Consider the following 57,671-nt stretch of genomic DNA (forward strand, 5'->3'; position numbering starts at 1 on the left):
TCCCACTGGTGGCACCAAATAAAAACACTTAACTCGTAAAGCATTGAAAATACTTACTTTCAAAGTTTTACGAGTTTATTTTTCCTTGAAATTCGTGCAACAGTTGTGCAACTATAATAACTTTTAAAATTAAAGAAGAGGTTCTTTTTTATCTTTTATTTCTATTCATTATCACACATAATTAATAAACCTTCTTATTGTTAAAACTTCCCTTAACAAGTTTTGCTCAACAAATTACCCCTTCTACTTTATTTTGGGGATTTTTTTGTGATGCAATCTAAACTCACCCTATTACAAAACTCTTCTAAATTCTACTGGTAGAAAGTATATTTCAATGCATATAAAAAGAGCTCTCATAATTAAAGAGCCCCTATATTTAATATTATATCTTCCTTTGTATTTGCTTAATTATACGAATCATGCTTAAATTCACACTATATTTTCATTAATTTATGTTTTCAGTTACTCTATCTCATTCATAATCTCTTTTATTCTCATATCATATATATAATTGCTATAAAATAAAAATATAACAACACTCAAAATTAAACTACTCATTATTATTACTCTGTCACATGATTTTTTACAATTATCCATAGCTTTTCTATTAAGTATACCTGTAAAAATATATATTATAAAAAATTGAGATGAATCTGAATTTACTGAATAAATCAGCATAAAGAAAATACATATATTAAAAAATACCATTATAGGTGCAATATTATCTTTTAATATCTCTTTTAAATTTTTCACCTTTATACTATCTATATTAAAATTTATGCCTATATAAAACCCTAATGAATTTAATATTATATCATTCACATCAAATGCTCCAAATCTAAATATGCACTGTATAAATTCAATTATTAATATATATGTAAAGAAAACTATCATATACTTATACTTAATTTTACTCTTATCTCCAAATCTATGTATTATATATACTCCAATTGGTATATATGCCCCTATATTTCCAATTGCCATAATCAATGAACTAATTGAATCCATATGCTTTATTAAATCAAAAATATTCAAATTATAATATATATTCTCCAAAATATAAGGTTTCTTAAAAAACGTTATGTTAATTATCAATATAACATACGCTACAAATAAAACATCAATATCTTTTTTTAATATCTTTTTTCTGAAAATTATAGTTATAATAGCATACACACCTATTGCAATACTTATTCTAAGAAAAATAAAACTAATTAAGTTTAGTTTCTCAAATAATGAATCCAGTAAGTAATAACACAATACTTGAGAAATTATTATGGCAAATAAAATATAAACAACTTTTTTCTCATATTTTCTCATATATTCACTCCTTCATAAAATTAATAATTACTAATGTATATTCAACAAAAAATAAATTAATCCTCTAACTTTTTTTATTCTTATAATACTTAATTAATAACTGCTCTACCTCTTCCATAGTATAATATTTATTCTTCTTATCTCTAAATACTATTCCTAGATTTATATAATATTTAAATACTGTATACACGCTTACTTTAACATACACAGGATTAGTGATTTTTCTTTTATTACTAACCCAACATTGCGTTAATCCTAAATCTTCTACATATACGGAGCACTTATCATATTCTTTATTATATATAGCTTTTAAATACGCCTCTTCTCTCTTGTATACATCTTTTAGACTTAATCCCATATCTTCAATTCTCTTCGTCATTAATTCTGTATGGTCCATTTCTATCCTCCTCAATTTATAGAGTGTTAAATACTTTACTCCCATATATAAATAAAAGGATATGAAATTTATTCATACCCACTCATCAATATTACATTAATCTTAGTATTTTAAAATATTTACTCTAATTTCCATCTAAACATATTTTATTCCAACAGTATAATTTTATCATATTTTTACAATAAATTGCAGTCTTTTAATTATCTACTACTTATATTAGTATTTAATTATCAATATTTTATTAAAAAGGAGGACTTTTTATGAAAAACAAAAATAACTTTATAAAATTTATCGCTATAATGATATTATTTAGTCTCTCTTCTCAAGTAACTGCATTTGCAAGCAATATACCTCCTTCAAATAATGATATTATAGCCTACATAGACGGAATAGGTTTAACTAAAAATGATATAACTAAAGATGGGGAAATAAAACATCCCTAAAGCAATGCCCAGGGCTAATATAAGTGGCGGTGGAGGTGCTACTAATAGGCTTCCTTCTGGTAAAAGCAGTGCTCTTATTCAAAAACGACTTGGTGCTCCAAGGTTTTCACAACAAGTAGATGATTATTATATGACAGTATCACAAGCAAAAGATGCAGCATATGCATTAAACTCAAGCACAGTTATTAAAACTGTTGCTAGTACAATAGTTTCTAATGTTATTGGTTCAGTAGTTAAATATGCAGCCAAGCCTTATAGTTATGTAACTATGTTTTCTGCATTGCCTAGAATAAGTTCAGCTACAAAAATTAATAATTTAACAAAAAGAAATAAAAAGGTTCGATTAAGAATAATAAAAAACCCTAACGGTACTTTCTATAACGTAAGCGAATGGGATGGTAAAACCTTAGATTTTAAATTAACAAATACCAACGTTACTAAAGAAGTTATTTTTAATAAACAATATAGGTAGGTGATAATATGTTTAAATGTTGTAATTGTGACTATAAATTTAAATGAAATGAAGTTAAAAGACTAGAAACAGCTTGCCCAAGTATCAGATGTCCAAGATGTAGGACTTTAAATAAAGAAAGCTCCATGAGTAAATGGCTTAAGAGGATATTAAATATCCTAACTCTATTTATAGGCTACATACTTTGGTTTAATATATCTGAAAAAACGGCTATATTTATTATAATTTTATGGGGAATATTTTTATTTAAAGGAACCCCTATACTAACAACTTTAAAAAAAGCTGATTAAAGAAGAGGGGGCAATCTCTCTTTTTTTGTTAATTATATTAACACCCCCTATATTTAACCTTAACAAATTATATTATATATAAATAAAAGGATAAGAACTTTAATCTTACCCTTACATTAAACTATCTATATCTATCTTAGTATTATCTAAAATACTTACCATTTTCTTTATTGCTCTTGGCTTTATCCTTTTCATACAATGACATTCTGAATAACTAACTATACTCGCTATTTGCTTCCATGTTAATTTTTCTTTACTTAAATATCTTAACTCTATAACTTTCTTATCTACTCCATTAAGACTATCTATACATATATCTAACATATTTTTAAGTCTAATAGCTTTATTCAAGTCATTATTTAAATTTAATAATTCCTCTTCTTTAGAATATTTATTAGCTTTAACTATATCTATTTCTTTATTGAGAAACTCTATTCTATATGATAAATTATTATATTCTATAAGAGCTCTTTCAATTCTTTTAAATAAATCTGTACTTTTCACATTATCACCACACTAAAGTTTATATATTTCTAACCATTGTATAAACTATGCCCATTCTCTTTCATAATCTAATTTTCTTAATATAGCATTAAGACTTCTATCATACTGAAATCTTTCTTGTATCTTCTTCCTACCCCATACGCTATTTCTTATTTTTCTTATTGCCTTATCTTTAGTTTGTCTCACTTTCATAGAAGAGGTTTGTAATATATCTGCTATCTCTTCCATAGTTATTGGGTCCATATCCCAACCATAATATAATTTTAATATTTCTCTCTCATGTAATGTATTACTATTTCTCATAACACTCTCAAGTTCTGCTCTTAACTCACTTAAATATATCTTCTCCTCTAAATTTTCTATACAGTTTTCTTTGCTTTCAATACAGTCTATTACTTCGTTCTTTTCTTCATTTCCTGCAGGTACATTAAGGCTCATTTCATCATTAGTATCTCTATTAGTTAAAAATCTACTTATTTTTGAATATATCCAATGAAAAGCATAGGTAGTAAATAATGCTTTCTTTTCATTATTAATATCATATTTATTACAAGCTATCATAAAACCTATATTACCCTCTTGTATTAAATCGTCTTTATCTATAGAATTTATTCCCTCTATATAAAACTTATTTACTATCTTATATATAAACTTCTGATTTTTCTCTATTAATTGCTCTAAAGCCTTTTGGTTTCCTTGTTGATATAATACAACTAGTTCCTCATTAGTCATTTAATTCACCTCTCTTTTTATATCAATATCTGTCAATATAAAATTAATTTAAATACTAACATTTATATTTAATATCTCTTAGTTCAACTTTTCTTTATAAAATACTATCATTCTCCATCATTACATCTTAGGTTTTCTTAGGGTAACGTTACTTTTTAATGTTAGCATTTGTTAGCATGAATTTCTTTTTTATACTAGCATTTACAATCATAAATACCCTTTCTATACTAGGTTTTACTAGGTTCTATGTTACCCTATATAGAGCTTTAACCCTTATAATTTCATTGTTGTACTCCGTTACCTTTCAATGGAGTACAACGTTCCTTTTGACGTACTATATCGCAATGCCTTTTGTTAAGTAAGCCTAATAATATCAATAACTTTAAGTACTTTCACATTACATTTAATATTAAGTTTTATCTTAGGTTTTCTTAGGGTGCATTCCTTTTAAATACAACTTTCATACATATATTAAAACTTCTATTTTTCAAAGGTTTCACTATGATATTGCACTCATTTTATACGCAACGTTTTTGTATGCAACGTTCGTTATTTTGTGTGCAACGTTCACTATTATTTATTCATTCTTAAATAGACTAAATTAAGCCATCTTTTATTACGTTCTTCTTGCCAATATATAAGCTCTTTAATTAATTTATAATATGTGGCCCATCTCATGTATTTAGGCTTTAAATAATTGCTTGGTATTGAATCACCAGTATAGTAATTAATATCATGTTCCAGTTTTAATTTATTTAATATCTTATCTATTTTTAAATCACAATGCTCCATTCCTTTTCTATAAGTATTAGAACTTCTATATTTAAGTTCTCCACACTCTCTACACTTCCAATTACCATTAACATAATAAATATACTTTCTAGAACTTAGACACCATGGGCATAAGAATAACCTCTTATCTCCATAGTTATTTTTGTGCTTTTCTATTCTTATATGGGTATTATTTATACTAATTTCACTATCTTTTATAGTTAAAACGCTACCTTTTAATACACTTGAATTAAACTTAAATTGATTTCCTTTAAGCTTTAAAACCTCGTCTATATCTAACTTTAGACACTCATCTGTATACTTCATCAATTAATCACCTTCTTATATACGCGAGAACTACTAAATAGTAAGTCTTTTTATGTTTTTCCTATAATAAAAGCCACTATAACACCTTAATGTCATGTGGCTTTTTATCAATCGCAATTTTGGACTTGAAAGAAGAGGTCATCACTTCATATATCCATTTTACTATACGTATTTTATTTATGTAATGTGGTTATTCAATATTATATTCTAATAACTACATTATTTACAAGTCTATTAATTAAAACTATACCCAACTATCATAGGAATAAATAATTCCATAATAAAAAATAAAATTAAATCTATAAATATTATTGATATTACTATATTACAAATACATTTTTTCTCTTGCTTTCTCAAATTATATCCCCTATCGTAAATATTTTTTGAATATTTTTAATATTCAGTGTATTTAAGGTTAATATTACATGAACTTATTTATTATGTAAATATAGATTCTTAAAAATTTTATGTATTGAACGTTTTATTAATATAATACTAAGATTTTATTAAGATTTATTTCATACCTTATTTATTGTTTATATTTTAATTTTAAAATATAATTTATTAGTACAGTATTTCAAAAGAACTCACTTGTTTTTTTATTTAATGTTTTAAAGTGAGTTCTTTACTAAATATAAACTAATACTTAAAGATAGTAGTTTTTTGTTCGTATATTCTCACTAAAGCTACTATCTTTTTTATACATAAATATAAAATACTATATCAAAACAGGAGGCATAAAACTATGAATTTTAATAAACCCATAAAATATAAAGACATATTAATATTTGTTATATTATTTTTTATAGGATATAAGATAGTTGATAATTACCCAGTGTATTTATCAATTTTAAAAAAATTCCTTACACTTCTTACCCCATTTCTATATGCTTTGATTTTCGCATATATCTTAAACCCTCTTATGAAACTCATTGAACGAAAATTGAAATTAAAGAGATGTCCAGCAGTTGGATTAACCTATCTTATTATTTTAGGGATTTTGATAATTATAGGTATATATGGAATTCCTTCAATCATAGATAGCATTATTTCTATTACTAAAGAAATACCGAGTTATATAAATACTACACAAGATTGGATTAATTCAATCCTTAAAAATGATAAATTCTATGAATTGATGAAAGATGCCGGTGTATTACAAACACTCACTTCATTATCAACAAAAGCCGGAAATATTTTCGTTTATATTTTAGATGGAACAATAAACTCTCTTTTAAGTATAACCTCTAATATATTAATGTTCGGTTTTGGATTTTTAATATCAATCTATATGCTTCTTGATAAAGAAAAATTTATAAAGCAAGCAAAGTTATTAATTATTATAATTATGGGTAAAAAGCAAGGAACTAATATACTTAATATAGGGAAAGTATATAATCACATGATTGGAAGTTATATAGGTATCAAGGCTATAGACTCATTAATAATAGGCATTATATCGCTTATTGGATTATTTATGTTAGATATTCCATACTATATTTTATTAGCCGCTCTAGTTGGATTCACTAACATGATTCCATACTTTGGCCCATTTGTAAGTATGGTACTTTGTGCTCTTGTTGCTGTATTCATATCACCATCGAAAGCATTTGCCGTTATAATTTTCCTACTTGCATTACAACAATTTGACGCTTGGTATTTAGAGCCTAAATTAGTAAGCGGCAAAGTTGGTCTTAATCCATTTTTGATTATTCTTGGCGTAACAATTGGAGGAGGTTTTTTCGGGCCTATAGGTATGATCCTAGCCTCTCCAACTATTGCTACACTAAAAATATATTACGATAAATTTATAAATAATTATAATCCACCATTAAATACTTAAATTAATATTAACTTATGATTCTAATCATCTACTAATATATTTTTATAAGATTTTCTTAAGTTTTATTTCATATTATATCTATATTAATTTCTATTAGACTTATATATAATTAATTTAATCAATTAATGTATTATAAATAAAAACTCATTTATATTATTAAGGAGGCTATTTTTATGAAGAATCTTTCAAAAATATTTACTGAAAAAGATATTTTTAATTTATGTTATTCCGTTCACTTAACAGGCTTAATTGATTTCAACACTTTCCCATCAAACGATTTAGAAGAACGATATTATAACCTATCTATTCATGATAGAGAACATTTAGATAAAATAATTGATAAAATAATTAAACGCCACAAAAAAGCTTTTGAATATTTAGAATCTATTTCAAAACAAAATCATCCTGAAACATTACACTTACTACAAAAGAAATTATTAAATAAAGTTGTTTTAGATTTTAAACTTCTTTGTAATTATAAATCTAATTAATTATACTTTTAATATTATGCATATACTACCTATATCTATTACAGAATGGGTAGTCTTGTTATTTTACTAATATATCCGTTTCCTCACGTCTTATATAAACTACCTCTAAACTCCACTAATCATTTATATATCTATTTTAAATGCATTCTTTTGAGTTTGTTCCTTGCTTATCTTTTCTTTTTTCAACTTCAATATCATTTTTTAGAAAAATCTTTTTCTTTATAAAAACCTTTATAAACCCTCATCCAATCCATATTTGAGCCTATTTTTTATTATGTACGATTTATATAAACTGTTACCTCTTCAAAACTCTCCTAATATATTGATTTTAAAGACTTTATAGACATTTGATATTATATACCAATGTACTTAACTATTCTATTAATTTAAACCACATCTCTGTTATGTAAATATAATTTACTTATAATTTTACATATTGTATAATTCACATTTTATTAATATATTATTAATATTTTTTTCAGTATTATTTGTCAATTAATTCATTATTAATTTAGTTTATAATTTATAATTGAATTATAAACTAAATTTTTACAATTTAATTGTGGAGGTGTACATTATGAAAAATACTAAATTAACCGCTTTAATTTTAACTGGAATAATAACTGCATCTATTACATTCCCATCTATTCAAGCTAGTGCACAAACATTCAATACAGTCTCTTCTAACGATTTTGTACATAGAAATTTATCACCACAAGAACTAGACGAATTAAATGATTGGATGAATAGCTTAAAAAACGATTTTAAAAATGAAAAACAAAAAAACGTAATTCAACCTAGAGGTCCTGGAAGTTTAATAGTTTTAAAAGCTGGACAATGGTTAATGAAGAATTGGCCAAAAGTAGTTGCAAAAGCTCCAACTTGGTTAAAACCCTATTTAAAATTCTCTTTTGCTGGCAAAGTTATCGGTAAATATATGGAGATCTCTACTACTATTGATCATCTTGTTTGGGGTATTTTAAGAGATCTAATACCTAGGTGGATACCCGATCCAATTGTAGGTGGTTTAAAAAATGTAATAGTAACAATAATTCCATTGTAAAGGAGAATTTATGAAAAAATTTTTATGGTATAACATTGAAAAATTAAAAACTGACATTGACTACTTCTCAGTTTCATATATATCCCTTATATTTATTCAATTACCACTTTATAGCTCGTTCTTTAGAAATATAAATTTATTTTCAGATTTAGTATTAGGGATAATTTCTAGTTCATTCTTTCTTTATATGACATTTACAAAAAAAGATTTCACATTAATAGATGTTTTTAAAAATTTATTTTTCTAGTAATTTAAAAAATTCTCTAAATTTAAACAGTAAAGTGAGGAAAATAATATGGAAAGAAAATTATTTAAAATTGAAACTTTGGAAAATGAACATATCCAATGGAATATCAAAGTTATATCATACGAAGGCGAAAGTAGTCCTTATAGAATTTTAAGTGATAAAAATGAAATACTAGTATTAGATAAATTTAACTATACAGTATTTCATGCTATTTATTCAGATAGTAAACTAGATATCTTATCTAAAGATCCTAACTTAACAATAACGTTAGAAAATAATGATTTAGTAATCTTCAATGATGAGATTGAATAATTTAACAAAATTAAAGGTAATGAATATTTTTCTTTTTCCTTTAAACAATCTATTTATAAACTCATAAATAAATATGATATAATTTACTTATAAGCAATTTAAATATGCTTAGTATACAAAAATACTGCTACAGGAGCTTATATATCAAAATCCTTCTAGCAGTATTTTTGTTTAAAAGTATTTATATTAGTTTCCCACTAATCCAATATCCTTCAATGGCCATATTATAAATTGCGCTTTTCCAATTATATCACTTCCACCTATATACGGATCCTTCCAAAATCTCGAATCATAAGAATTATTCCTGTTATCACCTAAAAAGAAATATTCATTGTCTGGAACCTTGTATGTACCTTCAAACTCCATAGGATTTTTAATATATGGCTCGTCTAACATTTCACCATTCACATATACGGACGTTCCTTTAAATTCTATTTCATCTCCTGGTAATCCTATAAGCCTTTTTACTAGTATCTCATTTAATTCATTAGATTTAAATATCACAACATCTCCTCGTTTTAAATTGCTAGGGTTATATACTCTAGTAACTAATAATCTATCTCCTACATTTAAAGTTGGTACCATTGATTCACTTGGTATGTACGCAGTAAATATTATAAACTTATTTATCAATACAGCTATTACTATAACACCTAAAATCTCTATTATATTTTTTATAATATTCCTAGACTTTTTCTCCAAATCAAACTCACCTCTCAATAATATTTTATTAAATTATATTACTAACTAACTATTTTCTCTATTACATATTAATTAATTATTGCTTGTTATCATTTATTTAATATTTTATTTATTATTTCTTAAGTATTATTCAATACTTTAGCTATACTTAAATGCTAGAATTTATTTTGAGTTAATTAATAGTATAGGTTTTTCTATATAAATAAAGATAGTGGTTTTAGTTTGTACCACTATCTTTTATTAATTTATATTTGAGAACTTTTATGACAATTAAGTAATGTAATATTATTAATTTTATTCGTAAATCATAAAAAAGATATTAGTTTCCTCAAACACTAATATCTTTTTTATTTACAATGAATTTATACTATCTCAATAAGTTCATACTATTCTATATAGGAGTTAATAAATAATATTTACTACTCATTACCCTTATAAAAAAACTAGAAAGAAATCTATCCCTGTCAACTTCTTTCTAGTTTTTCTATAATCCCCAATCTTCTTTTAATCCATTTATAAACTTCATCATCTCTCCATCATCATTATATACATCAGGGTGAAACTTTGCTGATAAGGTCTTGTACATCTTCTTATATTTCTTTTTATCCTCTTCATTGTAGTTATTCTGTTTTGTATTAAAATAACTACTATAAGAATTATTACTGTAGTTATTTTTAAAATTTTCATAGTAACTACGCTCATATTCTTTATTTGCTTCATATTGCCTTTTTATATCATTTAACTTTTTCTTTTCTCTAAGTTCTCCAAATACATCATAACAATAATCATAAGTATTCTCCCCATATACCTCTTCAAATGCTCTCTTATTCTCTAAATACTTATTTATTATTTCTTTATGTTTACTTCTTACTCTATACTCTTCTGTAGTCTTAAATTCACTCTCTATACGTTCTATTATATGGTCAAACTTCTCATATATTATATCCATTAACTTATCTTCTGTAAGTCCTAATTCTTTCGCTTTATCCTCTATTTTATAACAATAATCGCCTACATATGAGGTTATATCTATAATGTCATAATAATTAATAGTGCATATAACCTTCTGTTTCTTTTTAACCTTTCCCTTACGTCTATAGCTCTTATGGATACTTATTCTATATGCTTTCTTTATAGGTCTTTTAAACCTATCCCCTGTATGTCTATAGTAATATCTCCTATACTCTTTTCCATCAATGCTCCAATTACTACAATAGCTTTCCAGTTCCTTATGTGCTCCATTAGTATTCTCTTTCTTTAAATCTATCTCTTGTATTACGCAATACATAACTTATCACCTCTCTACACTTTTATATTTATGCAACTGCTCTTTATACTGTAATAGACTATCTATATCCACTTTATAATCTTTAATAGGTTCATCATTAATCCAATCTATTAAATGATCTATACTTAAATATGGGCTATTCCCACTAAAATTAATATCTATAAAGTCTGACATTGTATAATCGACCTCACAGTTACCGCTAAGCATTATTTTTACTAGTGTTCCTGTTATATCATCTTTATTAAATTCAAATGTACACTGATTATATAAATCTATTTCTTTGAAATATTCATCTTGGTTAATATAGGTTTTGCCATCATCTAAGTTATACTCTTCCTTAATCTCTTCCCAGCATTCATATAGTTTACTTCCTTGATATGGCAATATAATATCCTTTATTCTGTATATCTTCTCTATATACCCATTTCCTATAAGCCATATTTCACTACTTGGAACTTTATCATAACAACTAATATAAATGTCTTGTACTATACTTATATCGCTATTTAAATCCTTTAATTCACTATTTAAATTTTCTACATATTCATACTCTTTTATTATTTCTTCTATGCTTTTCTTTATGTTATCTGCCTTATCATGTATCTTACTTAACTCTTCCTCTTCTATCTCAAATGTATTTTTAGGACTTCCACCAAACGCCGTTATCATTGAATTAAACCCTAGACTTCGTTTTACATTCTTTGAATACTCCTGTTGCACATCAAATGATATTGTTGTTTTATAACTTGGTGTAAATTCTTCTACTATTTCAGCCTCTACAACTTCAATATCATCACTTTTATTTGTAGTGTCATATTCCTGTATCACTACATTATTAAAATCGTTTTTTGTAGTGATATTTTCCGTTACCACTACATCATAATTATTATTTTTTGTAGTGGTATTCTCTGTTGTCACTACATCTTTTAATGCATTAATTTTTTCCATTACTAAATCAATATTATCTAGGTTTATCCCTTTATTTATACAATTATCCTCTATGGTTACCTTCAAATTCTCAATAGATAAATTCAATATCTCATTAGCTTGTAGTGACATAATATATTTATCACTACTTTTTACCTTCTTAGTTTCTTTATCTCTGTATCTATCACATATATAAAATCTATATATATTATTTTTCCTATCTTTCTTTACCGAACAAAACATATCATTCCTCCTTTTGTAGTGATAAACCTTTTAACACTACATATTTGCTTAAAAGAAGAGGGTTCTACCTTATGTCGAACCCCTATAATTCTATTCTAATTCAATATATATTCTTTTCTATTTACCTATTTCCACGGACTTACTAATACTCTTTACTCTCATAACTATAGAAAGAGCTCTAATAATCTTTTCTCTTTCTTCTATGCTCTCATATCTTATAATAACTTTGCTCATACCCCTAACCCCCTATGCTCTAATTCACCTATTTTTCTATATACTTCATGTTCTAACTTTAGAACCTCTAATAATCCACATTTTTTTGTTTCTTCTTGATAAATATTGATAAGATTTTTAAGTGCTTCACTCATTAAAACTCACCTCTAATAATTTTATTTTGTCTAGATAATAATTCCTTAGTCGTACCATTTAAAACGTTGCTTACTTCATTATTATCAATATTACAAATGAGCTTTAATATTTCATTCTTCATACTCATAAAGCCTTGATTATCCTTGGCTTTAAACTCTTCTAAATCATTGATAAAATCTTTAATATCATCTTTCATTTTCAAATTCCTCCAATATTTCTTTCGTTTCCCTCTTGATTTTATTGGAGCTATAGTGATATCCTTAATTTGCGAGATTGAAGGGTATCACTATAACCCTAAAGACTGATGTATATATTTTTACATTAGTCTTTTTTTATTTCTCTAATAATTTCATAATCTCTAAAAATGTTTTTAACAAATTCTTTTCAGCATTACTCATAATTTAACCCCTTCTTTTCACTTAAGATCCCTTTTAAAAATGCATATATAGTTCTTAATTTCTTTCTATCTTCCATGCAATCTAATTTATCTACCATAACTTTAATTTCTTCTTGCATAATTTTAAATTCCTTTCTTGTTCTTATTTGCCTATTGTATTAAGCATTACATATTTTTAATACCCTCATAATGTATTTACTCTCCTAGATAGTATTAATTGATTTTTCGTAATTCGTATACAACGTTTCAGCTCTTAAAACTTATCTCAATATCCTTGCTAACAATTTGTAGAATTTCACTTCATAATCAGTCATGTATTTATCTCCTTATTCTAGTTTGTTTTTAGCTTCATAGAAGAGATTTATTTCAGTTTTAGAGTATTTATATTCCTCCATAAAAAAACCTCTTAAAATCTATTTTAGTGATTTAATCTATAATTATTTTCAATACCTTTTATCTCGTAAATATATCCCTTTGACATTTCTCTGACTCTTCCACCTAAAGCCTTATCAATTTTAATCAAATCATCAATAAAGAACTCACTACTTACCATAATCGGTAATCTTGCACTGTATCTATGATTTATTATCTCTAGCACTATTCTTATATCAGAATCCGTATATCCTCCTTTAAATAAATCATCTATAACAAGTATTTGAGCCGTCTTATATCTACTAACCTTTCTCTGATATACCTCTGCATTTAATATATTTTGCTTTAATTCAGTTACAGAATCTATATATGACATATACGCTATATCAATACTTTTATTCAATATAAAATTATTGATTAATGCTGATATTAAATGAGTTTTACCACTTCCGCTCTCACCTAACAAAGCTAATGAATTACTTTGAGATTTCTTTATCTTATCAAAACTTAAATAATAACTCGTAGCAATATCTTTCATTTTCTTTGTTTCTTCATTCCATGGAATAAAATCTTTAAAAGACCTTTTTAATTGTTCCCCACTTAATCCAGTCTTTGCTAATGAATTTATTAGATTCTCATTCTCTCGACACTTACACTTTGAATATTTATTACTTTCTTCATCGTAGATAAATCCCAAACCATCACATAATAAACATTTACTTAATTCCTGCTCGTTCGATTTCCTCTTCTGTATAACTTCTGATGTTTGTTGATGTTTCTTTGAATTCAAAGTTTTCTGTACCCTCTGTAAAACGTCCTCTATCTTTGGTGATATATTTTGGGGTATGTCCATTTTTATTCACTCCTTTCTTCCATTCTTCGTAATTAACTCTATTTGATCCCTCTTCCATAAATGTACTTATCCCATTTTTTCTATTTAAGAAATCACTTAAATTCCATTTATACTTAAAGTAAAACTGACTATTTAATATTTCACTATAAGTATTTATAGCTTGGATTATTTCATCTAGCTTATAATCTTTTAATACCTTCTCTATTGCCTTTTTAATTACTGGACTTAAAGCCTTATGCTTAATGATCCCTTTAGAATTCCAAAAATCAAATATAGTTTTTATATCTTTGTTACCCTCTTCTTTTATTTCTTTTTTCTTAGATTTTAAATTCTTGTCTAATTCTTTTAATAAATCTAATTCACTAAGTCCTTTATCTTTAAGTTTATCTAATTCATCTTTTATAAGTTCTTTAGAATATTTACTTTTAATTTTATTAAGTAAATCATCTTCTAATTCTTTATCAATTTCATTAACATATTTTTTACTATCCTCCTCTTCTGATGAAGAAGTATATATATTTGTATTTGTATTAGTATTTGTATTAGTATTTGTTGTAGTGGAATTCTCCACTAGGTCATAGTGTAATTTTCCACTAGGTGCTAGTGTATTTTTACACGTAGTGGAATTTTCCACGTGGTGTAATTCTCCACTAGGTAAATTTATATAGTATTTACACCCTCTTCCTTTTTCAGTTTCTTTTTTTATAAGCTTTTTTTCTATTAAAAAATTTATATTTTTACTCAGCGTTCTATTATCCTTTATCTTACTTCTTAACTTAAGTTGCTCATAATTTGGATATGCATATCCCTTTTCTTTATGATAAAAACTTATTAATGCTATCAACAACGATTGCTCTTGCATATTTAAATTAAGATTTTCTAATATATTATTTTGTAAAATTGTATATCCTTTTGTATTATATTCCACCCCCTTATCAGACATTCTCTGCACCTCCATTCTCTAGCTTACACAAATACTCTTTTAAAGGCTTGGACACCCCTCCAACTGGGGTCTTTTCCTGTTTCTTTACATAGCCTTATATAACGACTGAATAACTTTAAACTCATACTAAATCACCCCCTAAAACGTTTTTCCAATATTGTTAATTATCCATTCATCTATAAGAGAACTTACAATCATGCACTTTTTACCAAATCTAATACAAGGAAATCCCGCTACATGACATAACTCCCTTATCCTTCTAACTCCAATACCAGTTAAATCTTTACATTCTTGAACTGTAATTAACTTCTTTTCTTCTGTAATCTTCTTCATGTGTTCTTCTTGTCGTTTAGTTACATCTACCATATATCTCCCTCCACTTCTTTAATACCTTTCGCACACTTATGTGCGATACTCTAAGACTAGAATGCTAATAGAACTTAGCTTGTCTTATTGACAATTAGATATGATTTCTGATGTACGAATTTCGTACTTCTGAATAATTTGGTTTTAGATATGATTCAAATTATTTCTATAGTGACTAATTGTCACATTTAAATAATTTGAATTTTGGATATGCATAATATACATATCTGAATTATTCCTCTTCTAAAAAAATATTATGGAATATTGCTAACTTATTTTCTTTTCAATGTTATCAATTTCAAATAAATATGCAACTCTTTGTTCTGGAAACAATACTTTTTGAATTTTTAACACATCAAGCCATGAAATTTTTGTTGTTCCATTAATATAATTCTTTGCAGTTCTTTCACTCACATTCAATGTTTCTGCTATTTGTGATACTGATATATCATATCTAACCATTTCGGCCTTCAAATTTTTAAACATATAAATCCTCCTTTAAATTAACCGTATTCGGTTATCTTTCTTTTATTTTATTTCCATTTTAGGATAATGTCAATGTTTTTCTTGAATTTTATTTCCATATTCGGTTATTTTTTTATTGACGATGTTACTATATGGGTATATATTAATAATTGAGGTGATTAATTATGGGGTTTGAAATCCTTAATAAATTAAAAAAAGAAAAAGGACTAACTACAAAGTCTCTATCTGAAAAATCTGGAGTTCCTAAAGGTACACTTGATAAAATCTTAAATGGAACTACTACTAATCCAGCTTATGAAACTATCGTTTTATTATCTAAAGCTCTAGAATGTCCAATAGATATTTTTACTGATGAAGATATTAAAGCAATAAATAAAACTAAAATCTATTCAAAAGAAGAAGAGAATCACATAGAAGATTTAAGAAAGCTAAATGATACAGGTAAAGAAAAGGTTATTACTTATACAAAGGATTTGATAGATAACCCTAAGTTTAATAAAAGCTCTAATGAATGTTGTTCAACTATCAGAGATATTGAATATGTTGATGAAGATGATGGTTATGTTCCTCGTGTATTCGCTGCCCATAGTGATGGCATTGATGAAGAAACTAATAGAAGAAATATAGAAATGATAAAAAGGTTAGAAAGAGAAAAAAGAAGAAATAAAAATACTAAATAAATACTAATGAGAGGATATTATGGAACTTACTAGATATGAAGAACTTTTAGATGAAACATATTCTTACGGAATTAAAGTTATAGAAACAAATTTAGGCGGAGATTGTGGTTACTGCTATGATGAAACTATTTATATTAACGAATATTCAACGGAAACAACTAAGTTCTGTATTTTGTCTGAAGAATTAGGTCACTACTTTACCACCACAGGAGATATCACTTATTTAAATAGTAGTAATATATATCAAGAAAATAGAGCTCGTTACTGGAGTTATAGTAAAATAATTTCTCCAGAAAGTATAATCACTTGTATATTAAACGGCGCTATATCTATTCAAGATCTGACATCTGAGTTATCTGTAAGTGAAGATTTTTTATTAGAAGCTATTGATTTTTACAAAAGGAAATATGGTGTGTATTACGTTGGCAAAACACACTTATTAACATTTAGTCCTTTGAATATTATTCCATACTAAAACACTATTTATATTATTAAAAATACTATTTTTTAATACAACGTAACTTTTAGTTAATGTCACGATTCATATAACATAGGAATTGCGCTTTATACTAAATATAAATTTATATTTAAATACTATTATTTGATTATATTATGGGAGGTAATATGGAAAATATTAAAGTAATACACAAGTTTCCTAGACCAACACAATACAATGAACTAAGAAAATCCGTAGGTTGGAATCCACTACAAACTAGTAAAGTAAAACTAGGGTTAGAAAACTCTACTTATTGTATTTGTATAGAAAAGGAAGATATTTTAATCGGTTTTGGAAGAATTGTAGGAGATGGTGCAACAATATTTTATATACAAGATTTAATGATTAATCCGCTATATCAAAAACAGAATATAGGAACTTTGATTATGAATAAATTAATGGATTATATAAATAACCATTGTGATGATAATTCATTTATTGGATTAATTGCATTAAATGAGTCAGATAAATTTTATAAACAATTTGGATTTACATATCATAAAAATAATAATTTTTATAGATATAAACTTTAATTTAAAATCAGAAAATATAATTCAGCATTCTCTAAAGTATGAATTTCGTACTTTATAACGAGGGAAAAATTGCTCTCGTTAAAATTAGATAGCGCAAATTTCGCACTTTCTCCACTTATGGGGAATATGCTAATTATTTATAGCGACATATCCGTCTCCACTTATTACTAATTTGTAGTGATATTAACTTATGCCACTACAACTAAGGTCGAATGTTCGACCCCAAATTACTATTTTATACAAGCGACTAAATTCGTTGTCTGTATAGTATTTACGGTGCATTTGCCCTGTAATATAAAAATCCGCTATCGTTTTTATATCGATAGCCAATATTAAATTTAAGCCGAGGGAATTTTCCCTCTGAGCTATCATTAAACTAACCTACTATAAGTCAGTTGGTTTTTATTTTTAAAATAAAATGTAGTTATCTTGTTTCAATACATAATAACTACACTTTAAACACCTTCCCCATTTTGGAATATGCTCTCGGAAGTTTTACCGAGTCCACTTTGATATAAATTGGATAGCTGGAAATTCCCGCTTTAAAGGTTCAGTAAAAACCTTTTGAAATTTGCACTTTCAAGGTCTCTTGCTGAAACCTTCATCTTAAAGACGAACCCTTATGAGCTTTCGCCACTAATTGCGAAAATACTTAAATGGGTAGTACCCACTTTAAATGTGAAGGGTCGTTAATATTATTTACCACCCTTTATAAAGAATGTAAATATCTTTACGTGGTTCCCCGATATTATCGGGTAAGCTCTATAAGGTTCCCTACTTTAAGTCGGTAAGCTACTTTTAACTAGGTACGAATTCCGTACTAAACTTATGTGCTTATAGTAATAGCGTTATTTAATTGGGTATGTACTTTAAGTCCATAGGTTACCAAATAATATTGGGTAAGCTCTTTAGTTTTTCCTCTTCAAAAGGAATACTATTTAACTACCACCAAATTGGCGTTTTCATTTTCCTATGAGTAGTAAACCACGAGGGGTACAAAAATTATTTGTTACCATTTTAAAGAAGACCCGAAAAGTTGGGTCTTGCATATTTAAATATAAATCTCGGTCGATTTGAACGACTGACTTTTAAAAGGTGGTATTTTACCTCTTTTGATGAGTGGAAATCCCCTTTTTCCTAAAACCGCTATAATCGGTTTTAAATTATTCGAAGTGCTTTAAAAACACTACGATTTTAATAAGGTTCATTACTACGTGCAACTTTTGGTGCACACTTAAATCTCTGTCAATTTTAATGACTAACTTTAAATCTTAAAGTCGTTATAACCGACTTTAGAAATTTAATTATTATATGAATTTTAGATGTTAATTAAATTGACTACAAAACTCCAAATCCTTCCAACAGATTTAGAAAACTAGGTGAACTAAAATCACCCAGTTTATATATTAATTTAAGCTTTATTTTATAGCCTAAAAGAGGTTTTATATATTATTACTACTCAATACACCTTTAATGTATTTTTCTCTTCTATGCCTTTAATTTAATAGTTAAATATATTTACTTTAGAAGTCCTCATTTAGGACATCTGTTTTATTGGACGAACTCTCGTCCACACAAATTGTTGGAAATTAATTTAAAGGTTAAACACTATATCAAAAGTTCCTCATGAAGAGGTAGGCTACTTATTTTTGCAAACCTATTGTTTAAAGTGCAAATTACGCACTTTTGACTTTTATCAAATCATTCTCTAAGTTCTTTATAGTCACTTAGACTTTCTGCAACAAGTGGCAGAAAACTTTTATATTGAGGGTAGCATTTATTACCCTTTAAGTTCTTCCCCAACTTATTGGGAAAATATATTGTAGTGATAAATACTATATATCACTACATTCGGAAAACTGTTTCCGAAATCCAGAAGTCGTTAAATAATCCAATCCTTCAAAAGGATCAGGTTAATTATTCGGCAAAAGTGTCGAAGATAAACTTTATTGCTACTTATGATAACGCAATATCGATATTATCGAAGTTGTATAAATTCTCTATTACTAATTTATTTGTAGTGATATACCTTTTACCACTACGTAATTATGTAGTTATTTCAATATAAAACAAAGTAACTACTATACTAAAGAATTGAGGTGATATTATGTCAAGAAAAAAAGGGAATGGTGAGGGTTCTATATCTAAATATGAAAAGAATGGAATAACTTATTATAGAGGATTTTTAACTGTAGGTAGGAATGAAGAGGGAAAATTAATAAGAAAATCTTTCAATTCTAGAAAAAAGCAAGATGTTGTTAATGCTATGACTAATTATAAAAGTAAAATGTTAAATAGTGAGCTTTCTAGCAACGATAAGATAACATTGGCTGAATGGTACCATACTTATATATTTGAATTTAGAAAGAATGATTTAAAGCCTTCTACCTTTGAAAGATATTACAGTATATATAAAAAGTATGTTCTTGATTCTCCTATAGGTAATATAAAACTTGTAGATTTAAGAACTATGGATATACAACAATATTACAATAGACTATTGGAATTAGATAAGAAAACGCCATCTGTTGTAAGTACAATAAATAGATACTTAAACACTGTTTTACTTGAAGCCGTAAAGCAAGAAATAATAAAAAAAGCTTATTCTAAATTAGTAAAAATACCTAAAGTTGAATATAACAGTGATTATTCTGTATTATCTCTTGAAGAACAACGACAATTCATTAAAGCTATACAAGAACATAAATTTAAATGTTTATTTCTTATGGCTCTTGGTACTGGATTACGTGAAGGTGAATTACTAGCTTTAAAATGGATTGATATTGATTTTGTAGAGAATACTGTATCAGTAAGCAAAACTATAAAAAGAGTACCTATAATCGAAAAAGATGGCTCTAGGAAGTATAAAATAGTAGAGCAGGAACCTAAAACAAAAAGCTCTATAAGAATCGTTCCTCTTCCTAATAATATAGTTTCTGAATTAGAAAAATATAAATCAAAGCAAAATATAGAAAAATTGAAAAATAGAGATATATACAATGATATGAATTATGTATTTAGTGATGAATTTGGTAACCCATTAGAAAGTAAGCGCCCAAATAGGAATTTTCAGAGCGTTTTAAAGAGTATAGGTATAAAACCTATAAAGTTCCACTCATTACGTCATACATACGCTACTAGATTATTTGAACAAGATGTTCCAATAAAAACTGTTCAGAAATTAATGGGACATAAAGATAGCAGTACTACACTTGATATATATACTCATGTAATGCCTAGCGAAAAAATTAAAGCAGTAGATAAAATAAATAATTTACTTAGTATGTGAGCCCTGTATTTATGGGCTTTTTCTTTCGTAAAAAGTAGTGCAACGGTAGTGCAACCATAATGAAAAACTATGTTATTTCATGCACTTTCACTACTTTTAGAAAATTAACAAATGGCTTATTTACTTGTTTTGCAATGATATGCACTTTTATTGCTTACCTACTAACCATATCCCACTGGTGGCACCAAATAAAAACACTTAACTCGTAAAGCATTGAAAATACTTACTTTCAAAGTTTTACGAGTTTATTTTTCCTTGAAATTCGTGCAACAGTTGTGCAACTATAATAACTTTTAAAATTAAAGAAGAGGTTCTTTTTTATCTTTTATTTCTATTCATTATCACACATAATTAATAAACCTTCTTATTGTTAAAACTTCCCTTAACAAGTTTTGCTCAACAAATTACCCCTTCTACTTTATTTTGGGGATTTTTTTGTGATGCAATCTAAACTCACCCTATTACAAAACTCTTCTAAATTCTACTGGTAGAAAGTATATTTCAATGCATATAAAAAGAGCTCTCATAATTAAAGAGCCCCTATATTTAATATTATATCTTCCTTTGTATTTGCTTAATTATACGAATCATGCTTAAATTCACACTATATTTTCATTAATTTATGTTTTCAGTTACTCTATCTCATTCATAATCTCTTTTATTCTCATATCATATATATAATTGCTATAAAATAAAAATATAACAACACTCAAAATTAAACTACTCATTATTATTACTCTGTCACATGATTTTTTACAATTATCCATAGCTTTTCTATTAAGTATACCTGTAAAAATATATATTATAAAAAATTGAGATGAATCTGAATTTACTGAATAAATCAGCATAAAGAAAATACATATATTAAAAAATACCATTATAGGTGCAATATTATCTTTTAATATCTCTTTTAAATTTTTCACCTTTATACTATCTATATTAAAATTTATGCCTATATAAAACCCTAATGAATTTAATATTATATCATTCACATCAAATGCTCCAAATCTAAATATGCACTGTATAAATTCAATTATTAATATATATGTAAAGAAAACTATCATATACTTATACTTAATTTTACTCTTATCTCCAAATCTATGTATTATATATACTCCAATTGGTATATATGCCCCTATATTTCCAATTGCCATAATCAATGAACTAATTGAATCCATATGCTTTATTAAATCAAAAATATTCAAATTATAATATATATTCTCCAAAATATAAGGTTTCTTAAAAAACGTTATGTTAATTATCAATATAACATACGCTACAAATAAAACATCAATATCTTTTTTTAATATCTTTTTTCTGAAAATTATAGTTATAATAGCATACACACCTATTGCAATACTTATTCTAAGAAAAATAAAACTAATTAAGTTTAGTTTCTCAAATAATGAATCCAGTAAGTAATAACACAATACTTGAGAAATTATTATGGCAAATAAAATATAAACAACTTTTTTCTCATATTTTCTCATATATTCACTCCTTCATAAAATTAATAATTACTAATGTATATTCAACAAAAAATAAATTAATCCTCTAACTTTTTTTATTCTTATAATACTTAATTAATAACTGCTCTACCTCTTCCATAGTATAATATTTATTCTTCTTATCTCTAAATACTATTCCTAGATTTATATAATATTTAAATACTGTATACACGCTTACTTTAACATACACAGGATTAGTGATTTTTCTTTTATTACTAACCCAACATTGCGTTAATCCTAAATCTTCTACATATACGGAGCACTTATCATATTCTTTATTATATATAGCTTTTAAATACGCCTCTTCTCTCTTGTATACATCTTTTAGACTTAATCCCATATCTTCAATTCTCTTCGTCATTAATTCTGTATGGTCCATTTCTATCCTCCTCAATTTATAGAGTGTTAAATACTTTACTCCCATATATAAATAAAAGGATATGAAATTTATTCATACCCACTCATCAATATTACATTAATCTTAGTATTTTAAAATATTTACTCTAATTTCCATCTAAACATATTTTATTCCAACAGTATAATTTTATCATATTTTTACAATAAATTGCAGTCTTTTAATTATCTACTACTTATATTAGTATTTAATTATCAATATTTTATTAAAAAGGAGGACTTTTTATGAAAAACAAAAATAACTTTATAAAATTTATCGCTATAATGATATTATTTAGTCTCTCTTCTCAAGTAACTGCATTTGCAAGCAATATACCTCCTTCAAATAATGATATTATAGCCTACATAGACGGAATAGGTTTAACTAAAAATGATATAACTAAAGATGGGGAAATAAAACATCCCTAAAGCAATGCCCAGGGCTAATATAAGTGGCGGTGGAGGTGCTACTAATAGGCTTCCTTCTGGTAAAAGCAGTGCTCTTATTCAAAAACGACTTGGTGCTCCAAGGTTTTCACAACAAGTAGATGATTATTATATGACAGTATCACAAGCAAAAGATGCAGCATATGCATTAAACTCAAGCACAGTTATTAAAACTGTTGCTAGTACAATAGTTTCTAATGTTATTGGTTCAGTAGTTAAATATGCAGCCAAGCCTTATAGTTATGTAACTATGTTTTCTGCATTGCCTAGAATAAGTTCAGCTACAAAAATTAATAATTTAACAAAAAGAAATAAAAAGGTTCGATTAAGAATAATAAAAAACCCTAACGGTACTTTCTATAACGTAAGCGAATGGGATGGTAAAACCTTAGATTTTAAATTAACAAATACCAACGTTACTAAAGAAGTTATTTTTAATAAACAATATAGGTAGGTGATAATATGTTTAAATGTTGTAATTGTGACTATAAATTTAAATGAAATGAAGTTAAAAGACTAGAAACAGCTTGCCCAAGTATCAGATGTCCAAGATGTAGGACTTTAAATAAAGAAAGCTCCATGAGTAAATGGCTTAAGAGGATATTAAATATCCTAACTCTATTTATAGGCTACATACTTTGGTTTAATATATCTGAAAAAACGGCTATATTTATTATAATTTTATGGGGAATATTTTTATTTAAAGGAACCCCTATACTAACAACTTTAAAAAAAGCTGATTAAAGAAGAGGGGGCAATCTCTCTTTTTTTGTTAATTATATTAACACCCCCTATATTTAACCTTAACAAATTATATTATATATAAATAAAAGGATAAGAACTTTAATCTTACCCTTACATTAAACTATCTATATCTATCTTAGTATTATCTAAAATACTTACCATTTTCTTTATTGCTCTTGGCTTTATCCTTTTCATACAATGACATTCTGAATAACTAACTATACTCGCTATTTGCTTCCATGTTAATTTTTCTTTACTTAAATATCTTAACTCTATAACTTTCTTATCTACTCCATTAAGACTATCTATACATATATCTAACATATTTTTAAGTCTAATAGCTTTATTCAAGTCATTATTTAAATTTAATAATTCCTCTTCTTTAGAATATTTATTAGCTTTAACTATATCTATTTCTTTATTGAGAAACTCTATTCTATATGATAAATTATTATATTCTATAAGAGCTCTTTCAATTCTTTTAAATAAATCTGTACTTTTCACATTATCACCACACTAAAGTTTATATATTTCTAACCATTGTATAAACTATGCCCATTCTCTTTCATAATCTAATTTTCTTAATATAGCATTAAGACTTCTATCATACTGAAATCTTTCTTGTATCTTCTTCCTACCCCATACGCTATTTCTTATTTTTCTTATTGCCTTATCTTTAGTTTGTCTCACTTTCATAGAAGAGGTTTGTAATATATCTGCTATCTCTTCCATAGTTATTGGGTCCATATCCCAACCATAATATAATTTTAATATTTCTCTCTCATGTAATGTATTACTATTTCTCATAACACTCTCAAGTTCTGCTCTTAACTCACTTAAATATATCTTCTCCTCTAAATTTTCTATACAGTTTTCTTTGCTTTCAATACAGTCTATTACTTCGTTCTTTTCTTCATTTCCTGCAGGTACATTAAGGCTCATTTCATCATTAGTATCTCTATTAGTTAAAAATCTACTTATTTTTGAATATATCCAATGAAAAGCATAGGTAGTAAATAATGCTTTCTTTTCATTATTAATATCATATTTATTACAAGCTATCATAAAACCTATATTACCCTCTTGTATTAAATCGTCTTTATCTATAGAATTTATTCCCTCTATATAAAACTTATTTACTATCTTATATATAAACTTCTGATTTTTCTCTATTAATTGCTCTAAAGCCTTTTGGTTTCCTTGTTGATATAATACAACTAGTTCCTCATTAGTCATTTAATTCACCTCTCTTTTTATATCAATATCTGTCAATATAAAATTAATTTAAATACTAACATTTATATTTAATATCTCTTAGTTCAACTTTTCTTTATAAAATACTATCATTCTCCATCATTACATCTTAGGTTTTCTTAGGGTAACGTTACTTTTTAATGTTAGCATTTGTTAGCATGAATTTCTTTTTTATACTAGCATTTACAATCATAAATACCCTTTCTATACTAGGTTTTACTAGGTTCTATGTTACCCTATATAGAGCTTTAACCCTTATAATTTCATTGTTGTACTCCGTTACCTTTCAATGGAGTACAACGTTCCTTTTGACGTACTATATCGCAATGCCTTTTGTTAAGTAAGCCTAATAATATCAATAACTTTAAGTACTTTCACATTACATTTAATATTAAGTTTTATCTTAGGTTTTCTTAGGGTGCATTCCTTTTAAATACAACTTTCATACATATATTAAAACTTCTATTTTTCAAAGGTTTCACTATGATATTGCACTCATTTTATACGCAACGTTTTTGTATGCAACGTTCGTTATTTTGTGTGCAACGTTCACTATTATTTATTCATTCTTAAATAGACTAAATTAAGCCATCTTTTATTACGTTCTTCTTGCCAATATATAAGCTCTTTAATTAATTTATAATATGTGGCCCATCTCATGTATTTAGGCTTTAAATAATTGCTTGGTATTGAATCACCAGTATAGTAATTAATATCATGTTCCAGTTTTAATTTATTTAATATCTTATCTATTTTTAAATCACAATGCTCCATTCCTTTTCTATAAGTATTAGAACTTCTATATTTAAGTTCTCCACACTCTCTACACTTCCAATTACCATTAACATAATAAATATACTTTCTAGAACTTAGACACCATGGGCATAAGAATAACCTCTTATCTCCATAGTTATTTTTGTGCTTTTCTATTCTTATATGGGTATTATTTATACTAATTTCACTATCTTTTATAGTTAAAACGCTACCTTTTAATACACTTGAATTAAACTTAAATTGATTTCCTTTAAGCTTTAAAACCTCGTCTATATCTAACTTTAGACACTCATCTGTATACTTCATCAATTAATCACCTTCTTATATACGCGAGAACTACTAAATAGTAAGTCTTTTTATGTTTTTCCTATAATAAAAGCCACTATAACACCTTAATGTCATGTGGCTTTTTATCAATCGCAATTTTGGACTTGAAAGAAGAGGTCATCACTTCATATATCCATTTTACTATACGTATTTTATTTATGTAATGTGGTTATTCAATATTATATTCTAATAACTACATTATTTACAAGTCTATTAATTAAAACTATACCCAACTATCATAGGAATAAATAATTCCATAATAAAAAATAAAATTAAATCTATAAATATTATTGATATTACTATATTACAAATACATTTTTTCTCTTGCTTTCTCAAATTATATCCCCTATCGTAAATATTTTTTGAATATTTTTAATATTCAGTGTATTTAAGGTTAATATTACATGAACTTATTTATTATGTAAATATAGATTCTTAAAAATTTTATGTATTGAACGTTTTATTAATATAATACTAAGATTTTATTAAGATTTATTTCATACCTTATTTATTGTTTATATTTTAATTTTAAAATATAATTTATTAGTACAGTATTTCAAAAGAACTCACTTGTTTTTTTATTTAATGTTTTAAAGTGAGTTCTTTACTAAATATAAACTAATACTTAAAGATAGTAGTTTTTTGTTCGTATATTCTCACTAAAGCTACTATCTTTTTTATACATAAATATAAAATACTATATCAAAACAGGAGGCATAAAACTATGAATTTTAATAAACCCATAAAATATAAAGACATATTAATATTTGTTATATTATTTTTTATAGGATATAAGATAGTTGATAATTACCCAGTGTATTTATCAATTTTAAAAAAATTCCTTACACTTCTTACCCCATTTCTATATGCTTTGATTTTCGCATATATCTTAAACCCTCTTATGAAACTCATTGAACGAAAATTGAAATTAAAGAGATGTCCAGCAGTTGGATTAACCTATCTTATTATTTTAGGGATTTTGATAATTATAGGTATATATGGAATTCCTTCAATCATAGATAGCATTATTTCTATTACTAAAGAAATACCGAGTTATATAAATACTACACAAGATTGGATTAATTCAATCCTTAAAAATGATAAATTCTATGAATTGATGAAAGATGCCGGTGTATTACAAACACTCACTTCATTATCAACAAAAGCCGGAAATATTTTCGTTTATATTTTAGATGGAACAATAAACTCTCTTTTAAGTATAACCTCTAATATATTAATGTTCGGTTTTGGATTTTTAATATCAATCTATATGCTTCTTGATAAAGAAAAATTTATAAAGCAAGCAAAGTTATTAATTATTATAATTATGGGTAAAAAGCAAGGAACTAATATACTTAATATAGGGAAAGTATATAATCACATGATTGGAAGTTATATAGGTATCAAGGCTATAGACTCATTAATAATAGGCATTATATCGCTTATTGGATTATTTATGTTAGATATTCCATACTATATTTTATTAGCCGCTCTAGTTGGATTCACTAACATGATTCCATACTTTGGCCCATTTGTAAGTATGGTACTTTGTGCTCTTGTTGCTGTATTCATATCACCATCGAAAGCATTTGCCGTTATAATTTTCCTACTTGCATTACAACAATTTGACGCTTGGTATTTAGAGCCTAAATTAGTAAGCGGCAAAGTTGGTCTTAATCCATTTTTGATTATTCTTGGCGTAACAATTGGAGGAGGTTTTTTCGGGCCTATAGGTATGATCCTAGCCTCTCCAACTATTGCTACACTAAAAATATATTACGATAAATTTATAAATAATTATAATCCACCATTAAATACTTAAATTAATATTAACTTATGATTCTAATCATCTACTAATATATTTTTATAAGATTTTCTTAAGTTTTATTTCATATTATATCTATATTAATTTCTATTAGACTTATATATAATTAATTTAATCAATTAATGTATTATAAATAAAAACTCATTTATATTATTAAGGAGGCTATTTTTATGAAGAATCTTTCAAAAATATTTACTGAAAAAGATATTTTTAATTTATGTTATTCCGTTCACTTAACAGGCTTAATTGATTTCAACACTTTCCCATCAAACGATTTAGAAGAACGATATTATAACCTATCTATTCATGATAGAGAACATTTAGATAAAATAATTGATAAAATAATTAAACGCCACAAAAAAGCTTTTGAATATTTAGAATCTATTTCAAAACAAAATCATCCTGAAACATTACACTTACTACAAAAGAAATTATTAAATAAAGTTGTTTTAGATTTTAAACTTCTTTGTAATTATAAATCTAATTAATTATACTTTTAATATTATGCATATACTACCTATATCTATTACAGAATGGGTAGTCTTGTTATTTTACTAATATATCCGTTTCCTCACGTCTTATATAAACTACCTCTAAACTCCACTAATCATTTATATATCTATTTTAAATGCATTCTTTTGAGTTTGTTCCTTGCTTATCTTTTCTTTTTTCAACTTCAATATCATTTTTTAGAAAAATCTTTTTCTTTATAAAAACCTTTATAAACCCTCATCCAATCCATATTTGAGCCTATTTTTTATTATGTACGATTTATATAAACTGTTACCTCTTCAAAACTCTCCTAATATATTGATTTTAAAGACTTTATAGACATTTGATATTATATACCAATGTACTTAACTATTCTATTAATTTAAACCACATCTCTGTTATGTAAATATAATTTACTTATAATTTTACATATTGTATAATTCACATTTTATTAATATATTATTAATATTTTTTTCAGTATTATTTGTCAATTAATTCATTATTAATTTAGTTTATAATTTATAATTGAATTATAAACTAAATTTTTACAATTTAATTGTGGAGGTGTACATTATGAAAAATACTAAATTAACCGCTTTAATTTTAACTGGAATAATAACTGCATCTATTACATTCCCATCTATTCAAGCTAGTGCACAAACATTCAATACAGTCTCTTCTAACGATTTTGTACATAGAAATTTATCACCACAAGAACTAGACGAATTAAATGATTGGATGAATAGCTTAAAAAACGATTTTAAAAATGAAAAACAAAAAAACGTAATTCAACCTAGAGGTCCTGGAAGTTTAATAGTTTTAAAAGCTGGACAATGGTTAATGAAGAATTGGCCAAAAGTAGTTGCAAAAGCTCCAACTTGGTTAAAACCCTATTTAAAATTCTCTTTTGCTGGCAAAGTTATCGGTAAATATATGGAGATCTCTACTACTATTGATCATCTTGTTTGGGGTATTTTAAGAGATCTAATACCTAGGTGGATACCCGATCCAATTGTAGGTGGTTTAAAAAATGTAATAGTAACAATAATTCCATTGTAAAGGAGAATTTATGAAAAAATTTTTATGGTATAACATTGAAAAATTAAAAACTGACATTGACTACTTCTCAGTTTCATATATATCCCTTATATTTATTCAATTACCACTTTATAGCTCGTTCTTTAGAAATATAAATTTATTTTCAGATTTAGTATTAGGGATAATTTCTAGTTCATTCTTTCTTTATATGACATTTACAAAAAAAGATTTCACATTAATAGATGTTTTTAAAAATTTATTTTTCTAGTAATTTAAAAAATTCTCTAAATTTAAACAGTAAAGTGAGGAAAATAATATGGAAAGAAAATTATTTAAAATTGAAACTTTGGAAAATGAACATATCCAATGGAATATCAAAGTTATATCATACGAAGGCGAAAGTAGTCCTTATAGAATTTTAAGTGATAAAAATGAAATACTAGTATTAGATAAATTTAACTATACAGTATTTCATGCTATTTATTCAGATAGTAAACTAGATATCTTATCTAAAGATCCTAACTTAACAATAACGTTAGAAAATAATGATTTAGTAATCTTCAATGATGAGATTGAATAATTTAACAAAATTAAAGGTAATGAATATTTTTCTTTTTCCTTTAAACAATCTATTTATAAACTCATAAATAAATATGATATAATTTACTTATAAGCAATTTAAATATGCTTAGTATACAAAAATACTGCTACAGGAGCTTATATATCAAAATCCTTCTAGCAGTATTTTTGTTTAAAAGTATTTATATTAGTTTCCCACTAATCCAATATCCTTCAATGGCCATATTATAAATTGCGCTTTTCCAATTATATCACTTCCACCTATATACGGATCCTTCCAAAATCTCGAATCATAAGAATTATTCCTGTTATCACCTAAAAAGAAATATTCATTGTCTGGAACCTTGTATGTACCTTCAAACTCCATAGGATTTTTAATATATGGCTCGTCTAACATTTCACCATTCACATATACGGACGTTCCTTTAAATTCTATTTCATCTCCTGGTAATCCTATAAGCCTTTTTACTAGTATCTCATTTAATTCATTAGATTTAAATATCACAACATCTCCTCGTTTTAAATTGCTAGGGTTATATACTCTAGTAACTAATAATCTATCTCCTACATTTAAAGTTGGTACCATTGATTCACTTGGTATGTACGCAGTAAATATTATAAACTTATTTATCAATACAGCTATTACTATAACACCTAAAATCTCTATTATATTTTTTATAATATTCCTAGACTTTTTCTCCAAATCAAACTCACCTCTCAATAATATTTTATTAAATTATATTACTAACTAACTATTTTCTCTATTACATATTAATTAATTATTGCTTGTTATCATTTATTTAATATTTTATTTATTATTTCTTAAGTATTATTCAATACTTTAGCTATACTTAAATGCTAGAATTTATTTTGAGTTAATTAATAGTATAGGTTTTTCTATATAAATAAAGATAGTGGTTTTAGTTTGTACCACTATCTTTTATTAATTTATATTTGAGAACTTTTATGACAATTAAGTAATGTAATATTATTAATTTTATTCGTAAATCATAAAAAAGATATTAGTTTCCTCAAACACTAATATCTTTTTTATTTACAATGAATTTATACTATCTCAATAAGTTCATACTATTCTATATAGGAGTTAATAAATAATATTTACTACTCATTACCCTTATAAAAAAACTAGAAAGAAATCTATCCCTGTCAACTTCTTTCTAGTTTTTCTATAATCCCCAATCTTCTTTTAATCCATTTATAAACTTCATCATCTCTCCATCATCATTATATACATCAGGGTGAAACTTTGCTGATAAGGTCTTGTACATCTTCTTATATTTCTTTTTATCCTCTTCATTGTAGTTATTCTGTTTTGTATTAAAATAACTACTATAAGAATTATTACTGTAGTTATTTTTAAAATTTTCATAGTAACTACGCTCATATTCTTTATTTGCTTCATATTGCCTTTTTATATCATTTAACTTTTTCTTTTCTCTAAGTTCTCCAAATACATCATAACAATAATCATAAGTATTCTCCCCATATACCTCTTCAAATGCTCTCTTATTCTCTAAATACTTATTTATTATTTCTTTATGTTTACTTCTTACTCTATACTCTTCTGTAGTCTTAAATTCACTCTCTATACGTTCTATTATATGGTCAAACTTCTCATATATTATATCCATTAACTTATCTTCTGTAAGTCCTAATTCTTTCGCTTTATCCTCTATTTTATAACAATAATCGCCTACATATGAGGTTATATCTATAATGTCATAATAATTAATAGTGCATATAACCTTCTGTTTCTTTTTAACCTTTCCCTTACGTCTATAGCTCTTATGGATACTTATTCTATATGCTTTCTTTATAGGTCTTTTAAACCTATCCCCTGTATGTCTATAGTAATATCTCCTATACTCTTTTCCATCAATGCTCCAATTACTACAATAGCTTTCCAGTTCCTTATGTGCTCCATTAGTATTCTCTTTCTTTAAATCTATCTCTTGTATTACGCAATACATAACTTATCACCTCTCTACACTTTTATATTTATGCAACTGCTCTTTATACTGTAATAGACTATCTATATCCACTTTATAATCTTTAATAGGTTCATCATTAATCCAATCTATTAAATGATCTATACTTAAATATGGGCTATTCCCACTAAAATTAATATCTATAAAGTCTGACATTGTATAATCGACCTCACAGTTACCGCTAAGCATTATTTTTACTAGTGTTCCTGTTATATCATCTTTATTAAATTCAAATGTACACTGATTATATAAATCTATTTCTTTGAAATATTCATCTTGGTTAATATAGGTTTTGCCATCATCTAAGTTATACTCTTCCTTAATCTCTTCCCAGCATTCATATAGTTTACTTCCTTGATATGGCAATATAATATCCTTTATTCTGTATATCTTCTCTATATACCCATTTCCTATAAGCCATATTTCACTACTTGGAACTTTATCATAACAACTAATATAAATGTCTTGTACTATACTTATATCGCTATTTAAATCCTTTAATTCACTATTTAAATTTTCTACATATTCATACTCTTTTATTATTTCTTCTATGCTTTTCTTTATGTTATCTGCCTTATCATGTATCTTACTTAACTCTTCCTCTTCTATCTCAAATGTATTTTTAGGACTTCCACCAAACGCCGTTATCATTGAATTAAACCCTAGACTTCGTTTTACATTCTTTGAATACTCCTGTTGCACATCAAATGATATTGTTGTTTTATAACTTGGTGTAAATTCTTCTACTATTTCAGCCTCTACAACTTCAATATCATCACTTTTATTTGTAGTGTCATATTCCTGTATCACTACATTATTAAAATCGTTTTTTGTAGTGATATTTTCCGTTACCACTACATCATAATTATTATTTTTTGTAGTGGTATTCTCTGTTGTCACTACATCTTTTAATGCATTAATTTTTTCCATTACTAAATCAATATTATCTAGGTTTATCCCTTTATTTATACAATTATCCTCTATGGTTACCTTCAAATTCTCAATAGATAAATTCAATATCTCATTAGCTTGTAGTGACATAATATATTTATCACTACTTTTTACCTTCTTAGTTTCTTTATCTCTGTATCTATCACATATATAAAATCTATATATATTATTTTTCCTATCTTTCTTTACCGAACAAAACATATCATTCCTCCTTTTGTAGTGATAAACCTTTTAACACTACATATTTGCTTAAAAGAAGAGGGTTCTACCTTATGTCGAACCCCTATAATTCTATTCTAATTCAATATATATTCTTTTCTATTTACCTATTTCCACGGACTTACTAATACTCTTTACTCTCATAACTATAGAAAGAGCTCTAATAATCTTTTCTCTTTCTTCTATGCTCTCATATCTTATAATAACTTTGCTCATACCCCTAACCCCCTATGCTCTAATTCACCTATTTTTCTATATACTTCATGTTCTAACTTTAGAACCTCTAATAATCCACATTTTTTTGTTTCTTCTTGATAAATATTGATAAGATTTTTAAGTGCTTCACTCATTAAAACTCACCTCTAATAATTTTATTTTGTCTAGATAATAATTCCTTAGTCGTACCATTTAAAACGTTGCTTACTTCATTATTATCAATATTACAAATGAGCTTTAATATTTCATTCTTCATACTCATAAAGCCTTGATTATCCTTGGCTTTAAACTCTTCTAAATCATTGATAAAATCTTTAATATCATCTTTCATTTTCAAATTCCTCCAATATTTCTTTCGTTTCCCTCTTGATTTTATTGGAGCTATAGTGATATCCTTAATTTGCGAGATTGAAGGGTATCACTATAACCCTAAAGACTGATGTATATATTTTTACATTAGTCTTTTTTTATTTCTCTAATAATTTCATAATCTCTAAAAATGTTTTTAACAAATTCTTTTCAGCATTACTCATAATTTAACCCCTTCTTTTCACTTAAGATCCCTTTTAAAAATGCATATATAGTTCTTAATTTCTTTCTATCTTCCATGCAATCTAATTTATCTACCATAACTTTAATTTCTTCTTGCATAATTTTAAATTCCTTTCTTGTTCTTATTTGCCTATTGTATTAAGCATTACATATTTTTAATACCCTCATAATGTATTTACTCTCCTAGATAGTATTAATTGATTTTTCGTAATTCGTATACAACGTTTCAGCTCTTAAAACTTATCTCAATATCCTTGCTAACAATTTGTAGAATTTCACTTCATAATCAGTCATGTATTTATCTCCTTATTCTAGTTTGTTTTTAGCTTCATAGAAGAGATTTATTTCAGTTTTAGAGTATTTATATTCCTCCATAAAAAAACCTCTTAAAATCTATTTTAGTGATTTAATCTATAATTATTTTCAATACCTTTTATCTCGTAAATATATCCCTTTGACATTTCTCTGACTCTTCCACCTAAAGCCTTATCAATTTTAATCAAATCATCAATAAAGAACTCACTACTTACCATAATCGGTAATCTTGCACTGTATCTATGATTTATTATCTCTAGCACTATTCTTATATCAGAATCCGTATATCCTCCTTTAAATAAATCATCTATAACAAGTATTTGAGCCGTCTTATATCTACTAACCTTTCTCTGATATACCTCTGCATTTAATATATTTTGCTTTAATTCAGTTACAGAATCTATATATGACATATACGCTATATCAATACTTTTATTCAATATAAAATTATTGATTAATGCTGATATTAAATGAGTTTTACCACTTCCGCTCTCACCTAACAAAGCTAATGAATTACTTTGAGATTTCTTTATCTTATCAAAACTTAAATAATAACTCGTAGCAATATCTTTCATTTTCTTTGTTTCTTCATTCCATGGAATAAAATCTTTAAAAGACCTTTTTAATTGTTCCCCACTTAATCCAGTCTTTGCTAATGAATTTATTAGATTCTCATTCTCTCGACACTTACACTTTGAATATTTATTACTTTCTTCATCGTAGATAAATCCCAAACCATCACATAATAAACATTTACTTAATTCCTGCTCGTTCGATTTCCTCTTCTGTATAACTTCTGATGTTTGTTGATGTTTCTTTGAATTCAAAGTTTTCTGTACCCTCTGTAAAACGTCCTCTATCTTTGGTGATATATTTTGGGGTATGTCCATTTTTATTCACTCCTTTCTTCCATTCTTCGTAATTAACTCTATTTGATCCCTCTTCCATAAATGTACTTATCCCATTTTTTCTATTTAAGAAATCACTTAAATTCCATTTATACTTAAAGTAAAACTGACTATTTAATATTTCACTATAAGTATTTATAGCTTGGATTATTTCATCTAGCTTATAATCTTTTAATACCTTCTCTATTGCCTTTTTAATTACTGGACTTAAAGCCTTATGCTTAATGATCCCTTTAGAATTCCAAAAATCAAATATAGTTTTTATATCTTTGTTACCCTCTTCTTTTATTTCTTTTTTCTTAGATTTTAAATTCTTGTCTAATTCTTTTAATAAATCTAATTCACTAAGTCCTTTATCTTTAAGTTTATCTAATTCATCTTTTATAAGTTCTTTAGAATATTTACTTTTAATTTTATTAAGTAAATCATCTTCTAATTCTTTATCAATTTCATTAACATATTTTTTACTATCCTCCTCTTCTGATGAAGAAGTATATATATTTGTATTTGTATTAGTATTTGTATTAGTATTTGTTGTAGTGGAATTCTCCACTAGGTCATAGTGTAATTTTCCACTAGGTGCTAGTGTATTTTTACACGTAGTGGAATTTTCCACGTGGTGTAATTCTCCACTAGGTAAATTTATATAGTATTTACACCCTCTTCCTTTTTCAGTTTCTTTTTTTATAAGCTTTTTTTCTATTAAAAAATTTATATTTTTACTCAGCGTTCTATTATCCTTTATCTTACTTCTTAACTTAAGTTGCTCATAATTTGGATATGCATATCCCTTTTCTTTATGATAAAAACTTATTAATGCTATCAACAACGATTGCTCTTGCATATTTAAATTAAGATTTTCTAATATATTATTTTGTAAAATTGTATATCCTTTTGTATTATATTCCACCCCCTTATCAGACATTCTCTGCACCTCCATTCTCTAGCTTACACAAATACTCTTTTAAAGGCTTGGACACCCCTCCAACTGGGGTCTTTTCCTGTTTCTTTACATAGCCTTATATAACGACTGAATAACTTTAAACTCATACTAAATCACCCCCTAAAACGTTTTTCCAATATTGTTAATTATCCATTCATCTATAAGAGAACTTACAATCATGCACTTTTTACCAAATCTAATACAAGGAAATCCCGCTACATGACATAACTCCCTTATCCTTCTAACTCCAATACCAGTTAAATCTTTACATTCTTGAACTGTAATTAACTTCTTTTCTTCTGTAATCTTCTTCATGTGTTCTTCTTGTCGTTTAGTTACATCTACCATATATCTCCCTCCACTTCTTTAATACCTTTCGCACACTTATGTGCGATACTCTAAGACTAGAATGCTAATAGAACTTAGCTTGTCTTATTGACAATTAGATATGATTTCTGATGTACGAATTTCGTACTTCTGAATAATTTGGTTTTAGATATGATTCAAATTATTTCTATAGTGACTAATTGTCACATTTAAATAATTTGAATTTTGGATATGCATAATATACATATCTGAATTATTCCTCTTCTAAAAAAATATTATGGAATATTGCTAACTTATTTTCTTTTCAATGTTATCAATTTCAAATAAATATGCAACTCTTTGTTCTGGAAACAATACTTTTTGAATTTTTAACACATCAAGCCATGAAATTTTTGTTGTTCCATTAATATAATTCTTTGCAGTTCTTTCACTCACATTCAATGTTTCTGCTATTTGTGATACTGATATATCATATCTAACCATTTCGGCCTTCAAATTTTTAAACATATAAATCCTCCTTTAAATTAACCGTATTCGGTTATCTTTCTTTTATTTTATTTCCATTTTAGGATAATGTCAATGTTTTTCTTGAATTTTATTTCCATATTCGGTTATTTTTTTATTGACGATGTTACTATATGGGTATATATTAATAATTGAGGTGATTAATTATGGGGTTTGAAATCCTTAATAAATTAAAAAAAGAAAAAGGACTAACTACAAAGTCTCTATCTGAAAAATCTGGAGTTCCTAAAGGTACACTTGATAAAATCTTAAATGGAACTACTACTAATCCAGCTTATGAAACTATCGTTTTATTATCTAAAGCTCTAGAATGTCCAATAGATATTTTTACTGATGAAGATATTAAAGCAATAAATAAAACTAAAATCTATTCAAAAGAAGAAGAGAATCACATAGAAGATTTAAGAAAGCTAAATGATACAGGTAAAGAAAAGGTTATTACTTATACAAAGGATTTGATAGATAACCCTAAGTTTAATAAAAGCTCTAATGAATGTTGTTCAACTATCAGAGATATTGAATATGTTGATGAAGATGATGGTTATGTTCCTCGTGTATTCGCTGCCCATAGTGATGGCATTGATGAAGAAACTAATAGAAGAAATATAGAAATGATAAAAAGGTTAGAAAGAGAAAAAAGAAGAAATAAAAATACTAAATAAATACTAATGAGAGGATATTATGGAACTTACTAGATATGAAGAACTTTTAGATGAAACATATTCTTACGGAATTAAAGTTATAGAAACAAATTTAGGCGGAGATTGTGGTTACTGCTATGATGAAACTATTTATATTAACGAATATTCAACGGAAACAACTAAGTTCTGTATTTTGTCTGAAGAATTAGGTCACTACTTTACCACCACAGGAGATATCACTTATTTAAATAGTAGTAATATATATCAAGAAAATAGAGCTCGTTACTGGAGTTATAGTAAAATAATTTCTCCAGAAAGTATAATCACTTGTATATTAAACGGCGCTATATCTATTCAAGATCTGACATCTGAGTTATCTGTAAGTGAAGATTTTTTATTAGAAGCTATTGATTTTTACAAAAGGAAATATGGTGTGTATTACGTTGGCAAAACACACTTATTAACATTTAGTCCTTTGAATATTATTCCATACTAAAACACTATTTATATTATTAAAAATACTATTTTTTAATACAACGTAACTTTTAGTTAATGTCACGATTCATATAACATAGGAATTGCGCTTTATACTAAATATAAATTTATATTTAAATACTATTATTTGATTATATTATGGGAGGTAATATGGAAAATATTAAAGTAATACACAAGTTTCCTAGACCAACACAATACAATGAACTAAGAAAATCCGTAGGTTGGAATCCACTACAAACTAGTAAAGTAAAACTAGGGTTAGAAAACTCTACTTATTGTATTTGTATAGAAAAGGAAGATATTTTAATCGGTTTTGGAAGAATTGTAGGAGATGGTGCAACAATATTTTATATACAAGATTTAATGATTAATCCGCTATATCAAAAACAGAATATAGGAACTTTGATTATGAATAAATTAATGGATTATATAAATAACCATTGTGATGATAATTCATTTATTGGATTAATTGCATTAAATGAGTCAGATAAATTTTATAAACAATTTGGATTTACATATCATAAAAATAATAATTTTTATAGATATAAACTTTAATTTAAAATCAGAAAATATAATTCAGCATTCTCTAAAGTATGAATTTCGTACTTTATAACGAGGGAAAAATTGCTCTCGTTAAAATTAGATAGCGCAAATTTCGCACTTTCTCCACTTATGGGGAATATGCTAATTATTTATAGCGACATATCCGTCTCCACTTATTACTAATTTGTAGTGATATTAACTTATGCCACTACAACTAAGGTCGAATGTTCGACCCCAAATTACTATTTTATACAAGCGACTAAATTCGTTGTCTGTATAGTATTTACGGTGCATTTGCCCTGTAATATAAAAATCCGCTATCGTTTTTATATCGATAGCCAATATTAAATTTAAGCCGAGGGAATTTTCCCTCTGAGCTATCATTAAACTAACCTACTATAAGTCAGTTGGTTTTTATTTTTAAAATAAAATGTAGTTATCTTGTTTCAATACATAATAACTACACTTTAAACACCTTCCCCATTTTGGAATATGCTCTCGGAAGTTTTACCGAGTCCACTTTGATATAAATTGGATAGCTGGAAATTCCCGCTTTAAAGGTTCAGTAAAAACCTTTTGAAATTTGCACTTTCAAGGTCTCTTGCTGAAACCTTCATCTTAAAGACGAACCCTTATGAGCTTTCGCCACTAATTGCGAAAATACTTAAATGGGTAGTACCCACTTTAAATGTGAAGGGTCGTTAATATTATTTACCACCCTTTATAAAGAATGTAAATATCTTTACGTGGTTCCCCGATATTATCGGGTAAGCTCTATAAGGTTCCCTACTTTAAGTCGGTAAGCTACTTTTAACTAGGTACGAATTCCGTACTAAACTTATGTGCTTATAGTAATAGCGTTATTTAATTGGGTATGTACTTTAAGTCCATAGGTTACCAAATAATATTGGGTAAGCTCTTTAGTTTTTCCTCTTCAAAAGGAATACTATTTAACTACCACCAAATTGGCGTTTTCATTTTCCTATGAGTAGTAAACCACGAGGGGTACAAAAATTATTTGTTACCATTTTAAAGAAGACCCGAAAAGTTGGGTCTTGCATATTTAAATATAAATCTCGGTCGATTTGAACGACTGACTTTTAAAAGGTGGTATTTTACCTCTTTTGATGAGTGGAAATCCCCTTTTTCCTAAAACCGCTATAATCGGTTTTAAATTATTCGAAGTGCTTTAAAAACACTACGATTTTAATAAGGTTCATTACTACGTGCAACTTTTGGTGCACACTTAAATCTCTGTCAATTTTAATGACTAACTTTAAATCTTAAAGTCGTTATAACCGACTTTAGAAATTTAATTATTATATGAATTTTAGATGTTAATTAAATTGACTACAAAACTCCAAATCCTTCCAACAGATTTAGAAAACTAGGTGAACTAAAATCACCCAGTTTATATATTAATTTAAGCTTTATTTTATAGCCTAAAAGAGGTTTTATATATTATTACTACTCAATACACCTTTAATGTATTTTTCTCTTCTATGCCTTTAATTTAATAGTTAAATATATTTACTTTAGAAGTCCTCATTTAGGACATCTGTTTTATTGGACGAACTCTCGTCCACACAAATTGTTGGAAATTAATTTAAAGGTTAAACACTATATCAAAAGTTCCTCATGAAGAGGTAGGCTACTTATTTTTGCAAACCTATTGTTTAAAGTGCAAATTACGCACTTTTGACTTTTATCAAATCATTCTCTAAGTTCTTTATAGTCACTTAGACTTTCTGCAACAAGTGGCAGAAAACTTTTATATTGAGGGTAGCATTTATTACCCTTTAAGTTCTTCCCCAACTTATTGGGAAAATATATTGTAGTGATAAATACTATATATCACTACATTCGGAAAACTGTTTCCGAAATCCAGAAGTCGTTAAATAATCCAATCCTTCAAAAGGATCAGGTTAATTATTCGGCAAAAGTGTCGAAGATAAACTTTATTGCTACTTATGATAACGCAATATCGATATTATCGAAGTTGTATAAATTCTCTATTACTAATTTATTTGTAGTGATATACCTTTTACCACTACGTAATTATGTAGTTATTTCAATATAAAACAAAGTAACTACTATACTAAAGAATTGAGGTGATATTATGTCAAGAAAAAAAGGGAATGGTGAGGGTTCTATATCTAAATATGAAAAGAATGGAATAACTTATTATAGAGGATTTTTAACTGTAGGTAGGAATGAAGAGGGAAAATTAATAAGAAAATCTTTCAATTCTAGAAAAAAGCAAGATGTTGTTAATGCTATGACTAATTATAAAAGTAAAATGTTAAATAGTGAGCTTTCTAGCAACGATAAGATAACATTGGCTGAATGGTACCATACTTATATATTTGAATTTAGAAAGAATGATTTAAAGCCTTCTACCTTTGAAAGATATTACAGTATATATAAAAAGTATGTTCTTGATTCTCCTATAGGTAATATAAAACTTGTAGATTTAAGAACTATGGATATACAACAATATTACAATAGACTATTGGAATTAGATAAGAAAACGCCATCTGTTGTAAGTACAATAAATAGATACTTAAACACTGTTTTACTTGAAGCCGTAAAGCAAGAAATAATAAAAAAAGCTTATTCTAAATTAGTAAAAATACCTAAAGTTGAATATAACAGTGATTATTCTGTATTATCTCTTGAAGAACAACGACAATTCATTAAAGCTATACAAGAACATAAATTTAAATGTTTATTTCTTATGGCTCTTGGTACTGGATTACGTGAAGGTGAATTACTAGCTTTAAAATGGATTGATATTGATTTTGTAGAGAATACTGTATCAGTAAGCAAAACTATAAAAAGAGTACCTATAATCGAAAAAGATGGCTCTAGGAAGTATAAAATAGTAGAGCAGGAACCTAAAACAAAAAGCTCTATAAGAATCGTTCCTCTTCCTAATAATATAGTTTCTGAATTAGAAAAATATAAATCAAAGCAAAATATAGAAAAATTGAAAAATAGAGATATATACAATGATATGAATTATGTATTTAGTGATGAATTTGGTAACCCATTAGAAAGTAAGCGCCCAAATAGGAATTTTCAGAGCGTTTTAAAGAGTATAGGTATAAAACCTATAAAGTTCCACTCATTACGTCATACATACGCTACTAGATTATTTGAACAAGATGTTCCAATAAAAACTGTTCAGAAATTAATGGGACATAAAGATAGCAGTACTACACTTGATATATATACTCATGTAATGCCTAGCGAAAAAATTAAAGCAGTAGATAAAATAAATAATTTACTTAGTATGTGAGCCCTGTATTTATGGGCTTTTTCTTTCGTAAAAAGTAGTGCAACGGTAGTGCAACCATAATGAAAAACTATGTTATTTCATGCACTTTCACTACTTTTAGAAAATTAACAAATGGCTTATTTACTTGTTTTGCAATGATATGCACTTTTATTGCTTACCTACTAACCATATCCCACTGGTGGCACCAGAGTAAAAAAGAGTTATAAAATAGTTTTAAAACTATTTTATAGCTCTTTTTCATTTAATTATCTTTTTTAACTCTATATCAATAAACTTAATTTTAGCTTTAATACAACTGAAGAATTATAAAATTTCCTTTAAAAGAAAGTCTATAATTCTAAATTAATTCTGTTACAACTTTATACATTAAAAATAATATTCCACATCCAACAGCTACCCATGCTGCTTGAGTAATCATAGTATATAAAGATTTCTTTTCATCACCCTTATTTTTCATATAAGCAAATCCCCTTTATTCTTTATATCTCTCAATAAGTTTTGATAAGAATTTTACAGTTTTTATTGGTGCCTTTCCAATCGATGTTTCCCCTGATAATAAGAAACCATCTGCCCCCTTTGCTATTGAATTATATATACTATCAACTTCAGCAAGATCTGCTGTTTTTCCACGCTTCATACTGTTTAAAATATGAGTTCCTATTATTATTTCACCATCATAATCCTTCAACTTTTCAAAAACCATATTTTGATATATAGGTACATCTATTATACTTCCCTCCGGTACCAAATCTCCTCTTCCTATCAATATTCCGCCCACATCTTTAGATATTGACACTATATCATCTATCCCTTTAGGCGTCTCAACTTTAGCCCATATAGTTGGCATGTACCCATTTGACTCTTGCTCTCTTATAAAATCTTTCACCCTACATATATCAGATACACATTCAACGAAAGATTGGCATATTATATCTACTTTATTTTTAACTCCCCAGGCAATTGCAGTTTTATCTTTCAATGAAAGTCCTATATTATTTCTAGAAAATCCTTTTATATTACATCCTTTTCCAGCTCTAACTATTCCGCCTTTCTTTACTCTAACATGAATCCCCTTATCATCTGTATAAAGTATATCAAATCTCATAGTATCATCTTTCATTGAAATGCTTTTCATTTTTTCATTCCTAAGAATTTTATTTTTTATATTTAAAGGAATTACCCTCATTTTTCCCTTCTTAATTGAATATCCCTCATTTATATAAGTGTCTTCTCCGCAAAATATTATTTCTTCACCATTATAAATCTTATATATATATGGTAATTTATCTGATATTCTTATCTTTCTTCCAGGCAAATCAACCATTATATGTATATCTTCTTTTAACTCCTTAAGTAACTTATACCCTTCGTCAAACTCTTCAATTGATCCATGAGAAAAATTAAATCTAAATGTAGAAACCCCTGATGAAATCAGCTCTTGAAGAACCCATCTTTCTTTTATACTGGGCCCTATAGTAGCTACTATCCTCATTTTTCTCCCCCCTTTTTACTAATTACTATATACTACTGCATTAATCCCTATTTTATCCATTAATTATTATTAAGATATTATAAAGTTTATTTACGTTCTATAAATCTTATATATTCTATGCAAGAAATTATATTTTGTACTATATTTTCTTTTTGCATATCAATATTTTGTAAATTCATCTTAATAATAGAGGTTGCTGCTTTAGTATTTTTTATCAAATAAAATTCTTCTCCATTATTAAATTTAGCATTAGATACCCCAAGTTTATCTATGCATTTTATAAATTCTTCAGAAAATTTTTTTGATAATTCTGTATCTTCATAATAAACATCTACTATATTATTTCCTTCATTAATTTGTGCAGATATTAGAAAATCTAAATTAGATGTATTTGCAAGGATTGTCTTTCTAAATACTTCTTCTCCAATTGATTTTTTTTCTTCCAAAGACATATCAACTACATAATACCCTTTGCTCTTGAGTTGATTCCTTACTGCCCTGGAAATATCAGAATTATTTATATCTATTCCAATTTTCATAGTAATACCTCCAAGGATTGAATTTTATTATATTATATTCAAGGTCTCTTAAAATGTTCTAAATTTACATAGATTAGAATAAGTTATTAAAGAGATTGGATAAAGGAGGTTTCTATTTTTGAGAAGCATTAAACTTTTATTTTTAATTGTTGCCCTCTTATTTCTACAGGGATGTAGTTTAAATACTGCAAGATATATAAACTTTGAACAAAGCCCTTCAAAAAGTTATTACACAGAGAAAATAAAAGAAAACTTGAAAAATAATGAAGATTATACTCTTCAAGTATTTGATACTAATCTTTATAAATATTTCCCTGTTGATAAAGAAGATTTAGGTATATTAAAAGATTTTCTAAATAATTTATCTGATGAAGATTTTTTAGAGGAATATTCTCCTAAGAATAAAGAAAAATTTAGACTTATAGTTAATTTTTCTAATGAAAAATATATTATAAAAATTTATGATAATAAGACTTCTACTATTACTCCATGGGATGGTAATTATAGTGAAGACATAATTGATATGAGTAACCTTCCTACACATTTCAATCTATATGATTTTTGTAACTATGTACAACATAAAAAATAGGAGTGCAGAATTCAATTTGCACTCCTATTTTTAATTTAATTCATCTAGTATTTTAAATATCCTCTTATTTAATAATGGATGTATCTTATTTGGGGCTATCTCAGCAAGCGGTTTTAATACAAATTCTCTCTCTTCCATTCTTGGATGAGGAACAGTAACATACTCATCATCACTTACTAAATTATCGTAGAAAATTATATCTAAATCAATTATTCTAGGTCCCCATTTTATAATTCTCTCACGCTTCATCTCTTCTTCAATCTTTAAAAGTGATTCCATAAGCTCTTTCGGAGAAAGTATCGTTCTTATCTTAATAGCTCCATTTAAAAACTCCTCTTGTTCCTTAAATCCCCAAGGTTCTGTCTTTATAAATGTTGAAACTTTATCTATGCTTACTCCATTTACATCTTCTAAATAATTTATAGCTTCTCTTAAGTTCTTTTCCTTATCACCAACGTTACTTCCTATTGAAAGATAAGCTTCATGCCATCCTCTATTAATTTCAATTGCGGCATAATTTAAATGTCTTCCTATAGGTGCCCACGGCTTCTTAACTTTAACTTTCACATTTTTTATCATTCTATATTCTTTTAAAATATATTCAGCTACTCTCTCCCCAACAGTTTCTATAAGATCATAACTTCTCTCACATACAACTTTTTCTACTCCATATACTAATTCACCATAATGCACTGAAGAAGTAAGATCACCAGTCTTTCCTGCTCTTGAAAGATCTAACTCTAACTCAATATCAAATATGAATTTTTGTCCAAGGGTCTTCTCTTCTTCAAATACACCGTGATTTGCAAAGATTTCAACATCTTTTAAATAAATTTTATCCATAAATATCCCTTCTTTATCTAGCTTTTAACATAGCATCTGTCATAACACACGCTCTCTTATTTTCTAAAACATCATGTACTCTTATAAATTCGCATCCTTTAACAATTCCAAGAACAGTAGTTGCTATAGTTCCCTCAACTCTTTCATCTACTGGTAAATCTAATGTTAATCCTATCATTCTCTTTCTTGATGTTCCTAAAAGAACTGGGTATCCAATAGCTTTAATAAGTTCTAAATTATTCATAACAATTAGATTTTCTTCTAAAGTCTTTGCAAAGCCTATACCTGGATCTAAAATAATATTTTCTCTTAATACTCCAGCATCTAAGGCTATATTTATACTATCTATTAAATCAAATATAACATCCTTCATTAGATCCTTATATTCATCTTCTTCTCTATTATGCATTAGTATACAAGGCACGTTATATTTTGCTGCAACACTTGCCATATTAGTATCTTTTTTAAATCCCCAAACATCATTTATTATATCAGCACCAGCTTTTATAGCCGCTTCTGCTGTAGCACTTTTATAAGTATCTATAGATATTGGTATATCAAAGTTATCTTTTATAGCTTTTATTATAGGTACAACTCTTTCAATTTCCTCTTCAGTAGATACTACTTCAAAATTAGGTCTTGTAGACTCTCCTCCAACATCTATAATATCAGCACCATCTCTTATAAGTTCTTCTACCTTTTTAATTGCCGCGTCTACGCTATTGAATTTCCCTCCATCTGAAAAGGAATCTGGTGTTACATTTAATATTCCCATTACGTATGTTCTCTCACCTATATTAAACTCTTTATTTCCTATTCTCATATTACTCCACTCCTTAAACTAATACTTTATTAAATTATTTTTCTTATTACTATCCCAATAACATTTATCATAACTCTTACAACTAAAACAATTTCTAGATAGCTTGTCACTATCTTGAATTAGTTTATTAAAGGAGTTCTCACCATTAATCTCTCTATGTTTCTCTATCCCATCAATTATTAGCGCTCTCTCTTCATCATTAAAGGATGTATCTTTTAGTATTTGCTTTGCTAAAATAACACTTCCTTCATGGTGTGGTACTCCTTCCGTATATTGAAGTACCCTACCTAGGTCGTGCAAAAGAGCAACTGCATAAATAATCTCTTTTGATATCTTAATATCTTCTTCAAGTGATTTTATATAAGCAATTCTTGCAAGGTCTAAACTATGGTCTAGCCCATGTCTACAAAACTCTCTATCCTTCTCTAGCTTATCTAAAAGTCCCATATTTATTTTAAAAGTTTCATTATTTAAAATCTGATTTACTCTCTTCATTAAATCAGCCCCTATCTCATTAATGAAAGTATTTCACTTCTAAGTCCTCTATCCTCTTCACAAATACCTCTATAAGTAGTTGTTATAGTTTTTGTTCCTGGCTTTTTAACACCCCTCATAGTCATACAAGTATGTTCACCTTCAATCATTACAACTACACCTTTTGCATCTAGATATTTCATAATATCATCTGCTATATCAGAAGTTAACTGCTCTTGAAGTTGTGGCTTTCTAGAATGTATATCTACAGTTCTTGCAAGCTTTGAAAGTCCAGCAACCTTCCCATTTGGTATATATGCTATATGTGCCTTACCAAAGAATGGTACAAAGTGATGCTCGCACATTGAATAAAATACTATATCCTTTTCTATAACTAAATCATCTCTGGAAACAGTAAATGCTTTACTTAAGTATTCTTTCGCATCTTTATTAAGCCCTGAAAAAATCTCTTCATACATTCTTGCTATTCTATCTGGTGTCTCTATTAATCCTTCTCTATTTGGATCTTCTCCAATTCCTTCTATTATAAGCTTTACGCCTTCAATTATCTTCTCTTTGTTCATCATATATTCTTTGCCCTCCATCTTTACTGCTAATATGTTCTTTATACTTATTGCTTATATTTTTTGTAATTACATGTGTATTAAATTGTAATTCCCCTATAGATTTAATTTTCATTATACCAATTAAACTGTTAGTTACAAATACTTCTTTCATATTTTTTAAATCTTTCAGAGTAATGTCACACTCTATAACATTGAAACTCCTAATTATCCATTCTCTAACAGTCCCATTTAATAGCCCATTTGAACAATCAGGAGTATAAATTTTTTCATCTCTTATACAAAATATATTTGAAACAGATGATTCACATAAATGACCTTTTTCATTAAAAAATACTACATCATCATATCCTTCTTTATTAGCATTTCTTTTCTCTAATATATTCTCTATATAATTAGTTGATTTTATCTTAGGAAGTATAGATGTTGAATTTCTTAAAACATCTGATATTTTAAGTGAAAATCCCTGCTCATAAATTTCTTCTGTATATGGATTCTCTCTTGTTGTTAAAATTATATTTTTGTCAGTAACTGTTATTTTTAATACTTTATCTCTAATATTTAATTTATTTATATATTCTACTATTTCTTTCTCTTCTATTAAAGGTTCCATCTCTAAAACCTCAAGAGCTTTTTTTAGTCTATTAATATGAAAACCTAAAAAATATGGATTTTTCCCACAAAGAATTGTTTCAAATGCTCCTTGTCCAAAAAACACTCCATTATCTAATTTTATATTATCATCATTAATTATAATTTTCCTCATCTTAACACCTTCATTAATGCTCTTGCTTTTTGGAGTGTTTCCTCATACTCCTCTTCTTCATTAGATTCCCAGGTTATACCTCCTCCAACTCCGAAGTATGCTTTATCTTCTTTTTTTAATATAGTTCTTATAACTATATTAAAATCACTATTTCCTCTTAAATCAAAATATCCTATACTTCCTGTATATATATTTCTTTTTACTCCTTCAAGCTCTTCTATAATCTCCATAGCTCTTATTTTAGGTGCTCCTGTTATAGATCCTCCTGGATATGCTTCTCTCATACATTTTACTGCTGAATTCCCACTTTCTAATACGCCCTCTATTGTTGAAACTAAATGAAATACTGTTGCATATTCTTCTATTTTAAATAGTTCAGTAACATCAACAGAATTAGGTTTGCAAACTTTACTTAAATCATTTCTCTCTAAATCAACAATCATAAGTAACTCTGATTTATCTTTTTCACTATTTTGAAGCTCTCTTCTATAATAGTTATCTTCTTTTTTATTACTTCCTCTAGGTCTAGTTCCTTTTATAGGACGCGTACTTACTTTTCTATCTTTTATTTGAATAAATCTTTCTGGTGATGAACTTATAACTTGAAAATCTTTATAGTTTAAATACGCAGAAAATGGTGCTTCATTTATACTCCTAAGCTTTGAATATATCTTAAATGCCTCTTCTGTACATTCACAATAAAATCTTTGCGTCATATTTGCAATATATATATCACCATTTCTTATATACTCTTTCATAGTAGATACTGCATTTATATATTCGTCCTTTGTAAAGTTTGAATGAAATTTCGTATCACCTTCACAAATATCTATTTTATCTAAAGATTTAGCCTTTAATATTTTACTTTCTATAATATCTATACTTTTATCTTCATCATCTATATCTTTATCAATTTCTAATCCTAAAGAAGTTATGTACGATTTTTTATTTATTAAATCAAATATTATTATATTATTGTATAATATAAATCTCATATCAGGAATTTTGAAATCTTCTTTAGCTGTATTTGGCAATCTCTCTATCATTCTTCCTGCATCATATGAAATATAACCAATATATCCTCCTAATAATGGAATATCACTTTGTACATTTAATTTATATTTATCTATTCTCTTTTCTATTTCTAAAAATCCATCTTCACCATCAATTTCCTTTGAATTTATATAGCATTTTCCATCTATCACTTCAAACTTTTCAGTTGAATTTATTCCAATAAATGAATATTTAGATAAATTCTTATCTTCCTTTGAACTATCTAAGAATACACTATCCTCTTCATTGCTAAATACAGAATATATATCAAAAGGAGATAAATTAGTTATAAATTCTTTAATCTTAAATCTCATATTACCTTCTCTCCTTATGCTCTTCACAAATTTTTATAAAGTTTTTAAGAATTGAATACCCCTCTTCTGTAAGTACTGCTTCTGGATGATATTGAACTCCATATATAGGGAATTCTTTATGTCTAATCCCCATAATTACTCCATCTTCAGTTATAGCAGTTATTTCTAATTCACAAGGTAAATTCTCTTTTTTAATTATTAGAGAGTGATATCTTGTTACCTTTATCTTTTCAGGGATTCCCTTAAATATTCCTTGTCCATTATTTAATATAGGAGATATCTTTCCATGCATAGGTCTTTCTCCCTTTACAATCTCTCCTCCAAAGTAATGACCTATACTCTGATGTCCAAGGCATATTCCTAATATAGGGATTCTATCTTTAAATTTATCTATTATATTTAATACTTCTCCAGTCTCCTTTGGACTTTTAGGTCCTGGAGAGATTACTATTCCATCAGGCTTAATTTTATTTATAATATCTTCAGTAATTTCATCATTTCTATATACTATTACTTCCTCTTTTAATTCATTGAAATACCTTACTAAGTTATAAACAAATGAATCATAATTATCTATCATTATTAACATAATTTTGTTCCTCTTCTAACCAAATTTTATTACAAAAATCCTTTTATTGTGCTAAAATACTTATAATATTTAAATTATATCATAGCTTTTTATCTTAAAAAATATATTAGGATAAGAAAGGAGTTGAAGTTCCATGACAAAGGTTGATTTTCACGTACACACAAGTGCCTCAGATGGGGTAATTAGCCCCCAAAAGGTAGTAGATAGAGCATATAGAAATGGAGTATCAATACTTGCAATAACCGATCATGATACTGTAAATGGCCTTCCTGAAGCAATAAATGAAGCAAAAATTAAAGATATAAAAATAATACCAGCTGTAGAATTTTCATGTAATCACAATAATGAAAGTATACATTTATTAGGCTTTTTTAAAGATGATAGTTATAAATCAAAGGAATTTCTTGAAATATTAGATTCTATAAAAAGAAGAAGAATTCTAAGAGCAGAAGAAATGGTTAAAAAGCTATATGATATCTTTGAAATAAAAATAGATTTTAAAGATGTCTTAAAGTATGGTGAAAGCGTAATTGCAAGACCACATATAGCAAAAGCTATAATGGATGCTGGCTACCCATATACACAGGACTATATTTTTGATAACTTCATAGGTAAGGATAGACCTGCTTATGTACCAACTAATAAAATCACAATTAAAGAAGGTATTGATATACTTCATAAATTTAATGCTATTGTAGTTTTAGCTCATCCTATATTAATTAAAAATTCTCCATTAGAAGAGTTTTTAAAATTTGATTTAGATGGTATCGAAGCTGTATACTTCTTAAATTCTAAAGAGGATGAAGAATTCTTATTATCTTTTGCAAGAGAACATAATCTTTTAGTAACTGCTGGTTCAGATTGCCATGGTGATTTTATAAATGATAAACGTCATGGAGATATTGGTGACATGTCTTTAGATGATGACCTTTTAGGTAAATTAATGAAAAGATTAAGCATATAAAACATAAAGTAAGTGCCTACTATAACTTAATATAGATAGGCACTTTTTTATCTAACAAACAAATCTTAAATTCTTTTTATTCTAACTTTTTTTGTTTTTCTTGACCTTTATCATCAACATACCATTTACAACTAGTTGTTGGGTTACTCAATATCCCAGCCATTACTAAAATTGAAAGTATAGTATTAACTATCTCTTGATAATTTCCTGGTAGAATATCAATTCCAAATCCTTGCATGATCATAGGAATTAATGCTGCTACAGAAACCCATAATCCATAATTTTTAAAACGTGATGCATCAATCATAATATATCACCTTCCTTTTTGGTATATTATATGATTTTACATTACATATGTTGCTATATATAAAATAAAGAGAGCATAAAAATGCTCTCTTTATTTTATATAATTTAAGCTTCCTTTAAGAAAGCAACATATCCCTTTTTAGTTTCAAAAACATCAACTTTTGATGCGACTTCCCATGGCGCATGCATATTTTGTAGTGCCACTCCACAGTCTATTACTTCCATATTGTATTGAGCTAAGATATAAGCGATTGTTCCACCGCCACCTTGATCGACTTTTCCAAGTTCTGCTGTTTGGAATGATACATCATGCTTTTCCATCATAGCCCTAAGCTCTGCCATATATTCTGCATTCGCATCATTACATCCTGATTTACCTCTTGCACCAGTGTATTTATTAAATACTATTCCATTTCCAAAATATGCAGAATTCTTCTTTTCCATAACTGATGGATAATTTGGATCAAAAGCTGCACTAACATCTGATGAAAGCATCTTTGAATTAGTTAAGCATCTTCTTAACTTTATGTCTGAATAATCGGATGCTCTATCCATAACCTCTGCTACTATGTTTTCAAAGAATCTAGATTGCATTCCTGTTGCACCAATGCTTCCTACCTCTTCTTTATCAACAAGTAAACATACACAAGTCTTATCTATTTTATCCATTTCTGTTATAGCAATTAATGAAGTATATGAACATACTCTATCATCTTGACCATATCCAATTATCATACTTCTATCTAATCCATAATCCCTAGCACGACCTGCTGGTACAACTTCAATTTCTGCTGATAAGAAATCTTCTTCTTCAAAATTATACTTTTCTTTTAATATCTTAAGTATGTTAGCTTTTACAGCATCTTTTTCCTCTCCACTTAAAGGCATACTTCCAATTAGTACATTTAAATCTTCGCCTTCTATAACTTTTGCTGCTTTTTTATCCATTTGATTAGCTGCTAAATGTACTAAAAGGTCTGATATCCCAACAACTGGATCATTATCATCTTCACCAACTACTATATCAATCTTACTTCCATCTTTCTTAACAACAACACCATGAAGAGCAAGTGGAAGTGTAACCCATTGATACTTCTTAATTCCACCATAATAATGAGTATCTAAAAATGCTAAATCAGTATCTTCATATAATGGATTTTGTTTTAAGTCTAATCTTGGTGAATCTATATGCGCCCCTAATATTTTAAGCCCCTTATCCATACTTTCTTCACCTATTACAAATAAAGCTAATGTTTTCCCCATATTATTTGCATATACTTTATCTCCTGGCTTTAATCTCTCATTTGATTTAATTATTTTATCTAGATCCTTAAAACCATGCTCTTCTGCTATTCTAATTGACTCTACAACACATTCTCTTTCAGTCTTACATTTTGATATGAAATCTTTATATCCTTCATTAAAATTAAAAATTTCTTTTATTCCTTTTTCATCATACTTTTTCCAAGCATTTTTTGCCATATTATAGCCCTCCCTTTTCATTTTTATAATATATATTATTATCTATTAATAGAATTAATAATCTTTTTTTAATTATCGCTTATTTGACTTATTCTACTTTCTATAATATCAACAGGTGTTTCATTAGACATTAATGAATATCTAAAGTTTACAGCAGCTGCTTCTATTATTACTGCGATATTTCTGCCTGGTCTTATAGGAACAGTTAATTTCCTAACAGGCGCCCCCAAAATATCCATATACTCATAATTTGTTCCAAGTCTATCGTAATCTCCTTCGTCTTTCCAATGCTCAAAATGCATAACAAGCTTAATATCTTTTTCTTGAAGGACAGAACTTAAACCATATAATGAAGATACATCAATTATTCCAATTCCTCTAACTTCAAGCATACCGATTGTTATTCTAGGAGAGGATCCAATAAGTTCTCCATCAATTTCTTTTATATCAACAGCATCATCTGTTACTAATCTATGACCTCTTTTTATAAGTTCGAGTGCAACTTCACTTTTGCCAATCCCACTCTCTCCAGTTATTAATATACCTATACCGTAAACGTCTACTAATACTCCATGCAGTCTAGTTTCTGGAGCTAGCTTGTCAGACATATACATAGTAAGTTTACTAATAAATTTAGTTGTAACTAAATTACTTCTTAAGACCCATACCTTTTGTTTTTCTGCATATTTTATTAGTTCTTCATGTGGTACAAGGTCTCTTGTTATAATTACACACTTCATATCAAAGCTAAAATACTTCTTCAATCTTTTTTGTCTTATTTCAACTTGCATATCATCTAGAAAACTCCACTCAGCTTTACCTATAACTTGTATTCTCTCTGGTGTAAAATAATTATAAAATCCTGATAATTGAAGTCCAGGTCTATTAACATCACTTACACTTATTTTTTCTCCTGCATTACCTTCTACTAATATCTCTAGTTCAAAATCTTTAATTAATCTTTCAACAGTTACTGCCATCCCTAACCACCCTTTATTATTTCTTTTTGTTTGGTTTTATACCCGCAAGCTGGGCTTTAAAGTTTCTTTTTACACTATCTATATATCTTTGTCTTAATTTTTGTTGTAATTCTTTTTCTTCATCATTTAGTCCATCTTCTTTACTCTTTTTATATAATTCATTTATTTTTAAAGTTACCTCATCTATACTCATTTCATCTATATTATCTTTTTTGTTATCCATTTTACTACTCCTTATATTTAAGCTACAATTTTTTCTTATATTTATTTTACCTATAATTACTTGTATAATCAACTTTAATCATCAATGATTTCATCTTTTCAACATCTTGTTAACATTTATTACTTTTTTTATACAACTTAATGCGACAAATAAATAATAAATATCTACAAATTAACTTCTCTATATATGTTTTTCATCTTTTTAAAGGCATAAAAATTACATTTTTTGTCACTTTTTGTATAGCAAATAAGTTTTACATTCTTCCTATAAATGGTATAATATGACTATAAAATCATTAATTTTACAAAGTGAGGTGTACATTATGACAATTAAACGAATGCGAAAGAAAATAAAAAATAGAAAACTTCTATTAAATATATTATTAAAATTTGTAAAACCTTCTAATAAGTTTATGGTTATGCTTTCTCAAAACTTAGATAGATATGTGAGTCGCTATCAAATGCGCTTGTACAAACTTCACAAGAAAGCAAATACTAATGTTAAAAACGTTGATATACTAGCTGCTTAAAATACCTCTGTGTATAAAAAAAATACCTCTGAAAAGAGGTATTAATTTTGCAAATATATCATCCCAACATGCCGTTTGCCTATATATTCAAGACCTGCGCCTCGCAGGTGGGTTTCGCTCATATTATCTCTGTCATCTCCTGTCATAAATGAAGCAAAAGCTTGGAGCCCGACATTATTAATATTATTGCAAATCCCGAATATCATATGTAGGTTGAATATGATAAGCTTGGCGAACATCTCAGGAATGCTATGACTTTATTATAACACAATTTTTTATCATTTCAAGTATTTATTTATAATAAAAAAACGTCAATAAAACCCTTTAATCGCCTATAAGTAATCGTTTAACATTTCTTCTAGTTCTACATCGCAATCTTCTGTACAAAATACTGAAATAAATTTTATATAATCTTTATTATTTCCATCTATATTTAACTCGTGAGCCATGCCTTCAAACTCAAGTTCATCATTTATTTCTTCAATAGTACTCTCAATATTATCTTTAGCAATATCTAAAAGATATGGTATAAACCAATCTCTATTCCATTCATCACTACCTTCTTCAAGGTCACTTTCTTCATTTGCATAAGCCTTTGCAGCATTAAGCTCCTCGCTATCAAAATCATAGAAAAATTCTAGTACTACTCTATCATCTTTAACTAAAACTTCTTGAATTTCTGTTAATCCATTGTCCTCTAATATCTCAATAATATCAAAAGCGTTCATTCTTACAACTCTCCTTTTAGTATAAAAGCTTTTTATATTCTTTTTTTACTGCTAAAAATTCTTTATCATCTTCAACAAGGTTTAATTCTTCTTTATCATCAACCTTATCTATTCTAAATATAAACATATCCTCTGCTTCTTCTTCAACTGGTGTTAATAAAAGATATTCTTGTTCTTCAAGAAATATTCTAGCTACTGCTTCAAAATCTACTTTATTACCATCTTCATCTCTGAAAGACATTATTTCCTTTTCTTCCATATGTACGCCTCCTAATATTTATTCTTTTCCTATTATAAATATAAATTCTTATAAACACAAACCTAATATAGGTAATTTTTTTAAAAGGGTTAGAATATTTTTTATTCTAACCCTTTTTTATTATTTTAATAATATTTTTTGTATTTTTATATTCTCTAATTGTTAATTTATTAATTTAGTTACTGCATCTAACGCCAAGATATATTCACTATGGAGTGCTCTTGTAAGAGATACATATAAAAGCCTTTGATCTAATACACTATCCTTATTGTAAATATTATCGCTTGGATTGAAAAGTATACTGCAATCAAACTCTAATCCCTTTGTTAAATAAGATGGAATAATTATATTATCTGCTTTAGATTCTTTTTCTTTTCCCTTTATTCTTTGGAATTTGTATCTACATTTCTTCTTTAATAATTTTTCTATTTTTTCAGCCTCTTTTGAATCCTTTGTTATTATAGCAATACTATTTTTACCTGACTCTCTAACTTTATCTATTATATCCTCTACAGATTTAATTATTTCACTTTCATCCTCTAATTTTAATATCTTTGGTTCTTCTCCATGTCTTAAAACTGGCTTTGCATCCTTTAGCCCTAAATTCTGAACTTTTAATGCTCCCTTTGCAAAATCTATAATCTCTACTGTTGAACGATAACTTTGACTTAAGCTTATAAAAGTAGCTTTTCCTCCGAATAATCCATCAGTTATATCTTCCCACTTCTTAAGTCCTTTATAATAATATATTCCTTGAGCTAAATCTCCAACTAAAGTTAATGAATTACCTCTAGCTAATTCATTGACTAAGTACACTTGAAAAGGGCTGTAATCTTGAGCTTCATCTACTACTATATGTTTAAACTTTTCTGAATCATCTATTCCCTCTAATAATACCCTTATATATAGAAGTGCTGCTAAATCATCCTCATCCACATAGCCTTCTTTATCTCTATTATTAAATTCATCCTTCATAAATTTAGCAAGGGGATCTGGAATCTTACCATCGGTTGAAATTTCAAATAAGTCTTCATCATTATAGAAACCTCTATAAATATCACTTGGATTTATCCCTCTCCATGCCTTGAAATATTCATTTATAATAGATTTAGAGTTCTTTTTTATTCCATCTTTTATAGAATCTCTCTCGTCATAAGCTTCTATAAGTTTCTTTCTTCTATCAACTGAATCCTCTTCATTTATTTTTATCTCTCGTATCTTAACATCCCATTCTATATTTACTCTCTCAAGAACAACTTCAATTTTTTCTTTAAGCTTTAAATTTAAATATCTTTTTATTTCATCTTTTCTTTTATTTATAGGATAAGCTTTTAAATCTTTTAAGTATAATCTCATTATCTCTTTTCTAGTAAACAATACTTGTCCGAATGCTTCTATATTCTTAATTTCTAATGCTCTACTTTCTATTAGAGTTACATATCTATCTAACATTGTTTTAAATAATAATGAGCCTCTTATTTTTGCTGAATTGACAATCATTTTTTTTGTTGTAGAATCTTCTTCTTCCATTATAGCTTTTAGCTTCTCATCTTTATTATATATCTTCCCCTTTATTTTAGCCTTTGTCTTAGCTATTTCTTCAAACGTGCTTTGCTTTACTTCATGTGCCCCAAGACTTGGTAAAATATCTG

General features: G+C 27.0%; 70 protein-coding genes and 1 other RNA gene (1 of these 71 running past the window's edge). 24 read left to right on the plus strand and 47 right to left on the minus strand.

The window, feature by feature from the left end; genetic code table 11:
- Positions 1–462 precede the first annotated feature (462 nt).
- Positions 463–1,320 (minus strand): VanZ family protein, encoded by an 858-nt coding sequence (locus tag K5V21_RS15895; protein ID WP_221862136.1) that lies wholly within the window; start codon positions 1,318–1,320, stop codon positions 463–465.
- Positions 1,321–1,384: 64 nt separating this feature from the next.
- A complete protein-coding gene (locus tag K5V21_RS15900) occupies positions 1,385–1,717 on the minus strand; it encodes a hypothetical protein (protein WP_221862137.1) in 333 nt (110 codons plus the stop codon).
- A 260-nt stretch (positions 1,718–1,977) separates the two neighbouring features.
- Between K5V21_RS15900 and K5V21_RS15905 the strand changes: the two genes are divergently transcribed.
- Together K5V21_RS15905 and K5V21_RS15910 are read left to right on the plus strand one after the other, a co-directional pair.
- The gene (locus K5V21_RS15905) at positions 1,978–2,160 is read left to right on the plus strand and encodes a hypothetical protein (protein ID WP_221862138.1); all 183 of its coding nucleotides are present in this window, start codon (positions 1,978–1,980) and stop codon (positions 2,158–2,160) included.
- Positions 2,161–2,164: 4 nt separating this feature from the next.
- Positions 2,165–2,632, plus strand: a complete 468-nt coding sequence (locus tag K5V21_RS15910) for a hypothetical protein (RefSeq protein WP_221862139.1) — start codon at positions 2,165–2,167, stop codon at positions 2,630–2,632.
- 401 nt (positions 2,633–3,033) lie between these two features.
- Here the strand turns inward: K5V21_RS15910 and K5V21_RS15915 are convergent, their stop codons facing one another.
- From K5V21_RS15915 to K5V21_RS15925, 3 genes are all read right to left on the minus strand, one after another.
- On the minus strand, positions 3,034–3,426 hold the full coding sequence (locus tag K5V21_RS15915; protein WP_221862140.1) for a hypothetical protein: 393 nt from the start codon (positions 3,424–3,426) through the stop codon (positions 3,034–3,036).
- A 45-nt stretch (positions 3,427–3,471) separates the two neighbouring features.
- Positions 3,472–4,158 carry a sigma-70 family RNA polymerase sigma factor gene (locus K5V21_RS15920; protein ID WP_221862141.1) on the minus strand — a complete coding sequence of 229 codons (687 nt, stop codon included), beginning with the start codon at positions 4,156–4,158 and terminating at the stop codon, positions 3,472–3,474.
- A gap of 573 nt (positions 4,159–4,731) precedes the next feature.
- On the minus strand, positions 4,732–5,256 hold the full coding sequence (locus K5V21_RS15925; RefSeq protein ID WP_221862194.1) for a hypothetical protein: 525 nt from the start codon (positions 5,254–5,256) through the stop codon (positions 4,732–4,734).
- A gap of 745 nt (positions 5,257–6,001) precedes the next feature.
- On the opposite strand from K5V21_RS15925, the gene K5V21_RS15930 reads away from it, so the two are divergent.
- The 5 genes from K5V21_RS15930 to K5V21_RS15950 all read left to right on the plus strand — a co-directional run bounded on the left by K5V21_RS15930 (position 6,002) and on the right by K5V21_RS15950 (position 9,212).
- Positions 6,002–7,099 (plus strand): AI-2E family transporter, encoded by a 1,098-nt coding sequence (locus K5V21_RS15930; RefSeq protein ID WP_221862142.1) that lies wholly within the window; start codon positions 6,002–6,004, stop codon positions 7,097–7,099.
- A 173-nt stretch (positions 7,100–7,272) separates the two neighbouring features.
- Positions 7,273–7,590: a hypothetical protein gene (locus K5V21_RS15935; RefSeq protein WP_221862143.1), complete on the plus strand. Its 318-nt coding sequence runs from the start codon at positions 7,273–7,275 to the stop codon at positions 7,588–7,590.
- A gap of 577 nt (positions 7,591–8,167) precedes the next feature.
- Positions 8,168–8,653: a hypothetical protein gene (locus tag K5V21_RS15940; protein WP_221862144.1), complete on the plus strand. Its 486-nt coding sequence runs from the start codon at positions 8,168–8,170 to the stop codon at positions 8,651–8,653.
- A gap of 10 nt (positions 8,654–8,663) precedes the next feature.
- Positions 8,664–8,900, plus strand: a complete 237-nt coding sequence (locus K5V21_RS15945; protein WP_221862145.1) for a hypothetical protein — start codon at positions 8,664–8,666, stop codon at positions 8,898–8,900.
- Positions 8,901–8,948: 48 nt separating this feature from the next.
- Entirely contained in the window at positions 8,949–9,212 is a 264-nt protein-coding gene (locus K5V21_RS15950; RefSeq protein WP_221862146.1) for a hypothetical protein, read from the plus strand.
- Positions 9,213–9,398: 186 nt separating this feature from the next.
- On the opposite strand, the gene lepB (K5V21_RS15955) is transcribed toward K5V21_RS15950, so the two are convergent.
- The 10 genes from lepB (K5V21_RS15955) to K5V21_RS15990 all read right to left on the minus strand — a co-directional run bounded on the left by lepB (K5V21_RS15955) (position 9,399) and on the right by K5V21_RS15990 (position 16,158).
- Positions 9,399–9,914, minus strand: coding sequence for a signal peptidase I (lepB, locus tag K5V21_RS15955; RefSeq protein WP_245000758.1), 516 nt, complete (start codon positions 9,912–9,914; stop codon positions 9,399–9,401).
- Between the two features lie 484 nt (positions 9,915–10,398).
- Entirely contained in the window at positions 10,399–11,202 is an 804-nt protein-coding gene (locus tag K5V21_RS15960; protein WP_221862147.1) for a hypothetical protein, read from the minus strand.
- A gap of 6 nt (positions 11,203–11,208) precedes the next feature.
- Positions 11,209–12,372: a hypothetical protein gene (locus K5V21_RS15965; protein ID WP_221862148.1), complete on the minus strand. Its 1,164-nt coding sequence runs from the start codon at positions 12,370–12,372 to the stop codon at positions 11,209–11,211.
- A 230-nt stretch (positions 12,373–12,602) separates the two neighbouring features.
- Positions 12,603–12,740, minus strand: coding sequence for a hypothetical protein (locus K5V21_RS15970; protein ID WP_221862149.1), 138 nt, complete (start codon positions 12,738–12,740; stop codon positions 12,603–12,605).
- On the minus strand, positions 12,740–12,937 hold the full coding sequence (locus tag K5V21_RS15975; protein WP_221862150.1) for a hypothetical protein: 198 nt from the start codon (positions 12,935–12,937) through the stop codon (positions 12,740–12,742). The genes K5V21_RS15970 and K5V21_RS15975 overlap by 1 nt, the downstream gene beginning before the upstream one ends.
- Before the next feature lie 194 nt (positions 12,938–13,131).
- Complete coding sequence (locus tag K5V21_RS19580) at positions 13,132–13,257, minus strand: hypothetical protein (protein WP_280637817.1); 126 nt, start codon at positions 13,255–13,257, stop codon at positions 13,132–13,134.
- A gap of 299 nt (positions 13,258–13,556) precedes the next feature.
- The gene (locus K5V21_RS15980; RefSeq protein WP_245000759.1) at positions 13,557–14,300 is read right to left on the minus strand and encodes an ATP-binding protein; all 744 of its coding nucleotides are present in this window, start codon (positions 14,298–14,300) and stop codon (positions 13,557–13,559) included.
- Complete coding sequence (locus K5V21_RS19425) at positions 14,227–15,306, minus strand: helix-turn-helix domain-containing protein (RefSeq protein ID WP_245000760.1); 1,080 nt, start codon at positions 15,304–15,306, stop codon at positions 14,227–14,229. The genes K5V21_RS15980 and K5V21_RS19425 overlap by 74 nt, the downstream gene beginning before the upstream one ends.
- Before the next feature lie 138 nt (positions 15,307–15,444).
- A complete protein-coding gene (locus K5V21_RS15985) occupies positions 15,445–15,672 on the minus strand; it encodes a helix-turn-helix transcriptional regulator (RefSeq protein ID WP_221862152.1) in 228 nt (75 codons plus the stop codon).
- Positions 15,673–15,939: 267 nt separating this feature from the next.
- Complete coding sequence (locus K5V21_RS15990) at positions 15,940–16,158, minus strand: helix-turn-helix domain-containing protein (RefSeq protein ID WP_221862153.1); 219 nt, start codon at positions 16,156–16,158, stop codon at positions 15,940–15,942.
- Between the two features lie 164 nt (positions 16,159–16,322).
- Between K5V21_RS15990 and K5V21_RS15995 the strand changes: the two genes are divergently transcribed.
- From K5V21_RS15995 to K5V21_RS16010, 4 genes are all read left to right on the plus strand, one after another.
- A complete protein-coding gene (locus K5V21_RS15995; protein WP_221862154.1) occupies positions 16,323–16,838 on the plus strand; it encodes a helix-turn-helix domain-containing protein in 516 nt (171 codons plus the stop codon).
- A 19-nt stretch (positions 16,839–16,857) separates the two neighbouring features.
- On the plus strand, positions 16,858–17,313 hold the full coding sequence (locus K5V21_RS16000) for an ImmA/IrrE family metallo-endopeptidase (RefSeq protein WP_221862155.1): 456 nt from the start codon (positions 16,858–16,860) through the stop codon (positions 17,311–17,313).
- A gap of 149 nt (positions 17,314–17,462) precedes the next feature.
- On the plus strand, positions 17,463–17,867 hold the full coding sequence (locus K5V21_RS16005) for a GNAT family N-acetyltransferase (protein WP_221862156.1): 405 nt from the start codon (positions 17,463–17,465) through the stop codon (positions 17,865–17,867).
- 2,107 nt (positions 17,868–19,974) lie between these two features.
- Positions 19,975–21,156 (plus strand): tyrosine-type recombinase/integrase, encoded by a 1,182-nt coding sequence (locus K5V21_RS16010; protein ID WP_221862157.1) that lies wholly within the window; start codon positions 19,975–19,977, stop codon positions 21,154–21,156.
- 632 nt (positions 21,157–21,788) lie between these two features.
- On the opposite strand, the gene K5V21_RS16015 is transcribed toward K5V21_RS16010, so the two are convergent.
- Positions 21,789–22,646 (minus strand): VanZ family protein, encoded by an 858-nt coding sequence (locus K5V21_RS16015; protein ID WP_221862136.1) that lies wholly within the window; start codon positions 22,644–22,646, stop codon positions 21,789–21,791.
- Between the two features lie 64 nt (positions 22,647–22,710).
- Positions 22,711–23,043 (minus strand): hypothetical protein, encoded by a 333-nt coding sequence (locus tag K5V21_RS16020; RefSeq protein WP_221862137.1) that lies wholly within the window; start codon positions 23,041–23,043, stop codon positions 22,711–22,713.
- Positions 23,044–23,303: 260 nt separating this feature from the next.
- Between K5V21_RS16020 and K5V21_RS16025 the strand changes: the two genes are divergently transcribed.
- The gene (locus K5V21_RS16025) at positions 23,304–23,486 is read left to right on the plus strand and encodes a hypothetical protein (RefSeq protein WP_221862138.1); all 183 of its coding nucleotides are present in this window, start codon (positions 23,304–23,306) and stop codon (positions 23,484–23,486) included.
- 4 nt (positions 23,487–23,490) lie between these two features.
- Positions 23,491–23,958, plus strand: a complete 468-nt coding sequence (locus K5V21_RS16030) for a hypothetical protein (protein WP_221862139.1) — start codon at positions 23,491–23,493, stop codon at positions 23,956–23,958.
- Positions 23,959–24,359: 401 nt separating this feature from the next.
- Here K5V21_RS16030 and K5V21_RS16035 read toward each other — a convergent pair whose 3' ends face one another.
- The 3 genes from K5V21_RS16035 to K5V21_RS16045 all read right to left on the minus strand — a co-directional run bounded on the left by K5V21_RS16035 (position 24,360) and on the right by K5V21_RS16045 (position 26,582).
- Positions 24,360–24,752 (minus strand): hypothetical protein, encoded by a 393-nt coding sequence (locus tag K5V21_RS16035; protein WP_221862140.1) that lies wholly within the window; start codon positions 24,750–24,752, stop codon positions 24,360–24,362.
- Positions 24,753–24,797: 45 nt separating this feature from the next.
- Complete coding sequence (locus tag K5V21_RS16040; RefSeq protein WP_221862141.1) at positions 24,798–25,484, minus strand: sigma-70 family RNA polymerase sigma factor; 687 nt, start codon at positions 25,482–25,484, stop codon at positions 24,798–24,800.
- Positions 25,485–26,057: 573 nt separating this feature from the next.
- Entirely contained in the window at positions 26,058–26,582 is a 525-nt protein-coding gene (locus tag K5V21_RS16045; protein WP_221862194.1) for a hypothetical protein, read from the minus strand.
- Positions 26,583–27,327: 745 nt separating this feature from the next.
- Between K5V21_RS16045 and K5V21_RS16050 the strand changes: the two genes are divergently transcribed.
- The 5 genes from K5V21_RS16050 to K5V21_RS16070 all read left to right on the plus strand — a co-directional run bounded on the left by K5V21_RS16050 (position 27,328) and on the right by K5V21_RS16070 (position 30,538).
- Positions 27,328–28,425 (plus strand): AI-2E family transporter, encoded by a 1,098-nt coding sequence (locus K5V21_RS16050; protein WP_221862142.1) that lies wholly within the window; start codon positions 27,328–27,330, stop codon positions 28,423–28,425.
- A 173-nt stretch (positions 28,426–28,598) separates the two neighbouring features.
- The gene (locus K5V21_RS16055) at positions 28,599–28,916 is read left to right on the plus strand and encodes a hypothetical protein (protein ID WP_221862143.1); all 318 of its coding nucleotides are present in this window, start codon (positions 28,599–28,601) and stop codon (positions 28,914–28,916) included.
- A 577-nt stretch (positions 28,917–29,493) separates the two neighbouring features.
- Positions 29,494–29,979 (plus strand): hypothetical protein, encoded by a 486-nt coding sequence (locus K5V21_RS16060; RefSeq protein ID WP_221862144.1) that lies wholly within the window; start codon positions 29,494–29,496, stop codon positions 29,977–29,979.
- A gap of 10 nt (positions 29,980–29,989) precedes the next feature.
- Positions 29,990–30,226, plus strand: a complete 237-nt coding sequence (locus K5V21_RS16065; RefSeq protein ID WP_221862145.1) for a hypothetical protein — start codon at positions 29,990–29,992, stop codon at positions 30,224–30,226.
- 48 nt (positions 30,227–30,274) lie between these two features.
- Positions 30,275–30,538 carry a hypothetical protein gene (locus tag K5V21_RS16070; RefSeq protein WP_221862146.1) on the plus strand — a complete coding sequence of 88 codons (264 nt, stop codon included), beginning with the start codon at positions 30,275–30,277 and terminating at the stop codon, positions 30,536–30,538.
- A gap of 186 nt (positions 30,539–30,724) precedes the next feature.
- Here K5V21_RS16070 and lepB (K5V21_RS16075) read toward each other — a convergent pair whose 3' ends face one another.
- The 10 genes from lepB (K5V21_RS16075) to K5V21_RS16110 all read right to left on the minus strand — a co-directional run bounded on the left by lepB (K5V21_RS16075) (position 30,725) and on the right by K5V21_RS16110 (position 37,484).
- Positions 30,725–31,240 carry a signal peptidase I gene (gene lepB / locus K5V21_RS16075; RefSeq protein ID WP_245000758.1) on the minus strand — a complete coding sequence of 172 codons (516 nt, stop codon included), beginning with the start codon at positions 31,238–31,240 and terminating at the stop codon, positions 30,725–30,727.
- A gap of 484 nt (positions 31,241–31,724) precedes the next feature.
- On the minus strand, positions 31,725–32,528 hold the full coding sequence (locus K5V21_RS16080) for a hypothetical protein (RefSeq protein WP_221862147.1): 804 nt from the start codon (positions 32,526–32,528) through the stop codon (positions 31,725–31,727).
- A 6-nt stretch (positions 32,529–32,534) separates the two neighbouring features.
- Positions 32,535–33,698: a hypothetical protein gene (locus K5V21_RS16085; protein WP_221862148.1), complete on the minus strand. Its 1,164-nt coding sequence runs from the start codon at positions 33,696–33,698 to the stop codon at positions 32,535–32,537.
- A gap of 230 nt (positions 33,699–33,928) precedes the next feature.
- Positions 33,929–34,066 carry a hypothetical protein gene (locus K5V21_RS16090; protein ID WP_221862149.1) on the minus strand — a complete coding sequence of 46 codons (138 nt, stop codon included), beginning with the start codon at positions 34,064–34,066 and terminating at the stop codon, positions 33,929–33,931.
- The gene (locus K5V21_RS16095; RefSeq protein WP_221862150.1) at positions 34,066–34,263 is read right to left on the minus strand and encodes a hypothetical protein; all 198 of its coding nucleotides are present in this window, start codon (positions 34,261–34,263) and stop codon (positions 34,066–34,068) included. The genes K5V21_RS16090 and K5V21_RS16095 overlap by 1 nt, the downstream gene beginning before the upstream one ends.
- Positions 34,264–34,457: 194 nt before the next feature.
- On the minus strand, positions 34,458–34,583 hold the full coding sequence (locus K5V21_RS19585; RefSeq protein WP_280637817.1) for a hypothetical protein: 126 nt from the start codon (positions 34,581–34,583) through the stop codon (positions 34,458–34,460).
- Positions 34,584–34,882: 299 nt separating this feature from the next.
- Entirely contained in the window at positions 34,883–35,626 is a 744-nt protein-coding gene (locus K5V21_RS16100) for an ATP-binding protein (protein ID WP_245000759.1), read from the minus strand.
- Positions 35,553–36,632, minus strand: coding sequence for a helix-turn-helix domain-containing protein (locus K5V21_RS19430; RefSeq protein ID WP_245000760.1), 1,080 nt, complete (start codon positions 36,630–36,632; stop codon positions 35,553–35,555). Before K5V21_RS19430 ends, K5V21_RS16100 begins: the two co-directional genes overlap by 74 nt.
- 138 nt (positions 36,633–36,770) lie before the next feature.
- Positions 36,771–36,998, minus strand: coding sequence for a helix-turn-helix transcriptional regulator (locus tag K5V21_RS16105; protein ID WP_221862152.1), 228 nt, complete (start codon positions 36,996–36,998; stop codon positions 36,771–36,773).
- 267 nt (positions 36,999–37,265) lie between these two features.
- On the minus strand, positions 37,266–37,484 hold the full coding sequence (locus tag K5V21_RS16110; protein ID WP_221862153.1) for a helix-turn-helix domain-containing protein: 219 nt from the start codon (positions 37,482–37,484) through the stop codon (positions 37,266–37,268).
- A gap of 164 nt (positions 37,485–37,648) precedes the next feature.
- Between K5V21_RS16110 and K5V21_RS16115 the strand changes: the two genes are divergently transcribed.
- From K5V21_RS16115 to K5V21_RS16130, 4 genes are all read left to right on the plus strand, one after another.
- The gene (locus K5V21_RS16115; RefSeq protein ID WP_221862154.1) at positions 37,649–38,164 is read left to right on the plus strand and encodes a helix-turn-helix domain-containing protein; all 516 of its coding nucleotides are present in this window, start codon (positions 37,649–37,651) and stop codon (positions 38,162–38,164) included.
- Positions 38,165–38,183: 19 nt separating this feature from the next.
- Positions 38,184–38,639 carry an ImmA/IrrE family metallo-endopeptidase gene (locus K5V21_RS16120; protein ID WP_221862155.1) on the plus strand — a complete coding sequence of 152 codons (456 nt, stop codon included), beginning with the start codon at positions 38,184–38,186 and terminating at the stop codon, positions 38,637–38,639.
- A 149-nt stretch (positions 38,640–38,788) separates the two neighbouring features.
- Positions 38,789–39,193, plus strand: coding sequence for a GNAT family N-acetyltransferase (locus K5V21_RS16125; RefSeq protein ID WP_221862156.1), 405 nt, complete (start codon positions 38,789–38,791; stop codon positions 39,191–39,193).
- Positions 39,194–41,300: 2,107 nt separating this feature from the next.
- Positions 41,301–42,482: a tyrosine-type recombinase/integrase gene (locus tag K5V21_RS16130; RefSeq protein ID WP_221862157.1), complete on the plus strand. Its 1,182-nt coding sequence runs from the start codon at positions 41,301–41,303 to the stop codon at positions 42,480–42,482.
- A gap of 472 nt (positions 42,483–42,954) precedes the next feature.
- On the opposite strand, the gene K5V21_RS16135 is transcribed toward K5V21_RS16130, so the two are convergent.
- Positions 42,955–43,974, minus strand: coding sequence for a pyruvate kinase (locus tag K5V21_RS16135; RefSeq protein WP_221862158.1), 1,020 nt, complete (start codon positions 43,972–43,974; stop codon positions 42,955–42,957).
- An 86-nt stretch (positions 43,975–44,060) separates the two neighbouring features.
- Positions 44,061–44,513, minus strand: a complete 453-nt coding sequence (locus K5V21_RS16140; RefSeq protein WP_221862159.1) for a hypothetical protein — start codon at positions 44,511–44,513, stop codon at positions 44,061–44,063.
- 118 nt (positions 44,514–44,631) lie between these two features.
- On the opposite strand from K5V21_RS16140, the gene K5V21_RS16145 reads away from it, so the two are divergent.
- Positions 44,632–45,102 (plus strand): DUF4883 family protein, encoded by a 471-nt coding sequence (locus K5V21_RS16145; RefSeq protein WP_221862160.1) that lies wholly within the window; start codon positions 44,632–44,634, stop codon positions 45,100–45,102.
- 30 nt (positions 45,103–45,132) lie between these two features.
- On the opposite strand, the gene folK is transcribed toward K5V21_RS16145, so the two are convergent.
- The 7 genes from folK to K5V21_RS16180 are packed head-to-tail and all read right to left on the minus strand — an operon-like array spanning position 45,133 to position 50,548.
- Positions 45,133–45,945 carry a 2-amino-4-hydroxy-6-hydroxymethyldihydropteridine diphosphokinase gene (folK, locus tag K5V21_RS16150; RefSeq protein WP_221862161.1) on the minus strand — a complete coding sequence of 271 codons (813 nt, stop codon included), beginning with the start codon at positions 45,943–45,945 and terminating at the stop codon, positions 45,133–45,135.
- A 13-nt stretch (positions 45,946–45,958) separates the two neighbouring features.
- The gene (gene folP, locus K5V21_RS16155) at positions 45,959–46,768 is read right to left on the minus strand and encodes a dihydropteroate synthase (protein ID WP_221862162.1); all 810 of its coding nucleotides are present in this window, start codon (positions 46,766–46,768) and stop codon (positions 45,959–45,961) included.
- An 18-nt stretch (positions 46,769–46,786) separates the two neighbouring features.
- Entirely contained in the window at positions 46,787–47,263 is a 477-nt protein-coding gene (locus tag K5V21_RS16160; RefSeq protein ID WP_221862163.1) for an HD domain-containing protein, read from the minus strand.
- Positions 47,264–47,274: 11 nt separating this feature from the next.
- Positions 47,275–47,829 carry a GTP cyclohydrolase I FolE gene (gene folE, locus K5V21_RS16165; RefSeq protein ID WP_221862164.1) on the minus strand — a complete coding sequence of 185 codons (555 nt, stop codon included), beginning with the start codon at positions 47,827–47,829 and terminating at the stop codon, positions 47,275–47,277.
- A complete protein-coding gene (locus K5V21_RS16170; RefSeq protein WP_221862165.1) occupies positions 47,804–48,592 on the minus strand; it encodes an aminotransferase class IV in 789 nt (262 codons plus the stop codon). Before K5V21_RS16170 ends, folE begins: the two co-directional genes overlap by 26 nt.
- Entirely contained in the window at positions 48,589–49,959 is a 1,371-nt protein-coding gene (gene pabB, locus K5V21_RS16175) for an aminodeoxychorismate synthase component I (protein ID WP_221862166.1), read from the minus strand. Before pabB ends, K5V21_RS16170 begins: the two co-directional genes overlap by 4 nt.
- A 1-nt stretch (position 49,960) precedes the next feature.
- Positions 49,961–50,548 carry an anthranilate synthase component II gene (locus K5V21_RS16180; RefSeq protein ID WP_221862167.1) on the minus strand — a complete coding sequence of 196 codons (588 nt, stop codon included), beginning with the start codon at positions 50,546–50,548 and terminating at the stop codon, positions 49,961–49,963.
- A gap of 133 nt (positions 50,549–50,681) precedes the next feature.
- Between K5V21_RS16180 and K5V21_RS16185 the strand changes: the two genes are divergently transcribed.
- Positions 50,682–51,512: a PHP domain-containing protein gene (locus tag K5V21_RS16185; protein WP_221862168.1), complete on the plus strand. Its 831-nt coding sequence runs from the start codon at positions 50,682–50,684 to the stop codon at positions 51,510–51,512.
- Positions 51,513–51,588: 76 nt separating this feature from the next.
- Here K5V21_RS16185 and K5V21_RS16190 read toward each other — a convergent pair whose 3' ends face one another.
- The 8 genes from K5V21_RS16190 to helD form a co-directional block, all read right to left on the minus strand.
- Positions 51,589–51,819 carry a phage holin family protein gene (locus tag K5V21_RS16190; RefSeq protein WP_221862169.1) on the minus strand — a complete coding sequence of 77 codons (231 nt, stop codon included), beginning with the start codon at positions 51,817–51,819 and terminating at the stop codon, positions 51,589–51,591.
- A 104-nt stretch (positions 51,820–51,923) separates the two neighbouring features.
- Positions 51,924–53,321 carry an aminopeptidase gene (locus K5V21_RS16195; RefSeq protein ID WP_221862170.1) on the minus strand — a complete coding sequence of 466 codons (1,398 nt, stop codon included), beginning with the start codon at positions 53,319–53,321 and terminating at the stop codon, positions 51,924–51,926.
- Positions 53,322–53,368: 47 nt separating this feature from the next.
- On the minus strand, positions 53,369–54,280 hold the full coding sequence (gene hprK, locus K5V21_RS16200; protein WP_204595094.1) for an HPr(Ser) kinase/phosphatase: 912 nt from the start codon (positions 54,278–54,280) through the stop codon (positions 53,369–53,371).
- Positions 54,281–54,296: 16 nt separating this feature from the next.
- On the minus strand, positions 54,297–54,503 hold the full coding sequence (locus tag K5V21_RS16205) for a DUF896 domain-containing protein (protein WP_243425049.1): 207 nt from the start codon (positions 54,501–54,503) through the stop codon (positions 54,297–54,299).
- Between the two features lie 586 nt (positions 54,504–55,089).
- A non-coding RNA gene (ssrS, locus tag K5V21_RS16210) (6S RNA) lies at positions 55,090–55,282 on the minus strand.
- 82 nt (positions 55,283–55,364) lie between these two features.
- Complete coding sequence (locus K5V21_RS16215) at positions 55,365–55,760, minus strand: hypothetical protein (RefSeq protein WP_221862171.1); 396 nt, start codon at positions 55,758–55,760, stop codon at positions 55,365–55,367.
- 16 nt (positions 55,761–55,776) lie between these two features.
- The gene (locus tag K5V21_RS16220; protein WP_204595092.1) at positions 55,777–56,019 is read right to left on the minus strand and encodes a DUF1292 domain-containing protein; all 243 of its coding nucleotides are present in this window, start codon (positions 56,017–56,019) and stop codon (positions 55,777–55,779) included.
- 162 nt (positions 56,020–56,181) lie between these two features.
- Positions 56,182–57,671, minus strand: the 3' portion of a protein-coding gene (gene helD / locus K5V21_RS16225; RefSeq protein WP_221862172.1) for an RNA polymerase recycling motor HelD. The gene runs 799 nt beyond the window's last position; the window shows 1,490 of its 2,289 coding nt (coding positions 800–2,289); its start codon lies off the right edge, out of view; it ends in the stop codon at positions 56,182–56,184.

The organism is Clostridium sardiniense (assembly GCF_019753795.1).
GTDB lineage: Bacteria > Bacillota > Clostridia > Clostridiales > Clostridiaceae > Clostridium > Clostridium sardiniense.

Coding starts and splice junctions, on each gene's coding strand:
- K5V21_RS19585 (WP_280637817.1), bottom strand. CDS start 34,583: ATGCAAGAAGAAATTAAAGTTATGGTAGATAAATTAGATTGCATGGAA.
- K5V21_RS16045 (WP_221862194.1), bottom strand. CDS start 26,582: ATGAAGTATACAGATGAGTGTCTAAAGTTAGATATAGACGAGGTTTTA.
- K5V21_RS16015 (WP_221862136.1), bottom strand. CDS start 22,646: ATGAGAAAATATGAGAAAAAAGTTGTTTATATTTTATTTGCCATAATA.
- K5V21_RS16160 (WP_221862163.1), bottom strand. CDS start 47,263: ATGAAGAGAGTAAATCAGATTTTAAATAATGAAACTTTTAAAATAAAT.
- K5V21_RS16195 (WP_221862170.1), bottom strand. CDS start 53,321: ATGAAAAGGGAGGGCTATAATATGGCAAAAAATGCTTGGAAAAAGTAT.
- K5V21_RS16120 (WP_221862155.1), top strand. CDS start 38,184: ATGGAACTTACTAGATATGAAGAACTTTTAGATGAAACATATTCTTAC.
- K5V21_RS16005 (WP_221862156.1), top strand. CDS start 17,463: ATGGAAAATATTAAAGTAATACACAAGTTTCCTAGACCAACACAATAC.
- folK (WP_221862161.1), bottom strand. CDS start 45,945: ATGGATAAAATTTATTTAAAAGATGTTGAAATCTTTGCAAATCACGGT.
- K5V21_RS16125 (WP_221862156.1), top strand. CDS start 38,789: ATGGAAAATATTAAAGTAATACACAAGTTTCCTAGACCAACACAATAC.
- K5V21_RS15985 (WP_221862152.1), bottom strand. CDS start 15,672: ATGGTAGATGTAACTAAACGACAAGAAGAACACATGAAGAAGATTACA.
- K5V21_RS15905 (WP_221862138.1), top strand. CDS start 1,978: ATGAAAAACAAAAATAACTTTATAAAATTTATCGCTATAATGATATTA.
- K5V21_RS16055 (WP_221862143.1), top strand. CDS start 28,599: ATGAAGAATCTTTCAAAAATATTTACTGAAAAAGATATTTTTAATTTA.
- K5V21_RS16180 (WP_221862167.1), bottom strand. CDS start 50,548: ATGTTAATAATGATAGATAATTATGATTCATTTGTTTATAACTTAGTA.
- K5V21_RS15935 (WP_221862143.1), top strand. CDS start 7,273: ATGAAGAATCTTTCAAAAATATTTACTGAAAAAGATATTTTTAATTTA.
- K5V21_RS15990 (WP_221862153.1), bottom strand. CDS start 16,158: ATGTTTAAAAATTTGAAGGCCGAAATGGTTAGATATGATATATCAGTA.
- K5V21_RS16115 (WP_221862154.1), top strand. CDS start 37,649: ATGGGGTTTGAAATCCTTAATAAATTAAAAAAAGAAAAAGGACTAACT.
- K5V21_RS16010 (WP_221862157.1), top strand. CDS start 19,975: ATGTCAAGAAAAAAAGGGAATGGTGAGGGTTCTATATCTAAATATGAA.
- K5V21_RS16130 (WP_221862157.1), top strand. CDS start 41,301: ATGTCAAGAAAAAAAGGGAATGGTGAGGGTTCTATATCTAAATATGAA.
- K5V21_RS15970 (WP_221862149.1), bottom strand. CDS start 12,740: ATGAGTGAAGCACTTAAAAATCTTATCAATATTTATCAAGAAGAAACA.
- K5V21_RS16215 (WP_221862171.1), bottom strand. CDS start 55,760: ATGAACGCTTTTGATATTATTGAGATATTAGAGGACAATGGATTAACA.
- K5V21_RS16095 (WP_221862150.1), bottom strand. CDS start 34,263: ATGAAAGATGATATTAAAGATTTTATCAATGATTTAGAAGAGTTTAAA.
- folE (WP_221862164.1), bottom strand. CDS start 47,829: ATGATGAACAAAGAGAAGATAATTGAAGGCGTAAAGCTTATAATAGAA.
- K5V21_RS16090 (WP_221862149.1), bottom strand. CDS start 34,066: ATGAGTGAAGCACTTAAAAATCTTATCAATATTTATCAAGAAGAAACA.
- K5V21_RS16040 (WP_221862141.1), bottom strand. CDS start 25,484: ATGACTAATGAGGAACTAGTTGTATTATATCAACAAGGAAACCAAAAG.
- folP (WP_221862162.1), bottom strand. CDS start 46,768: ATGAGAATAGGAAATAAAGAGTTTAATATAGGTGAGAGAACATACGTA.
- K5V21_RS16025 (WP_221862138.1), top strand. CDS start 23,304: ATGAAAAACAAAAATAACTTTATAAAATTTATCGCTATAATGATATTA.
- K5V21_RS16190 (WP_221862169.1), bottom strand. CDS start 51,819: ATGATTGATGCATCACGTTTTAAAAATTATGGATTATGGGTTTCTGTA.
- pabB (WP_221862166.1), bottom strand. CDS start 49,959: ATGAGATTTAAGATTAAAGAATTTATAACTAATTTATCTCCTTTTGAT.
- K5V21_RS16070 (WP_221862146.1), top strand. CDS start 30,275: ATGGAAAGAAAATTATTTAAAATTGAAACTTTGGAAAATGAACATATC.
- K5V21_RS16110 (WP_221862153.1), bottom strand. CDS start 37,484: ATGTTTAAAAATTTGAAGGCCGAAATGGTTAGATATGATATATCAGTA.
- K5V21_RS15895 (WP_221862136.1), bottom strand. CDS start 1,320: ATGAGAAAATATGAGAAAAAAGTTGTTTATATTTTATTTGCCATAATA.
- K5V21_RS15950 (WP_221862146.1), top strand. CDS start 8,949: ATGGAAAGAAAATTATTTAAAATTGAAACTTTGGAAAATGAACATATC.
- K5V21_RS16050 (WP_221862142.1), top strand. CDS start 27,328: ATGAATTTTAATAAACCCATAAAATATAAAGACATATTAATATTTGTT.
- K5V21_RS16000 (WP_221862155.1), top strand. CDS start 16,858: ATGGAACTTACTAGATATGAAGAACTTTTAGATGAAACATATTCTTAC.
- K5V21_RS19430 (WP_245000760.1), bottom strand. CDS start 36,632: ATGTCTGATAAGGGGGTGGAATATAATACAAAAGGATATACAATTTTA.
- K5V21_RS15925 (WP_221862194.1), bottom strand. CDS start 5,256: ATGAAGTATACAGATGAGTGTCTAAAGTTAGATATAGACGAGGTTTTA.
- K5V21_RS15920 (WP_221862141.1), bottom strand. CDS start 4,158: ATGACTAATGAGGAACTAGTTGTATTATATCAACAAGGAAACCAAAAG.
- K5V21_RS19425 (WP_245000760.1), bottom strand. CDS start 15,306: ATGTCTGATAAGGGGGTGGAATATAATACAAAAGGATATACAATTTTA.
- K5V21_RS16060 (WP_221862144.1), top strand. CDS start 29,494: ATGAAAAATACTAAATTAACCGCTTTAATTTTAACTGGAATAATAACT.
- K5V21_RS15930 (WP_221862142.1), top strand. CDS start 6,002: ATGAATTTTAATAAACCCATAAAATATAAAGACATATTAATATTTGTT.
- K5V21_RS16140 (WP_221862159.1), bottom strand. CDS start 44,513: ATGAAAATTGGAATAGATATAAATAATTCTGATATTTCCAGGGCAGTA.
- K5V21_RS16220 (WP_204595092.1), bottom strand. CDS start 56,019: ATGGAAGAAAAGGAAATAATGTCTTTCAGAGATGAAGATGGTAATAAA.
- K5V21_RS16135 (WP_221862158.1), bottom strand. CDS start 43,974: ATGAGGATAGTAGCTACTATAGGGCCCAGTATAAAAGAAAGATGGGTT.
- K5V21_RS15945 (WP_221862145.1), top strand. CDS start 8,664: ATGAAAAAATTTTTATGGTATAACATTGAAAAATTAAAAACTGACATT.
- K5V21_RS15910 (WP_221862139.1), top strand. CDS start 2,165: ATGCCCAGGGCTAATATAAGTGGCGGTGGAGGTGCTACTAATAGGCTT.
- K5V21_RS16105 (WP_221862152.1), bottom strand. CDS start 36,998: ATGGTAGATGTAACTAAACGACAAGAAGAACACATGAAGAAGATTACA.
- K5V21_RS19580 (WP_280637817.1), bottom strand. CDS start 13,257: ATGCAAGAAGAAATTAAAGTTATGGTAGATAAATTAGATTGCATGGAA.
- K5V21_RS16030 (WP_221862139.1), top strand. CDS start 23,491: ATGCCCAGGGCTAATATAAGTGGCGGTGGAGGTGCTACTAATAGGCTT.
- K5V21_RS16205 (WP_243425049.1), bottom strand. CDS start 54,503: ATGGATAACAAAAAAGATAATATAGATGAAATGAGTATAGATGAGGTA.
- K5V21_RS16170 (WP_221862165.1), bottom strand. CDS start 48,592: ATGAGGAAAATTATAATTAATGATGATAATATAAAATTAGATAATGGA.
- K5V21_RS15940 (WP_221862144.1), top strand. CDS start 8,168: ATGAAAAATACTAAATTAACCGCTTTAATTTTAACTGGAATAATAACT.
- K5V21_RS16065 (WP_221862145.1), top strand. CDS start 29,990: ATGAAAAAATTTTTATGGTATAACATTGAAAAATTAAAAACTGACATT.
- K5V21_RS15960 (WP_221862147.1), bottom strand. CDS start 11,202: ATGTATTGCGTAATACAAGAGATAGATTTAAAGAAAGAGAATACTAAT.
- K5V21_RS15900 (WP_221862137.1), bottom strand. CDS start 1,717: ATGGACCATACAGAATTAATGACGAAGAGAATTGAAGATATGGGATTA.
- K5V21_RS16085 (WP_221862148.1), bottom strand. CDS start 33,698: ATGTTTTGTTCGGTAAAGAAAGATAGGAAAAATAATATATATAGATTT.
- K5V21_RS16020 (WP_221862137.1), bottom strand. CDS start 23,043: ATGGACCATACAGAATTAATGACGAAGAGAATTGAAGATATGGGATTA.
- hprK (WP_204595094.1), bottom strand. CDS start 54,280: ATGGCAGTAACTGTTGAAAGATTAATTAAAGATTTTGAACTAGAGATA.
- K5V21_RS15965 (WP_221862148.1), bottom strand. CDS start 12,372: ATGTTTTGTTCGGTAAAGAAAGATAGGAAAAATAATATATATAGATTT.
- K5V21_RS16185 (WP_221862168.1), top strand. CDS start 50,682: ATGACAAAGGTTGATTTTCACGTACACACAAGTGCCTCAGATGGGGTA.
- K5V21_RS16080 (WP_221862147.1), bottom strand. CDS start 32,528: ATGTATTGCGTAATACAAGAGATAGATTTAAAGAAAGAGAATACTAAT.
- K5V21_RS15975 (WP_221862150.1), bottom strand. CDS start 12,937: ATGAAAGATGATATTAAAGATTTTATCAATGATTTAGAAGAGTTTAAA.
- K5V21_RS15995 (WP_221862154.1), top strand. CDS start 16,323: ATGGGGTTTGAAATCCTTAATAAATTAAAAAAAGAAAAAGGACTAACT.